Genomic DNA, 57,671 nt, shown 5'->3' with positions numbered 1-57,671 from the left:
AAGGATTACCATAGCCAGGACCTCCGCCATAAGGAGCTCCACCGCCATAGCCACCACCAAAAGCATAAGGTGCTGTACCAATAGCTAGCAAATCAAACAACACTAAAGGAATGATTGCTTTGGTTTGTACTTTTTTACCACTTACGCGTTGTAATATCAGACGATTTCCGGATACACGAAGCAGTTTCCCTGTCACCTGAGTACCGTCCTTTTTTACTGCAATGATCTGCTTACCCACGAGTCTCATAACCTGCTTCTTCGTAACTGGCTTAGTCATATGATCCCCTCCTAAATGTTTTGTACGCCTCTCATTTGCATCATCTACAAAACAGTCTATTCGATGGAAAGGACCTTCGCCTGTACACTTGCCCTCCTGCCTCAATGTTTATCCTTGCTGATCCTAATAAAAAAGCCGTATTTCCGGGAAAAGACCGGAAATACGGCTTTGAAAAGTTACATTTCTATCGCTTACCAGGATCGTATGGCTGTCCTAATGCCTTAGGAGCAGAGGATCGGCCTACAGCCCCTACCAGCACGATGATAGTCAGTACATAAGGGATCATAAAGATAAACTCTTGAGGAATATTTTGTGACCACTCATACAATTGAACATAGTTGCGAATCGCTTGGGAGAATCCGAAGAATACCGCTGCACCAAAGGCACCAAGTGGATTCCATTTCCCAAAGATCATCGCTGCAATGGCGATAAAACCTTGACCAGAGATTGTATTATGTCCAAAGGTTCCGGTTGTTGTTAAAGTGATTGTAGCTCCACCAATACCCGCCATCAATCCACTCAACATTACACCGATATATCTCATCCGATTAACTTTTACACCCAGTGTATCTGCAGCACTTGGATGCTCACCTACTGCACGCAAACGCAATCCAAATGGCGTCTTAAACAGAACCAAATAAATAACGATGACCAGTATTATGGCCAGATAAGTTGTAGGATAGGAATTAAAAATCCCTTCACCAATCACTGGGATTTTGGAGAGCCCAGGAATTGCAACCTTGCTAAACCCATCAATGATCGGAGTTTCAGCAGATCCATCAAACAGGAGCTTTACCATATAGAGCGTGCTTCCTGCAGCTAAAAAGTTAATAACCGTACCACTAATCGTCTGATCAGATTTAAAGGTTATAGATGCAACCGCATGAATTAGTGAGCCTAGCACACCAACAGCTATAGCACAGAGTACACCAACCCAAGGAGCCCATTCGCCCATTCCAGCGTCCTGAGCATAATAACCGCCTACTGCTGCCGCAAAGGCACCAAACATCATCAAACCTTCAAGTCCAATGTTTACGACACCGGAACGTTCAGAGAAGATGCCGCCAAGTGAGGCAAAAATGAGCGCTGTGGAAAAAACAAGCGTTGTATTAAGCAGTTGACCTAACGTCTGCAGATCCATCTATAACACCTTCTCTTTCTTGCGCTTGAAGTAAAAGGGCTTAAGCACCCAGCGCACAATCCCTTGTGCCGCAATAAAGAATATGATTGAACCAATAACGATACGAATAAGCTCTGGTGGAACATCTGCAGCAAAACTCATACCCGCAGAACCATAAGTCAGCGTACCGTAGAGAATCGCAGCCAGAATAACACCAAGTGGATGTGTTAAACCAAGAAGAGCAACAGCGATACCATCAAATCCATATCCTGGCGATGCCGCGAAAATAGCTTGATAATGGAATACACCAAGCACCTCTCCTGCTCCGGCCAGACCGGCGAATACACCACTTATGAACATTGCCTTCATAACGTTACGTCCAACATTCATCCCTGCATATTCGGCAGCATGTGGATTGTAACCAACTGCACGCATTTCGTAGCCCTGCTTGGTCTTCCATAAGTACACATAGAAGAATACCGCTGCAGCAAGAGCAATAGCTGTACCCCAGTGTAGACGTGCATTATCAAATATCGAATTCAAAAAGGTCATGGAAAGCGAGGCCGGAATATCCTCGGAACGATTTTGTCCTGGAAGCAACAAAAAGTTTCTAACGATATAATTCGACAGGTAAAGAGCAATCCAGTTTAACATGATTGTGGTAATAACTTCGTTAATCCCACGTTTTGCTTTCAAATAACCGGCAATCCCTGCCCATAAACCACCACAGACACCCGCAATAATTACAGCAAGCGGGACAAGCAGGAAGGATGGCAGACCTGCCATCTTAATACCCACCACTGTTGCCGCTGTCATACCAATCATTACTTGGCCATCTGCCCCGATATTAAACATCCCTGAACGGAATGCGAAAGCTACGGCTAGCCCTGTAAGCATTAATGGTGTCATTTCGCGCACAGCTTCACCAAAGTTATACAAATTACCAAACACCCGTTTGAACAGTGCGGAGTAAGCAGTTATCGGATCATAACCGCCCAGAAGCATAACTATTGCTCCCACAAGAAAACCAAGCACGATGGCAACCAGAGGAACGATGTAGCTGTCAGTTGTGAAGATTTTTTTGAACTTATTCAACTGCCTTACCTCCCCGCTGCAAGCTGCCTGCCATCATAAGACCCAGTTCCTGATCATTCGTATCTTGCGGGAACACTTCACCGACAATTTTCCCTTCATAGATAACAGCGATTCTGTCAGAGACGTTCATAATCTCGTCCAATTCAAAGGAAATAAGTAGAACAGCCTTTCCTTGATCACGCTGAGCTATGAGTTGCTTCTGAACAAATTCGATAGCCCCAACATCTAAACCGCGTGTAGGTTGTGCGGCAATTAACAATGTCGGATTTTTATCTATTTCCCGCGCAATAATCGCTTTCTGTTGATTTCCGCCGGATAAAGAACGGGCTTTGGTCTCTATTGAAGGTGTACGTACATCAAATTGCTCTATAAGCTTCGCTGCGTACTTATCAATGACATCATTTTGCAAAAAGCCATTTTTGTTGTAAGGACTCTTATAATAGGTTTCCAAAACCATATTCTCACTCATGGTGAAATCAAGCACTAATCCATGCTTGTGGCGGTCCTCAGGAATATGAGAGACATTCATCTCTGAAACCTTCCGCGGTGATAAATTAGCAATTTCATTGCCAGAAACGGTTATCGAACCCGAATCAATTTTGCGCAGACCTGTAATGGCCTGGATCAACTCACTTTGTCCATTGCCATCTACGCCAGCAATCCCGAGAATTTCCCCTGCTTTAACTTCAAAGCTAAGACCATCCAGTACGGAGACCCCGTCTTTACTCTTACTGCTGACATCCTTCAGTTTGAGTACAGATTGGCCAACCTCAGGAGCTTTCTTGTCCACTTTAAAAGTTACGCCACGCCCAACCATTTTTTCAGCTAGCTCATTAGGATTGGTCTCTGCGGTATTCACAGTATCAATTACTTTCCCACGTCTAATAATGGTGACCCGATCAGATATTTGCATGATTTCTTTAAGCTTATGCGTGATCAAAATAATGGATTTTCCCTCTGCAACAAGCCGCTTCATAATCGCCATGAGTTCCGTAATTTCTTGAGGCGTAAGTACTGCGGTCGGCTCATCAAATATGAGAATATCCGCTCCACGGTACAGGGTCTTCATAATTTCTACCCTTTGCTGCATACCTACCGAAATGTCATGAATAACGGCATTTGGATTCACTTGCAGGCCATATTGCTCCGATAGCTTCCGAACCTGTTCCGCAGCGGATTTATAGTCAATTTTAAGACCTTTTTTCGGCTCCATCCCAAGAACAATATTCTCGGTCACCGTAAAAGGCTCCACAAGCTTGAAATGCTGATGAACCATACCAATACCAAGCTCAATAGCTTTATTGGGGTTATCAATAATAACCGGTTTCCCGTCGATTTCAATACTGCCTTCATCCGGTTGATACAATCCAAATACAATGTTCATTAAAGTGGACTTGCCTGCACCATTCTCACCAAGCAATGCAAGGATTTCACCCTTTTTAAGCGTCAAGCTAATGGAATCGTTAGCAACAATACCGGGAAAGCGTTTTGTGATTTGCTTCAACTCTACGACAGGAGCCGCAGCACTCATGGAATCACCCTCATCACAGAATATATAACTACCTTATAGACACGGATGTACCGCCCTTTGTAAGGCGGTATATCTATGTTCCTCTTATCATAACCAGTGCTTTAACAAGGAATAAGGCCAGCACAACACCGGCCTTATTCTTTGATCCTTATTGTAATGCAATAAATGGAGACTAACTATTACTCGGAAGGAACAGTGATTGTTCCATCAATGATTTGTTTTTTGTATTCTTCAACTTTAGCTAGGATCTCTTCAGAAACGTTGTCCTTAGTATCAGAAATACCTACACCATTATCTTTCAGACCAAGAACGGTTGTAGTACCACCCTTGAACGTACCGTCAATTACTTCTTTAGAAACTTTAAGAACAGCTTCGTCTACACGTTTGATCATGGAAGTCAAAGTAACGTCAGTACCAAACTCGATGGATTGGTCTTTATCTACACCAATAACCCATACTTTAGTACCGCCTGCTTTGTTACGAGCTTTAGCTTCGTTGAATACGCCATTCCCTGTTTGTCCAGCAGCAGGGAAGATAATGTCGTTTCCGTCGTTATACAATGTAGCCGCAAGAGATTTACCAACGTCTGGTTTGTCATAACCACCAGCATAAGTAGGTGTTACTTTAGCTGAAGGGTTAACTGCTGCTACACCAGCTTTAAAGCCAGCTTCAAAACGTTTGATTACAGGGCTTTCCAGACCACCGATGAATGCAACTTTGTTAGTTTTTGTAGTCAGACCAGCAACCACACCAACCAAGAAGGAACCTTCATTTTCGGAGAAAGTAACGGAAGCTACGTTAGGAGCTTCAACTACGCTATCAATGATAGCCAAGTTAGCATTTGGGTTCTCAGTAGCTACTTTTTTAATTGCGTCGCCAAGATCAAAACCAATACCCCAAGTCAAGTTGTATCCATCTTTAACGAAGGAGTTAAGGTTTGGCTCATAGTCAGCATTTGATTTACTTTGCAAGTACTTAACGCCACTACCTGTTTCTTTTTCAAGAGCTTGCAATGCTTCCCATGCGGATTGGTTAAACGATTTATCGTTTACGCCACCAATGTCAGTAACCATACCAAATTTGAAATCGGATTTAGGTGCGTTTGTTCCTGCATTGGTTCCTGCATTAGTTTCACCTTTAGCGGCGTTGTTATTGTTGTTTCCACAGCCTGTCAAAACGACTGTAAGAGACAGCAACATTGCAAGAGATAGCTTTAAACCTTTTTTCATTGAATGTAATCCCCCTTAAAATATTGGATGTCTTCTGTGTTCTGCTTGGACATTCCATTAGTTCAAATTATAACTGCAATAAAATCTAAAATCCAGTGCATAAATGACCTCAGGTCAATAATAATTTGCACTTTTTAGCAAGTAACCGCTTTCCATGACATAGCATGTTACAGTTATGTCTGGTTAATGTCAGAAACCCTGATTTTACTCTGTATAGTATTCCAACACATTACAAATATTATTGCACACTTAAGTGTTTTCTATTATTATGATTCCTTAGTAATTGCACTGAAAGGAAGTTATCAGATCATGACCGAAGAAATAAATCCACAAACAACACCGGCCTTCAAATATTGCCGTGAATCCCGTGTCTTCAAAACCGGACGCGTTTTCCCTAATGATGTCAATAATCACAAAACATTATTCGGTGGCAAGCTTATGAGCGGCATTGATGAAGTAGCCTCCATTTCAGCTATGCGCCATTGTCGAACTAACGTCGTCACAGCCTCTACAGACTCTGTAGACTTCTTGAGACCCATTCGCCCTACGGACTCCGTATGCTTTGAATCCTTCGTCTCCTGGACCGGACGGACAAGCATAGAGGTGTTTGTGAAGATCATTTCAGAAAATCTATATACTGGAGAGCGCGCTGTCGCTGCTACTTCATTTCTAACCTTTGTCGCAGTCGAAGAGGATGGCACACCTACTCCGGTTCCAGCTATCATCCCAGAGACAGACGAAGAGAAGCTGATCAACGAATCTGCTAATGAACGTTCCGAGCTACGAAAAGTTCGCCGCAATATCAGCAAAAAACTCGCCGCTCAATTAAACACCATAAAGTACTGGGAATAGCTCTGCAGATGCAGAGCTTTTTCTTTTATGTAGGGAATTTCAACGCTGCTTCATCCCTATCTTACCGCACAAAAAAGCACCGCTGCATGGGCAACCCGCAGGCGGTGCTTTTCGGTTATATTACAACACTTACGCGTTGATTTTCTCTTTAGCAATACCAGCTAAGGAGTTGAATGCGTTAAGATCATTCACAGCCAGATCAGCCAGCATTTTACGGTTAACTTCTACACCAGCCAATTTCAGGCCGTATACAAGCTTGCTGTAAGAAAGACCGTTCAAACGAGCTGCTGCATTAATACGAACGATCCACAGTCTGCGGAAGTTACGTTTAGTTTGACGACGGTCGCGGTAAGCGTAAACCATCGATTTCATTACTTGTTCTTTAGCTGTTTTAAAAATACGGTGTTTAGAACCGAAATAACCTTTTGCCAATTTCAACACTTTTTTATGTTTACGACGAACTACAAATCCGCCCTTAACTCTTGCCATATTAATAAACCTCCCAAAAATGTGTAATAAACTATTTCAAGTTAGCCAATCCTTGTTTCAAACGTCTTACATCCCCAGGGGCCATTACTGGATTTCCGTTCAGAACGCGCTTAGCGCGTTTAGATTTGTGGGACAGCAAGTGGTTTTTGTGAGCTTTGTAACGTGTTACTTTACCAGTTCCGGTAATTTTGAAGCGGCCTTTCAGGCTGCTGTGTGTTTTCATCTTAGGCATGGTGTTTCCTCCTTGAATATTATGCGGCGCCAAATTGCAGATAAGCAAGTGACTCCAGATTTATTGAGCTTTAGGAGCCAAAATCATAATCATGCTGCGGCCTTCCAGCTTTGGCTGGCGCTCAACAACAGATATATCAGCCACTTCGTTCTTCACTCGTTCGAGGATTTTTTGGCCGATATTCGCGTGTGTAATCTCACGTCCGCGGAAACGTACGGAGCACTTCACTTTATCGCCCTCACCCAAGAACTTGATCACATTGCGGAACTTAGTTTGATAATCATGTTCCTCAATGTTAGCACGGAACCAGACTTCCTTGATATCAACGACCTTCTGGTTTTTACGCGCTTCCTTCTCTTTCTTCTGCGTTTCATAACGGAACTTGCCGTAATCCATGATGCGGCATACCGGCGGCTTAGCCTGTGGTGCTACATTGACTAGATCCAGATTAAGATCGATCGCCATTTGCAGCGCTTCGCGGATCGGTTTAATTCCGATTTGCTCACCTTCCGCACCAACCAACCGTACCTCTTTGGCCCGAATTTCATCATTGATCATATGTTCCTTACTGATAACTCTCCACCTCCGGATCTTTTTAACAACTATTCTCACGTAACTCCATAAAAAAGGGGTGCCGGTAACACCCGACACCCCGTGTTTGATCAACGTTCATGAACATTAACATTCATAAAGCATTGAGATCAAAACCAGCCGGCGAATATGCCAGTCAGGTGAGAAGCAGGTGCTTCTTCTTGCAATCCCTATGATTTGCGTACTTGAATACTATACACCACACTATTTGGGGTGTCAATCCTTTTATGCAGAAATTTCGTGAATTTTATACCTGCTTACTTTGTACTTCTTCAAGTCGTACTACGCGAGTATGCTTGGTATGGCTCCATTGCTTATTGTTCTGCGTGAAGAACGCATAGAACGTAATCGGATACCACGAGATCAAGTAGATCGGGAAGAATACAAGATAAGCATATACTTTCTTGAACGTAACCTTCTCCAATGCCATCGCAATACCAAAAGTCACCAGATTGGCGCCAATAGCCAGGAAGCTGAGCCAGATCGGCAAGCTGCCGTAAATGTTAGCGATATTCGGTCCGTTAAAGAACGCCATATCCACCCACATTACCGCCGTCATTAAAAAAGTGAGCAATACAATATATACATTCGCTCCATAAAGCGCGAGGTCAAACTTCGTTAAGCTGCGTTCTTTAATACTTTGCCAAAGCAATGGGAAAAAATAACGGCGAGCAACAGTGAAGTGCCCCTGCATCCAACGCAGACGCTGTCTTGAAGAGGCCTTGAAGGTTAACGGCTTCTCATCAAATACCTTTGCATCATAATTGAACTTAGGATATACACCATGTGCTGCACTACGCATCGTAAACTCCAAGTCCTCGACCAAACTTGTAGCTCCCCAGCCCATTTCTTTAAGAAGTGTGGTCTCAAAACACATTCCCGTTCCGCCAAGGAAGTTAGCCATATTTAAATTATGGCGTGAAAGTTGCCACAAACGGTTAATATACCAGTACGAAATACCATAAGCAGCTGTAATCCAGGAATCCTCTGGATTCTTGGTGTCGATATAACCTTGGATTACCCGTGCACCTGAACAAAGATCATTATTCATCTCCATCAGGAACTCAGTATGCGCCAAGTTATCGGCATCGAACATGACAACAGCATCATATTGCCGGGGCATAGCCCACAGCTCTTTAAGCATCCATTCTATTGCGTAGCCTTTACCTCTCAGATTTGCATTGGTGCGGACACAAGCGTTCATGCCGTGTTCTCTAACGATGCGAGCTGTACCGTCTGTACAATTGTCACAAATTACAAATACATCGTACAGTTCTGATGGATAATTAAGCTGCTTCAGATTCTCCATTAATGCGCCGACAACTTCTTCCTCGTTATGTGCGGCAACAAGTACGGCAAAAGATTTTTCCGGCTTATACTGCGTTTTTTTCTTTTTCCTGTGCAGTCCGAATAATGAAAACGTAAACTGATAGACTGCGATTGCTGCCAAGATCACTTGGAGCGTAACAAACAGTGCGTCTGTCATGACCTTTTGATGCCCCCTTTTTTCACTCTTGGTGTTCTTTTTTTCTCTCTAGCTTGCTTGACGTTCTTTCTGACCCTTTTGTTGCATCCCTTAACAATAGACCAAGAGTATTCTTATTCTCGGCAGACTTCACAATTTTTATATATGCTGTTTAAAAGAATTCTATGGATTCCTTTTTTTGAATCCTTATTTATCTCTTACCCTTTTAAACAGGTTTAGTCTGCTTGAATCATTGTAAAGCGTAATAGTGCTCTAAGTCAAAACTGGCAAATTTCGTGTAAACCTGAGCTTTTCCTTGAAATGAACTACCTTTAAAAAGTATGATTAAGACAGATCTAAGCTATAGAACGGATTACTGCATTAACATCTGTTAACGGTAGCCGGACTAGCGGAGGGAATTAGATATGAGACATTTATTCATGAAACTACATCTCTGGGAGCGGAATCTTTTTAAGTGGATCAACGGACGAATGCATAATCGTTTTTTGAACTTTTGGCTCTTTTACCTTACTCATTTGGGTGGAGCTACAAGCACGATTGTTATCAATATACTGGTATGGGTATTAGCTCCTGAGCCTTGGAGAACTACAGGTTTACAAGCCTTGACAGCACTAGCTGTCAGCCATATACCCGTAGCTATCGCCAAAAAACTGTACCCGCGTATGCGTCCTTATCTGGCGTTACCGGAAACCAATACTTTTCGTAATCCATTAAAGGATCATTCTTTTCCATCTGGTCATACTACAGCTATCTTTGCTTCTACGGTCCCTTATATGCTGGCGTTTCCTGCTTTGACCGTTATTCTGCTGCCGCTAGCTTGTATTGTCGGATTTTCTCGTATTTATCTTGGATTGCATTATCCATCAGATGTTATAGCTGGCGCAGTGATCGGTTCCTGCGTAGCAGCTGGTACTATAGCCTTATGGATGTAAAGCATTTATTGTTAATAACCGGGAAAACCCTTGAGAATAGGTGAATCAACATTGCGTAAAAAAAGAATCTTAATACTCTCGGAAGGTTTTGGCGCCGGACATACACAAGCAGCTTATGCGTTGTCGAGCAGTCTGCGCCAATTATCGCCTAATTTACAAACGAAGGTGCTAGAACTTGGAAATTTTTTAAACCCCAAGATGGCACCTATTATTCTGTCTGCTTACCGAAAGACGGTAACGACACAGCCAAAATTGATGGGTTATGTCTACCGTCACCAGAAATCATTCAATCGTCTTACCACGCTTGCCTTGCATCGTATATTTTATACGCATGCCAAAAATATTGTGAGGCAACTGAAACCCGACGTAATTGTCTGCACACATTTTATTCCAGGTGCTGTAGTGTCCCGCCTAAAGAGATTGGATCCTACCCTAAATGTGCCGCTCGTCACCGTCATAACGGATTATGATGCGCATGCAACCTGGATTAGCCCAGAGGTAGACCTTTACCTGGTTTCAACACCTGAGGTTAAATCCAAATTGCGCAGCCGAAATATTCCTGCCACGAAAATTCAGGTAACAGGTATACCGATACACCCTAATTTTTGGAAGCATCCCGGAAAGCAGGAGATTCGAGAGCAATTCAATCTGCGGGAGATGCCAACCGTTCTAGTCATGGGCGGCGGCTGGGGAATCATGAACGACCAAGTCGTAAATGCTTGTCTGGCGGAATGGCGTGACAAGATTCAGATTGTTTTCTGTCTCGGCAATAACGAACAGCTGCTAAAGGAAATGAAAGAAGACCCGCATTATAATCATCCTAATATCTCCTTACTCGGCTTTACGCGTGAAATCCACAAGCTGATGGAGGTGTCCGATCTGCTGGTTACAAAACCGGGAGGAATGACCTGCAGTGAAGGGCTTGCAAAAGGTATTCCGATGCTCTTCCATCACCCTCTTCCCGGGCAGGAGGAGGAGAATTGCCGCTACTTTACTGCAGCCGGCTTCGGAGAACCCATCGAATCTTTAGAGGTTGTCGAAATGTGGATGGAGCGCCTCTTAAACAACTATGAGGATGTGCAAAACAAGCGCAAACTTCATCTTGAAGAAATTGCGCGCTACCATCCTTTACAATGTGCTCAGAGTATCATCGAATTATTGGAATAGTTAATTAAAAAAGCGGCAGCCTCCAAACTACTTTACTTGGAGAGTTGCCGCTTTATTATTGAAGCATGCCATTTGAAGCAGTGCTTTGTAACTACAGCCGATATTTATCCAATCGGGTAACCTGATACTGTTTGAGTGCTTCTGCACCTACAATTGCCTCGCAACGATGGATATTCACGCCACGTCCGACAAATTTCGTCTCATATTCTGTCATGATATGATCCTCGTTGATGATGCCATCTGCATGTAGGTCCAAAGAAATATTTTTCATCTGCAAGCCAAAGTCCGCAAAGGCATTTAATGAGAACTCAAAAAGACTGCGGGAATCTGTTTTTAGATGAATTTCACCTAGATCGCTAAGCAAACCGCGATATTTGTCAAGAAAACGTGGATGTGTCAAACGACGCCGGGCATGCTTGCTTTTAGGCCACGGATCGCTGAAATTAAGATAAATCCGTTCAAGCTCTCCCGGAGCAAATACTTCCTCAGCATAATCGATATTTGCAAGTGCCAATTTCAGGTTAGGCGGTGTTTCATGTCCTGCCGGCTCCCATACTGCTCTAGCCTTATCTCCAGCACGGCGGATCAGCTCATCATACATATCCACTCCGATAAAGTTAATATCAGGATATTTAAAGCTCATTTGGCTGATAAACTGTCCTTTGCCCATTCCGAACTCCACATGGATCGGATGATCGTTACCGAACAGCTTGGACCACTCACCTTTATAACTCCGAGGATCTAGAATGACTAAATCCGTCTGTTCTTCCAAACTTTCACGTATTCCTTTTCTTCCGCGTAAACGCATAGGTATTCCTCCGATTATCTCTTATACGATAACTGTCACTTGCAATATTGTGCCGAAATTGTCCCAAAAAGTAAAGGGATTGCGGTAAAAAAAGAAAAAGGAATTCTCTGGTTCAGCTCTTAAATGAGCTGTTCAGAGGAATTCCTTCGTTGTTGTATATTGGAATAGATTTCGTTCTTGTCTGGCAAATCAAGATTTACTTTGTGTTTGTGGCAAATGTCTTTTTTTCGAATGCGCTACGAATTTTGCGCTGCGCATCTGTCTTGATCTTAGGGTTGCCGTTAAATTCCACGCCCGTTAGTGCAAGGGCTTCATCTGGTGTTAAGTGGACTTCAATCGAATCTTTACCCTCAGCATATACCGTTTGAGAATTCATTGCTATCACCTCACGGTTATTATTATGGATCGGACGACACGAAATTATGAACTCTTGGATGAATTTCTTTATGCCACAGCAGCTTTTCACACTCTGAATATAACATACTATGTAAGCATTTTCAAGCTGAAAGCGCCTTATTTCCTGCCTATTTTTCATGCCGTTATGAGGAGTCAATGTTACGCCGAGCTCGGTTTTTTGATACAATGTATTGGATTATAAGAAACGGCTGTGCGTTCTCTGGGATAAGGACGCCATCTGTCTCAGAAAAATATAAGGATAAGGAATCTTATCCATAATTATATTTTCAGAAAGGGGCTTCTCGTGTCTAATCTTCAATACACTTCTCCTCCGCAACTTTGGGGAGATAAACGTTTTCATACTTGGAATTACGAAATGCGTGAACACATGAACACCAAGGTATTCAAAGTTATGCTTGATGCAGGCTTTACCTGTCCCAATCGTGACGGCTCCATTGCTAAGGGAGGCTGCACATTTTGCAGTGCCAGAGGTTCTGGTGATTTTGCCGGAAGCCGCCGAGATGACCTAGTCACACAATTCAATAACGTCCGTGACAGACAGCATCTGAAATGGCCAAATGCTAAATATATCGGTTACTTCCAAGCCTATACTAATACGTACGCTCCGGTCGAAGAGCTGAGAGAATATTTCGAAGTTATTTTGCAGCAGCCTGGTGTCGTTGGATTGTCTATTGCTACCCGCCCTGACTGTCTGCCGGATGATGTGGTCGAATATTTAGCAGAGCTGAACAAGCGTACGTATCTTTGGGTAGAGATGGGTCTTCAGACTATACATGACTCCACTTCTGAGCTTATTAACCGGGCGCATGATACGCAGTGTTATGTGGAGGCTGTGGAAAAGCTGCGCCGTCACAATATTCGAATCTGTACCCATATCATTCACGGTCTCCCACAGGAGACGCACGAAATGATGCTTGAAACGGTATCTGCTGTAGCTCGCATGGATGTGCAGGGAATTAAGATTCACCTTCTGCATCTCATGCGGAAAACACCAATGGTGAAGCAGTATGAAGCAGGATTGCTCCGATTCATGGAACAGGACGAGTATGTGAAGCTGATTGCTGATTCACTTGAAATTCTGCCCCCTGAGATGATTGTTCATCGCTTGACTGGAGATGCCCCACGGGATCTCTTAGTTGGACCGATGTGGAGTCTCAAGAAATGGGAAGTGCTAAATGCCATTGACGATGAGCTTGTTGCTCGTGATACTTGGCAGGGTAAGTATTGGAGGAAGGGCTAATGGGCTTTATGTCCGTTCTAAGCTTTGCTCATAAATTAATCTCTGAGCGGCTAACTTTAGGTGACCGTGCGATTGATGCAACTGTAGGTACTGGTGCTGACACGCTTTTTCTAGCCAAAACAACCGGAGCTCGTGGCGAAGTCTACGGCTTTGACATTCAAGCTGCGGCGCTGAAGCTGGCAGAAGAACGTCTCCGGCTTGCGCGGGAGGACACTTCCTCACTCTCTGCCGTTACCTTACTGGAACGCAGCCATGCCGAAATGGCAGAAGCCGTCCCGGCTAACTGGCCAGGCACCGTTGGTGCTGTAATGTTCAATCTTGGCTATCTGCCTTCAGGCGATGCCGACAAGAATATCATTACTGAGCCGGATAGCTCTATTGCAGCCCTGGAAGCTTCACTCCAGCTGCTGCGTCCGGGGGGAATTATTACGGCTGTACTGTATCCTGGCCATGCAGGCGGAGATCTCGAAGCCGCCGCTGTTGAAGCTTGGGCTGCGACTGTTTCCCCTAAGGTAGCGCAGAGCATTGTATACCGCCAGCTGCAGCGCACGGACGCACCTTATGTAATTGCCCTCGAGAAGAAAAAAGGTTCCCCATCTTAAGCTTTATAAACAATCAAACTATCTTGTAATTGGGAAGGAAGATTACGAATGACACAACCATATCCTTTAAAATTTCAACCGGAGTTTAAAGAACGTGTCTGGGGTGGCCGCGCGCTGGAGAAATTCGGCCTGAATCTACCAGAAGGCCATATTGGTGAAGGCTGGATGATTGCCGATCATGCGAATGGAACATCTTCGGTGGTTAATGGAGAATTAGCTGGACAAGGTCTGGATCAAATTCGTGAGCAATTTGGTCACGAGTGGTTCGGAAGCAAGGGAATATCAGAAGCTGGTGGAAGATTTCCACTCTTGATCAAATTGTTGGATTGCAACGACAACCTTTCCGTTCAAGTCCATCCTACGGATGATTATGTAGGATTGCCTAAAGGTGAACTGGGTAAAACAGAGATGTGGTACGTATTAGACGCTAAGCCAGATGCAAAAATCATCTACGGCCTTAAAGAAGGCGTAGACCGTGAAACATTACGCGAAGCACTGGAAAAAGGCACGGTTATGGATAGCCTTCAAGAGGTATCTGTCTCCGCTGGCGATTCCTTCTACATCCCTGCCGGAACGGTACATGCTCTATGCGCTGGTGTCGTTGTAGCGGAAATCCAACAGAATTCCGACACTACATACCGTATTTATGACTACGACCGTCCAGGTCTAGATGGAAAACCACGCGAGCTTCATATTGAGGATTCTCTAAATGTTACAGCTTATGAAGGCGCTGGCGCTACTTCGATGAAGACCGATCATGCAGTGCCTGGAGAGTGGCTGCAGCTTGCCGCTTCACCTTATTTTATTGTCGAAAAAGGGATCGTAAATGGTTCATGGGATCTCACCACTTCAGAAGACAGCTTCACTATTCTGGTTATCTGCGAAGGCAGCGGACATCTGACTTGGGAAGGCGGCTCCCAGCCTTATGCCGCAGGGGAATGTTATCTGATTCCTTCCAACCTAGGCCGTTATACTATCGAGGGTCATTCTACTGTGCTTCGCTCTTATTTACCATAAGTCGAGAACCTTTAGGAGGAATGGACCATGAAGGAAAACAGCTTTACTCTAACGGATCCCATAGGTGTAACCATCCATGTCTATGAATGGTTACCTGAGTCCGATGTGCCAGTTAGAGGAATCGTGCAAATTTCACACGGGATGTGTGAAACTGCTGCCCGCTACGCTCGTTTTGCGGAAGCTTTAACCGGGGTTGGTTATGCAGTATATGCCAATGATCACCGGGGACATGGTAGAACCGCTGGTCAAGTCAATCTGCTTGGTGATGTTGGGGAGGACGGATTTTATTGGATGCGGCGTAATCTTCTGCAGGTAGGTGCCGCAGCACTCTCCAAGCATGAAGGAAAGCCCATCATTTTATTCGCACACAGTATGGGTTCCTTTCTGGGTCAAAAACTCATGTGCGAAGAAGGCAACGAAATCTATTCAGGGTTTATCCTAAGCGGGACAAACGGTCCACGCAGTATGCTGCGTATTGGAGAATCTCTGGCTAGCGCGCAGCTTAAGCTAAAGGGTGAGCATCATCGCAGTGTACTGCTGAACAGTCTGGTATTCGGCAGCTATAACCGCGCCTTTTCCCCGGTCAGAACAACATTTGATTGGCTGAGCAGCGATACTGCGGAAGTAGATAAGTACATTTCCGATCCATTCTGCGGAGCTATTTGTACAACACGCTTTTTCCGTGGTTTCTTCCACCTCCTAAGAGAGATCCATACTGAGGAATCACTTAGCACATTATGTACAGGTAAGCCCATTTATATATTCGGTGGGGATAAGGACCCTGTCGGGATGAACGGTCAAGGCATTCCCCGTCTTGCGGAGTTGTATAAGAAACGAGGAGTGTCAGACGTTGAGTTCCGACTCTATCCAGAAGGTAGACACGAAATGCTAAATGAAGTGAATCGAGATCAAGTCACAGCCGATGTGCTCAACTGGTTAAAGCGCCACCTTCCTTCAGAGGTTTCAACGATAAGTTAAGAAAAAACGCGGTTGTTAGTGAATTTATGAGACGAGAAATGAGACAACATAGAAGCGATGCTCCCGGTATATGGGAGATCGCTTCTTTGCGGTTTGCGTAGCTTATCTCAGCAGACTTCTCAATCTAACAATCTCCAGTTCCTTCGCGCATCTGAACTTTAGTAAATAAACTTCCGCCACCACTTTCGGACTCAGTTGACGCTGTCTTCAGCTCATCGCTCTCCCCCTCCACGTACAAACTCGGTTGTCGCTAGCTACACATCATCACTTTCCCACGCCGCTTGCGGACTCAGTTGACACTAACTACATATCGTCACTCTCCCCTCCACTTTCGGGCTCAGTTGTCACTAACCACACATCATTACTCTCCCCACTACTTCCGGACTCAGTTGACATTAACCACACATCATTACTCTCCCCGCTACTTCCGGACTCAGATGACGCTAACCACACTTCATTACTCTCCCCGCTACTTCCGGACTCAGTTGACGCTATTTGCTAATTTATAGCCTTTCGAGCTGGGTTTCGGACTCCAGTGCAGCTATTCATGTGAAACAGGTTCATATTTGGTGTGTTTCGTGCCAATAGCGACTATGCGGTCCGTTAGCATCCAAAAAACAGGATAATTCCACGTATAAGGTCCGCTGGGTCCGCCTGCGTCGGGTGACTCACCGCTTCCGGACTCAGTTGACACTAACTACACATCATTACTCTCCCCGCTACTTCCGGACTCAGTTGACGCTATTTGCTGATTTATAGCCTTTCGAGCTAGATATCGGACTCCAGTGCAGCTATTCATGTGAAACAGGTTCATATTTGGTGTGTTTCGTGCCAATAGCGATTATGCGGTCCGTTAGCATCCAAAAAACAGGATAATTCCACGTTATAAGGTCTGCTGGGTCCGCCTACGCCGAGTCATTACACTCTCCGCTAATTTCGGACTCAGTTAACACTAACTACACATCGTCACTCTCCCCTGCCACTTTCGATCTCAGTTGTTATCTAACTACACTCATTACTCTCCCCGCTACTTCCGGACTCAGTTGACGTTATTTGCTAACTTATAGCCTTTCGAGCTAGATATCGGACTCCAGTGCAGCTATTCATGTGAAACAGGATCATATTTGGTGTGTTTCGTGCCAATAGCGACTATGCGGTCCGTTAGCATCCAAAAAACAGGATATTTCCACGTATAAGGGCCGTTGGGTCCGCCTACGCCGGGTTACTCACCGCTTTCGGACTCAGATGACGCTATTTGCTAATTTATAGCCATTCGAGCTAGGTTTCGGACCCCAGTGCAGCTATTCATGTGAAACAGGTTCATATTAGGTGTTTTTCGTGCCAATAGCGACTATGCGGTCCATTAGCATCCATAAAACAGGATAATTCCACGTATAAGGGCCCCTGGGTCCGCCTGCGTCGGGTTACTCACCGCTTCCGGACTCCGTTGTCGCTATCGCCCAAGGCAAAAAATAGACCGTCCCATAAAGGAACGGTCTATCCTTCCACCCGCCTATTAAAAAGGCAGTGTGTAGTACTGAGCGCGTTGGCTCTCGTTCTGCTGATACATTACGATTAGTAGCGTGCGCCCTTCCCTAATGGAAGCGGGCTCCGCTACAGCTACAGCCGAGTTTACTGCTTGCGCAGTCTCTTCTAAACTACTATCCGCTGCTCCCTGTAATGGCGAGTCTGCCGAAGGCAACGCCTCCAGATTAGCCATATCAGCTTCACTATCCTCCAAGCCTTCATCGGCACGCATGCCGCTGATGGAATCCAGCACCGCTTCCAGCGAGAATGGCAATACTTCCAGCACAGTATACTTTTGCAGTTCTCTTTCGTTAAGTCCTGCTTCTGCTAACTGGGCAGAAATTTGACCTGGATTAGCCGCGATATCTTTCAAATAGCTCGACCAATCCGACTTATCCAGCACGAAATCCCACCAGATTTTGCGCGGCTTGTACTTGTGTCCAAGAAAATAGTCCAGCTTCATCAAGCCAGTTATAACATCCATAGACGGCGTCCCGCGATCTATCAGGAAGGACTGCAGGCGGGTGAAGAGATCTTCCAGCTGATGGCCAATCTTTTGCCAGCCTCTCTCCTCCCAATAGTCACCGAACTCCTGAAAGAAATCGAATGGCGAATCAAATACATGACGGATCAAGTACTTGGCCGTATGGTCCATCCGGTGGCTGTTCCAGTATTTCTCCAGCACATCCTCAAGCCGCTTCAAACGGATAATGTCTGAGAAAGGCATCATATGACTGCTAAGGATTTCATAAGGTGCGTGTTCCATATACGTGTACTCATATTTAGACGCCTGCGCCCGCAGCCCCGTTCCCCGCAGCATTTTGAGGAATCCTAGCTGTAGCTCTTCCGGCTCCATAACGAATACATCATTAAACGTTTTACGGAAGGTGCTGTAATCCTCCATAGGTAATCCGGCAATCAAATCCAGATGCTGATCGATATTGCCGCTTGCCTTAATCTTCATTACGGTACGGGACAGCTTTTTGAAATTCTGGCGGCGTTTAACAAGCTCATTCGTCTCATCGTTGGTAGATTGCACCCCAATTTCAAATCTAAAAATACCCGGAGGCGCATTCTTAGATAGGAAATCCAGAACTTCAGGCCGCATGATATCTGCGGTAATTTCGAACTGAAACACGCAGCCTTGATGATTATCGATCAGGAATTGAAACATTTCCATCGCATAGTTGCGGTTGATATTAAAAGTACGATCCAGAAATTTAATGATTTTGGCGCCATTCTGTATTAAATAAAGCAGATCGGATTTCACTCGTTCAATATCATAATAACGTACGCCTACCTCAATACTGGATAAACAGAACTGGCAGTTAAATGGGCACCCGCGGCTTGTCTCAAAATAAACAATACGTTTACTCAAATCTGGAATATCCTCAGGAAAACGATGCGGCGTAGGCAGGGTATTCAGATCGCTTTTGGGACGTGGTGGATTGACAATGATCTCTTCTCCCTTGCGATAAGCGGCTCCATACACAAAGTGAAACTTACGATCATCCCTTAGCTCCTGCAGCAAATGGTGGAACGTCTCTTCCCCATCTCCATTAACTATAAAATCAATGCCAGCTTCTCTTTTCATCCAATGAAGCGGCTCATACGAAACTTCCGGTCCTCCGAGAACAATCGTAACTTCAGGCATCACTTGCTTAAGAATACCAATCAGCTTCAGCGTCTCTTCGATGTTCCAGATATAACAGGAGAAACCAATCACATCTGGCCGTTTCTGAAACAAGTCGGACACAATATTCATCACGGGATCTTTGATGGTGTACTCTGCCAAATGAATATCCTTAAATTCATGCTCACTGTACGCTTTTAGCAAGCGGATTGCGAGTGAGGTATGAATATATTTGGCGTTTAACGTGGTCAGGACGATTTTCATGCTACACGACCTTTTCTACATTTCATTTTGAAAAAACTCTAAGAATGCCTTACCGTACTTCCGGTATTTCACTTCCCCAACACCCTTTACCCTCAGCATTTCCGCTTCGGTCTGCGGGCAAACCACACTCATCTCACGCAGCGTGGCATCATTAAAAATAATGTACGACGGCACATGCTCGCGTCCTGCCAATTCACGCCGGATAAGACGCAGCTGCTCAAAGACAGTCTCATTGACGGCTGATGGCGACAGGTCATGCCCCCGACTACGAACTCTCGTACCAGATGTTGTACCTGTCCGCGAAGGCCGTGCCACACGCTGCATCACCTCACGCTGTCCGCGCAGGACCTCGGCAGCCAAAGGCTGAAGCCGTACTACAGGGTACTGGCCTTCCGACAAGGCAAGATACCCTTCTGAGATGAGCACATTGATACTCTCTGAGATTTCCTTCTCCGTCCGGCTCGACATCGCCCCATGTGTGGGCAGCTTATCGAAGCCGTACTGCATCACCTTTTGATTGCGCGAGCCTTTCAGCACAGATGCCACCAACGCTACACCATAACGCTCCCGCATGCGGTGGATGCAGGAGAAGATCTTTTGCGCATCGACGGTCATATCCACTAGCTCTCGTTCATCCGTACATGAGCTGCAGATACCACATGGCTTGTCCCCATGCTCTTCCCCGAAATAATCCAGCTGGGCACTGCGCAAGCAGCGGGTAGTATAGCAATAATCAATCATTTGCTGAAGCTTGCGATATTCGTTAGCTTTACGGTCAGTATCCTGTGGATTCTGCTCGATCAGGAACTTTTGCGTCATAATATCCTGCGCACTAAACAGCAAAATACATTCACTCGGCTCCCCGTCACGTCCAGCACGACCTGCTTCCTGAACATAAGCTTCCATATTTTTGGGCATATTGTAGTGAATTACGTACCGGACATTGGATTTATCAATCCCCATCCCAAAGGCATTCGTAGCCACCATGACCCGGATATCGTCATAGAGGAACCCTTCCTGGCTATCTGCCCGCTCCTGGTCGTTCATACCCGCATGATAGCGACCTGCCGCTATGCCAGAAGCTTGCAGCCTCTGATACAGATCATCTACTTCTTTGCGGGTTGCCGCATATACAATCCCCGGCTGGTGAGAATGCGTAGCCGCATAATCCATAACGAACTCCCGCTTGTTCTCTCCCCGCAGCACGGACATTGCCAGATTATCTCTTCCTAGCCCCGTCATGAAAATACCCGGCTCGCGCAAGCGCAGCAGCCGGACCATATCCTCCATGACCTCCGGCGTCGCCGTGGCGGTAAATGCTGCCAGGATCGGACGTTTAGGCAGCTCATCTACAAATGGAGATACCGACAGATAACTTGTCCGAAAATCATGTCCCCACTGGGATACACAGTGCGCTTCATCAACAGCCACGCAGGAAATAGACAGCTCAGCCATTTCCAGACGGAACCAGTCCAGCTCAAGTCTTTCGGGCGCAACATAGAGCAGCTTCAAATCGCCCCGCCGGGCAGCCCGAATCCGCTCATTCACTTCTTTTCCGCTTAACGTGCTATTAATAAAGGCTGCCGGAATACCCGCAGTAGTTAACGCATCCACCTGGTCTTTCATCAGCGAGATCAGTGGTGATATCACCAGTGTCAGCCCTGGCAGGAGCAGTGCAGGAACCTGATAACAGATCGATTTCCCGCCACCCGTAGGGAGGATTCCCAGTGTGTCGCGTCCTTCCAGCAAGTTCTGAACAATCTTTTTCTGGCCATCCCGAAAGTCTGGATAACCGTAATATTTTTGCAGCTCAGCCTGCGCCTGTTCAATAGTAGGTGCTTGCATCTTCATATCTCTCATAACTCCTTAGGCGTTTCTATCTTTAGTTTAGCGGTCAATGGTGTAATGAGCAACACTTCTTAACTATCATCACCCTGTTCTTCTTTTGAAATATTTACATAAAAGGTCTTCTTTTAAGCCAAGCTTTAATAAGCGTGATTTCATAGAAAGGTGGAGCGACCGTGCAAAATTGGAAACAAAAATATACCTCCTTTAAACAAAAGCCTGCACGTAACGAGTCCTCTGCCCAGGACAATCGTCCAGTAAAGCCATTGGATTCCAGCCTGAAGAGCAATATAAGCTTCATTCGACAAGTCTTTGGAGAAGACAGCGACCTTATTGTCCGTAACTTCAAGGTATACGGTAGATATGATGCGGCTATTATCTTTTTTTCTTCTGTGGTGGACCAGAATCAAATTCAGAACTATGTTTTAAAGCCATTAATGAATGTTTCCTCCGACCACTCAGAAATTCCAAAAGATCTAAAGGATTTACCTGATTACATCTGGAGTATGACGGTACAAGTCACACAAGGTAACCGCACTAAGGACCTAAATACTCTAGTCTCCGTCTTGTTGGATGGAAATGTAGTTCTAATCATAGATGGAATGGATCAGGCACTTTACTTCAATCTGCGTAAAATTGAGCATCGTAGCATTGAGCAACCTCAAACTGAACAAGTTATACGCGGTTCGCGTGATGGGTTTATAGAGAATTTAGAATCCAACATCTCTTTGCTTCGCTATCGACTACAAACGCCGGATTTTCGTGTAGTAACTGCCCCTCTTGGCGTACGGACGCGCTCAAAAGTAGCTGTTTGTTATATCGAAGGAATAGCCGATCCAGGGCTAGTTCAAAAGGTGATGAAGAGATTATCAGCAATAAATGTAGACGGCATCCTTGATGCGGGGTATATCGAGCAATTTATAGAGGATCATCCCCTTTCCCCGTTTCCACAGGTTCAGCCAACCGAACGTCCGGATAAATCTATAGCCTCTTTATTAGAAGGACGAGTCATCATCCTTGTAGATGGCTCACCTTTCTGCCTCATCGTCCCGGCACTTTTCAATCAATTCTTTCAGACGATGGATGACTATACGGAACGTTTTATCGTAGGAAGTCTCCTAAGAATGATCCGCCTGATCGCATTATTATTTTCCCTTTTCTTCCCTGCCTTATATGTATCCATTATCTCTTTCAATCCTGAGCTACTGCCGACAGAGTTCGCCGTAGCAATAACAGGTGCAAGAGCTGGCGTACCCTTTCCAGCCGTATTGGAAGTTCTGATTATGGAAGTCTTCATGGAGGTGCTGCGCGAAGCAACCATTCGCCTACCGCAAATGATTGGCGGGGCTCTTTCTATTGTAGGTGTGCTTGTCATTGGTCAGGCAGCCGTAGCAGCAGGTCTGGCGAGTCCAACTACCGTAGTTGTTGTCGCTATAACGACCATAGGGTCTTTTGCCACACCCGCTTACAATGCCGCAATCTCTTCAAGAATGCTTAGATTTCCATTGATCATATTGGCAGGCTGCTTTGGCCTGTACGGAGTAATGCTGGGCACTATTGTTATTATCAACCATTTGTTATTCCTGGAATCTTTTGGCGTTCCCTACATGACACCCTTTGTCCCTACGATATGGAAGGACCTTAAGGATAGTATCGTTCGGGTACCTTTATGGTGGATGCGAAGCCGCCCAAGCTTTCTTAATACACCTGATCCTGATCTTCTTGCGAAGGATATTCCGAAAATGCATACCGATCTGATTTTTAAGGAGAAAAGTGAAGCTGATGAATAGTAACCGCCCCATAACAACGATCCAAGTCATGGCTGTAATCGTCAGTACGATTATAGGAATAGGAATCTTAAGTATTCCTCGTTATATGGCTGAAGCCGGAGACAGTGGTGCACCGCTCGTGACTGCTTCTGGTGTACCTGTTGCTTTTTTGGGTTGCTGGTTTACAGCAGCTGTCTGCCGAAAATTCCCGAACGAAACGTTGTTCGTATTCAGCCGCCGCCTTCTCGGAACTGGGCTCGCGGATATTTTCTCCATTTTTATTTCTTTGTTTTTTGCTTTTTCTGCCGGGATCACCATGCGCCAATTCGGAGAAGTATGTGTTGCGGTTGTCTTTAAAAAGACACCCATCGAAGCAGTAATTCTCTTAATGCTCCTACTGGTTGCCTTATCAATCCGAAGAAATATTGTGAAATTCACTTATGTTCATGTTTTCTATTTACCTTTTATTCTATTATCTGTTATAGCAATTGCCTTGGTAGCTATGAAAAATGTTGACGTTCTAAACTTGCTACCCCTCACCGGAAATCACACCACCTTTTCAAGCTTTTCCAAAGGAACGATTACGTCCGCTGGCCTTTATCAGGGCACATTTGTCATCATCCTGCTGGTTCCTTTAATGAAAAAACCTCAACAGATCCTTAAAGCAGGCACTGTTGCGCTTTGTATCATTGGATTCATTTATGTAATGATCGTTTGGGTCACTTTAGGCATGTTTGGAGCTCAAGAAACCAAATTACTTTCCTATCCAACCTTAGAAGCAGCTCGCTCCATATCCATCGGCGCAGGACTTTTAGAACGGTTTGATGCTCTTTTTATAATAATTCGGGTGGTTTCTATATTCACTTCCATCTTTACGAACTACTACTTAGCTGCATACTCTCTGCAACAAGTGCTGCGGCACAAGGATCACCGCCTAATATCCAGCTTCTTACTTCCACTTATCATCACTTTTTCACTTTTGCCGAGAAATATATTTCAGGTCTATTCATTTGCTAGCATTACAGCGATAATCGGTTTGATTTTTTTGACCTTCTATCCTCTTTTATTATGGTTAGTCTCTCTAATCCGAAATAAAGGAGCCATTTCTCATGAATAAAAAAATTTACAAGCGTGTAGTTCTTATATTTATTCTCTCACTCATGTCTGGCTTACTCTCAGGGTGCTGGGACCAGCTTGAAATAGAAGACCGTGCATTGGTACTAGGGTTATCCATTGATTCCGTCCCTCCAGACAGCAAAATAAATGATGATCAAACCACTCATCTTAAAAGCGCAAATATTAACCTTCCCAAAATCCGTGTGACCGCCCAAATTGCGGTTCCGGGAAGAGTTCCACTCGGACCAGGCAGCGGGGGTGAAGGCGGAGGCGTGAATCAAAATCCAGTATGGGTCGTAGAAGTGTACGGGTACACCTTAGATGACGCCATGAACAATTTACAGCAGCAAATTTCTGATCCACGTTATCTAATTCATTTACGAGTGATTATTATTAGTGAGGACATCGCAAAAAAAAGCATGAATGACTTAAATGATTATTTGCGGCGAAATCCAGAAGTTCGTCGCCGGACCTGGCTGCTAGTATCCGAAGGGGAGGCTGCTAAATTTATGAATATTAATCCTCCGCTCCAGCGAGTGCCGACCCTTTACATCCTCTCCACCATGGAAAAAGCAGTAACATCAGGAAAATTCCCCGCTGATTATATAGGTGTATTCTGGTCAGCAGAATCCAAATGGGGCGAAAGTGGTTATCTGCCTTACGTCTCATTACATCAGGAAGACAATATCATGATTAAAGGCCTAGCTTACTTTAGTGGTGGAGTGATGGTCGGATCGACGATTCCGATTGAGATTGGCGCATATATGTCCATGAAGGGCATTAATCCCGGGGGATACTCCGATCTTTTTTATGCTGATGAATTCGGTCCGGTGATGCTCAAGGTCAACGACCGGTTCACGAGGGTGAAGGTTCATTTCAAAGAGGGCAAACCTCACATCACTTATAACCTCACTTTAGAGGCGGCTCTAGATGAGCATTTACGTAGTGATATCCCTATCGATTCCAGCCGTTCTTTAGAAAAGATTGAAGATATTTTTCAAAAGAGAGTGATCGGTATTTTCAACCACCTTATCGAAGAAACTCAACAAGCGCATTCCGATGTCTTTGGCATGGGTGAATATATTCGTGCATATGCTCCCTCCTACTGGAAAGCCAATATTCGTGACAAACATGACTGGGAGCAGCAGTATTCCAATCTCAGTGTTGAAGTTAAGTTGAAAACTCACATCGACAGAGTAGGTCTTAAACAAAATTAAATGACGTTTATGGGAGGCTCTACTATGCTCTATTACCAGCTAACCTACGTAATTGTTGCGCTGCTGATCTCCAGTGTTCTGTTGCTTACTGTGGATACTAAAATATATGCAGTCAATGCCATGCACCGGGAAAAGAAATATGCCCGCATATTAGGCTGGGTATATCTCGGTTTATTCCTGCTTCTTGGATTAGCCCAGCTGTTCTATCTATGAGCATTTACAAACCAAACCAGCAAGCCTGCCCTCTCCATAGTATTTCTTCACAGCCCATGGTATATTGAGGAGTACAATATTAAAGGACGGAGAATGCACCCATGAACTCAAGAAGAAATCCTAAAGAAACAGCCAAAAGAGGTACTCGTTCTCACAGCAAGCCTACTGGCAAGCTTAACCATAAAACTAAAACAACCGCAGCACCCAAGTCTTTTACTGTAAACGAACCTTCTGAACTGTTGCCCTTCTTACTCACCCACGTCACGGGTCGCGGACGAAATGCGATTAAATCCATCCTATCGCGTGGACAAGTGTCGGTGAATGATAAGGTAGTTACACAGCATAATTTCCAACTGCATCCGGGTCAAAACGTTACTATTGATCAAGAGAAGCCTGTACAAACAGCAGAGATGATCGGACTTAAAATCGTTCATGAGGATGAAGATCTGATCATTGTTCAAAAGGATGCTGGACTGCTATCTATCGCCACTGCGGAAGAAAATGAATTGACGGCTTACCGCCAGCTTATGGAGCATGTCCGTGTTAGCAATCCAAAAAATCGGATTTTTGTCGTACACCGTTTGGACAGAGATACATCAGGCGTAATGATGTTTGCCAAAAGCGAACGGATTCAGCAGGCATTACAAACTACGTGGAAAGATACTGTGAAGGAACGTTCTTACGTAGCGCTCGTGGAAGGCGCGGTTAAAAGACCTGAAGGCAAGATAAGCTCTTGGCTCAAAGAAACCTCAACCCTTAAAATGTATTCCAGTCCTCATGAAGGCGATGGACTACATGCAATTACACATTATAAGCTTATTCAGGCTAACCGCCATTTTTCCTTGCTAGAGGTTAAGCTCGAAACCGGACGAAAAAATCAGATTCGGGTGCATATGGCAGATATCGGCCACCCTATCGCAGGTGACAAGAAATATGGGGCAGAGACCAAAACGGTAGGAAGACTTGGTCTACATGCTCGAGTGCTCTCTTTTATTCATCCAACCACTGGAGAACTGATGACCTTTGAGAGCCCGATTCCGAAGACGTTCCTGAAATATACTGCGCCTGCGCCTACAAACTAAGAATTGAACGTATACCCACGACTGACGAGCCTTCCCCCTTATGGGAAGCTGTAACTTCTACACAAGATGCCCGGTCCATTTGGTCCTGGGCGTCTTTTTTTAACTTCCTATCACATCATGTTACAATATAAATAAACAAAGAAGGTGCCCTTATTGTTCCATCCTACTGTTTTCGATAATATTAAGATCGCCTTTGAGAACCAGATTTATGACTACGATAATTTAGACGGAATACTGGTGGTTACGGATCGCTCCGACCTTCTGAATATGGCGCTGATGTCCAGAGAGTTCAGTCTCTCCTTCCAATTAACTGCAGGCAGGAAAGTAACCGCCGAAATCCTGCTCACTTCGACCACGAAAGATCTCAGCGATGAAATCATGGAGGTTCCTAATACGGATCCCGGCTGTAATCTTTCACTTCGTTTTTATATGGAAGTCGAAGATATTCCTAGCGAATGTCAGGCGATAGACAGTATTCTAAAAGCGATCTGGGGACCTGATTTCCAGCCTGTGCAATCTTTAAGCTTCATATATGGCCAGGAAAGTGAAACTTACAATAACTGCATCGAGCTGCAATTCAAAAGACAACTTACAGAAGAACAAATGGAGGACATTCCAAACCTGCTAAGCCACCTGCTGCAAAGTGCAGAAGAACTGGAATCCTTCACGGTATAATTCCTACTTTTTAACGTTCGAACTATGGGAAAAGAGGTGTGCATGAAATGAAATTCCTGCCTGCTGCCAAAAGTAAACGTTGGTTTCTCTGGATGACCGTTTATGCCATTCTGCTATGGCTTCTTTTCCCTCTGCACCGATTTGTGATGCTGGCCCAAGAAATGGATACCACACTCTTACTGCGCTTTGCTCTTTTTTCCGTAGTAGTGGCAGGCATCGTCAACACTTTAGGCTGGCTCGGAGCACGTCTGCTCTGGGTATTTAGTACGGCGGGAATAATCATAGGCGCGGCATTTATGCTGGGCTACACCTACAAAGAGATGTCCGGTTGGGAGGATCTCGCAGGCTTCCTCGCATTTTCCTTATTTTCATGTGCCGGATTTGCACTGGGTTTATTAGCGGAAGGTATTCGTCTGCTGTATACGCGAGCATCGAAGTCTTGAATGGAAGAGGTGAAACGCTGTTGTCCAATTCTTTTCTAACCAAAAATGCATTGTCCCATTCTTTAAAAGAACTAATGGAGCATACACCGCTCAATAAAATTACTGTTAAACAACTAGTGGACCATTGCGGACTAAACAGACAAACCTTCTATTATCATTTTCAGGATATATTTGATTTGCTAGGTTGGATCTATAAGACTGAGGCTGTCGAAAGCCTCGCCCAGTATCGCAGCTACAGCACTTGGACGGACGGTTTTTATAGAATCTTCTGCTACATTGAGCGGAATAAATCCTTTTGCTGTAACACGCTAAATTCACTAGGCAGAAATCACCTGGATGCATATCTGTACGAGGTGACAAACGATCTCATCATGGGGGTTATAAACGAGCTGTCCTCCGGGATGGAGGTTTGCGAAGAAGACAAGCACTTTATAGCCAATTTCTATACGCTAGCCTTCACAGGCCTAATCATTCAGTGGATGAGAGAAGGCATGAAGGAACAGCCGCATCATATGATTGAGAAGCTAAGTGATCTAATTGAAGGGAATTTTCTGAAAGCTTTACACAAATATGAGAACCATCCGTTGTAACCTTTGGTTGCAGCGGTTTTTTTTGTCTAAAAACTAGACAGATCACCCATAATGACAAAAATCCAGACACTCTAAAGAGTTTGATTATACCTTCAAAATAGGAGTTGGTTTACATTAAGAGTGTGATTATTTAAACAACTACTTGGAGGCGACCATTGTGAAAAAAGAGTACGGTAATAGACAGGTTTATTTTGTCGGTGGCGGAATTGCATCTCTAGCGGGCGCTGCTTACCTGGTCAGAGACTGTGATTTTCCGGGACAAAACATTCACATTATTGAAGAGATGAAGATTCTTGGTGGTAGCAATGACGGCGCAGGTGACGCTGAACATGGTTACGTTGTCCGCGGCGGCCGTATGCTCAACGATGAAGCTTATGAGAATCTCTGGGAACTATTAACAACGATTCCTTCTGTCGACCGTCCGGGGTTGTCTGTGCGGGATGAAATTATTGCTTTTGATACCGCTAATCCAACACACTCAAACGCCAGACTTGTAAATAAAGACGGCAAAGTAGAAGATGTATTGTCCATGGGTTTTGATATGGCTGATCGTCTCGCTATGGGCAAGCTGATTATTACACCAGAAGATAAAATGGGTAAAGCGCGTATCAACGACTGGTTCGCCCCTCACTTTTTCACAACAAACTTCTGGTATATGTGGGCTACTACTTTTGCATTCCAACCTTGGCACAGCGCTGTAGAGTTTAAACGATATATGCTGCGTTTCTTCCATGAATTCCCAAGAATTCAAACACTGGAAGGTGTAACTCGCACTCCTTATAACCAATATGACTCCATCATTCTGCCTTTGCACAAATATCTTGAACCATTCGGTGTCGATTTCACACTGAAATGTACAGTTACTGATCTGCAGTTCAAAAAAGGTGACGGAATTACCGTAACCCAAATGAATGTAGTGCGCGAAGGTGTCAAAGATGTGATTGATGTAAAAGAAGATGATCTCGTGATTATCACAAACGGTTCTATGACCGAAGGCTCCAGCCTTGGTTCTATGACTTCTGCTCCACGCCTTAACGGCAAGGGAAGCTCGTGGAAATTATGGGAAAACATCGCTTCCAAGAAACCAAGTCTTGGCAATCCTTCTTCGTTCGATGATCATGTAGACGGTTCGAAATGGGAGTCCTTTACTGTAACTTTCCATGACTCCAAATTCTTCGATCTGATGGAAAATTTCACACGTAACCGTGCCGGCACAGGCGCTTTGGTCACTTTCAAGGATTCGAGCTGGTTTATGTCCGTTGTACTGGCTTACCAACCGCATTTCCGCAATCAGCCTGAGCATGTTAAAGTGTTCTGGGGTTACGGACTGTATCCAGACAAAGTTGGGGATTTTGTGAAAAAGAGAATGTGTGATTGTACCGGCGAAGAAATCATGCAAGAATTGATCGGTCATCTTCACTTTGAAGAACATAAGGACGAGATCATGGCTACCGCCAACTGTATTCCTTGCATGATGCCTTATATCACTTCTCAGTTCATGCCTAGACTCAATAGTGACCGACCAAAAGTTGTCCCTGAGGGTTCCACGAACCTGGCCTTTATTGGACAATTCTGTGAAATTCCAGATGACGTTGTATTCACTGAAGAATACTCCGTGAGAGCAGCGAGAATTGCGGTATATACTCTACTTGGTATCGAACGGCCTATCGAGCCAATCAACCAATATCAATACGATGTACGTACACTATTCTCAAGCTTTGTTACATCTTTCAGATAAAACAACAATCAGCGGCGAGCGCTTCCGGATATCGGGAGCGCTTGTTTTTGAGTGTGGGAAGCAACAAAAGAACAGTTTTATCAAGACAAAAAAGAGCTGAGGGCTCCTTCAGCTCTTTTGTTTTACTCGAATCCAAACTTTAAATATTGCAAGATCCATCTGCGCAGCCATCATCGGTAGATACTTCAGAATTCCCCTTACCAACCACTTGTAATGTTGGTCCTGCTTGTTCTTCCGCCCACACAGTATCCAGTACCTCTGTAAATACAGGACCTGGTTGTGCACCAGATAAAGCATATTTATTGTTGAATACAAAGAAAGGTACACCGGTAATATTAAGGCGGCTTCCTTCTTCAATATCGCCATTAACCTCATTCGCAAAAGCATCCGTCTCCAGCATTGCCGCAGCTTCCACTTGATCCAAACCAACTTCAGCAGCGAGTGATGCCAGTACACTGCGATCTCCAAGATTTAATGAATCCGTAAAGTAGGCACGCAGCAGACGTTCGGACATTTCTGCACCTTTTCCCTTTGTGCTTGCAAAATGACTCAGTCGGTGACTGTCAAAAGTGTTGGTATGCTTCACAGTATCAAAATTAAATTCCAAGCCCACATCTTTAGCTTGCTCCGCTAGTTGTGCGTTCATTGCTTTTGCTTTTTCGACGGTCATCCCGTATTTGGTAGCCAGCAGCTCATGAATACTCTTGTCTGTACTTACCTCTGCATGTGGATCCAGTTGAAAGCTACGGAATACTACCTCCACTTGATCACGGTTCGGGAATTGGCTTAGCGCATTCTCTAAACGTCTTTTGCCAATATAACAAAAAGGACATGCATAATCGGACCAGATATCTATTCTCACGAAAAAACCTCCTAATATTATTGATAATTTGTAGCTGTTATATAAGAGTAATAACTAAATATATGTCGCTTACTATTATATAGTTAAAAACTCAAAATTACAAACTTAACTTTTATTAAAATAACATTTATAGACGTGAATGTTAAAGCAAAAAGTAAACGAAAGTGGTATATACGCTCCCCTTCAGGGCAGATAGAATAAAGTTAACACCAGAAATTCCGAAGGGAGATCCCCATATGCATGATGTATCTATAGTGATACCTACCCGTAACCGTATAAACGACCTTACAGTGTGCATAGAGTCTATTAGCAAGCAGACACAGCTAGAGAGTGTCTCCATCGAGCTCTGGATTGTGGATGACGGTGAGATTCCTGAAGAAAGATTAACCTATTATCGTAACATACTGAACAAATTGCCACAGGCTGAGTTTCGATATCATCGTAAGACTAATCCGGGACTCTGGCTTTCCCGTTATGAGTCACTTGGACTAGTAAATGCTGAAATTGTGCTTCATTTAGACGATGATGCAGAATTAGATGATTCCTTATATATTCGACGATTACTTGATACTTATGCAGCGGACGATTCAATTGTCGGTGTAGGCGGTGTGGCAAAAGGCATGCGCAGCAGCAAACCGGGCCGGCTGTTTGGCATGCTGACCGGACAAATGTCCGGATCCCCGGGCAGATTATCCCCAAGCATGTTTGCAGGCTCCCTATTCCTCTGGGGAGAGAAAGAGCAGGTTTTTGAGACGGATTTTTTTCACGGCTGTAATATGTCATTCCGGCGCTCAGCATTACAAGATATGAAACCCTATCCCTGGATGACAAGTTACTCCATTGCCGAAGATATTTACTTGTCCCATTTGGCTAGCCGTTATGGCAAGCTTGTCATTAACCCAGCTATGAAAATCATTCATCATGAGTCGCCGGGTTCTCGGGATAAGGCGGGCGTTGTTGCAAGAGCTACTGCCATCAATCATTATTATCTGCTCAACTTACGTAAAGCACCTCCTATGAATTATGCCGCATTGATCTGGACGTTAACCTGTCTGACAGGCAAAGAAACTCTCAAACGAAATTTTAAAGCTGTTAGCGGTTATGCCAAGGGAATCCTTTTCGTAATGAATCCTCGTAAAAACAAATACCGTGAATACATGCTAGATTAGCTTAATAGCTACCTCTATATCCACAGCGTTGCTCCGAATCAGATTGCGGGGCTTTTTTTTCGTGCAGACGGAGTTGTACCTAAATATGCCATGAAATTAATTTCCATCAACTTCTGATCTAGGGTATGATAGTGATAATGTGTTTTAGAAACTAACTTTATGGATGGTGGAATATGTTTAAGAACAAAAAAACGACGTTGATCCTCGTTGTTATCCTCATCGTCGTCATAGCTGTCGGCGCTTGGCTAATTACTAAAAATAAGGATGACAAAGCGACGGAAACACCGGGTGGCGCAACAGCTTCAGGAAAAGGCGAAGCCAAGTCACTCTCACAGACCTTTTATATCTATGACACGGTCGTGAATATCAAAGTGTTCGGAGAAAATGTAGCCCAAAAAAATATGGATGATATCCAGCAAATGCTGGAGCGAATGGATATGGAGCTTAGCCGTACAAAAGAAGGCGGCGAGGTTTACGCAGTCAATCAAGCAGCAGGAAAAGAAGCGGTTGTCGTTTCGGACGAGACCTTAGATGTTGTAAAACAATCGGTGCAATATGCAAAAGAAATGGATGGGCTATTCGATCCCACGATTGGTCCGCTGATCGACCTCTGGAACATCGGTAGTGGCGGGGATAAAGTCCCTGATCCAGCAGCTATCGATGCAGCCAAGAGCCTAACCAATTACAGGGACGTTGAAATTGACGAAGCTGCTAAGACCGTGAAGCTATTGAAGGAAAATATGGTACTGGATCTTGGAGGTATCGGCAAAGGGTATGCTGCTGACCGTATCGCTGATTATTTAAAAGAGCAAGGCCTTAACAGTGCAATGATCAACCTCGGCGGCAGCAGTATTATTGCGTTAGGTACGAAACCAAACGGAACGGATTGGAATATTGGCCTGCAAGACCCTGACCAAAGCCGCGGCACGCAGCTAGGAACGATTAAAATCGCGGATGAGGTCATCGATGCTTCTGGTGTTTATGAACGTTATTTTATGCAAGACAATGTTCGTTACCACCATATTCTTGATCCACGCACAGGTTATCCTTCTCAGAACGGTCTCAAAAGCTTGACCATTATGAGCCCTAATGCAACAGATGCGGACGCTTTGTCCACTGGGGTGTTCTTGATGGGGATCGAAGAAGGTATGAAATATCTGGAGTCGTTACCTGAAGATGTAGAAGCTTTCTTTATTACCGATGACAACAAAATCTACGCCACACCAGGCATTAAAGAAAGAATGAATCTGACTGACCCTACGTACAGCTTCGCTGATTAAACGAAAAGAGCTTGCCCCCTTAAAGCCGTTATTGGCTTTGGGAGGCAAGCTCTTTTATTGTGGATAAAGGTTCTTTGGCGTGGCTGAGGGATATTCATCGCCCATTCATCGCCCAGCAGCCTGATAATCAGGGAATTCCTCCCTAAAATCATTAGATTTTTTCAAGGTGAACCTTCGATTAGGGAAAACCTCCCTAAAAATCATCCGAATATGGCTATAACCTTGCTTATTTAGGTTTTATTAGGGAGGAATTCCCCAATAACCTCAATTTCGCGCTTTAATCGGTTAATTTCAGGGAGGTTTTCCCTAATTAATTCCCGATCAAGATTTTTGCAGCACCAAAGGCAACTCGCTAAATTCCTTATAATTCGTGAAAATATAACTAGGCTTATGATCCGTAGCCGGCTGTCTGCCTCTCGGATTATACCAGCAGACCTTCCAGCCAGCCGCAAGCGCTCCTACTACATCATTAGCCCAAGTATCACCTATATAAAGCGAATGGTCTGGTGAAGTGCCAGACTTCTGATTTACATGCAAAAAGAGTTGCGGATCTGGTTTGGCCAGACCTACAGCGTCAGAAATAAAAATCATCTCCTCGGGGATCATCTGATCCAGACCTAATCCGCGAATCTTTTTCATTTGATGATCTTTGGGTCCATTCGTAATGATGCCTACTTTATGACCAGCAGCAATGAACCTTTCCAATTGCTCCCGAACTCCATCTATCATTTGAATGGTGTACTGACGGCCAATGTATGCCGCTTGTACCGCCGTGGCTTGGTCACGATCAAGCTGTAAACCATACTCTGCAAAAGCAAGCTCCAATCGGCGTACCCTTGTCTCCTCCAGCGGAATTTCTCCACGTAAATACATAGGCCATAATACATCACTATGATGTCTTACTTTATAAAATAATTCCGCAAAGTCCAGACTGCTCTCATCCGGTTTAAGTACTTGACGCACCGCTTCTTTAAATGGAACCAAATGATCATATAAGGTATCATCAAGGTCAAAAAAGATTGCCAACTTATTACTTGTATCCACTTTAACGCCCCTTACTCGTCTTTCTCTCTAGCTTTAGAAAAAAAGGTTATAGGTATAAAAATCATCATCCCGAATGTAGCCATGCGCTTCATATAAGCGCTGTGCCCCCACATTCGCCGTCATTGTTGTCAGGGACAAGCCCTTGGTATTCGTTGCGAGCGCATGAGCTCTGGCACTTTCCAGCAGCTTGGAGCCGAGCCCATGTCCCCGCAGTTCTGTAGTTACATATAGATCATTCAATATCCAGAGACGCTCCATAGAGACCGATGAAAAAGAGGGATAGAGCTGAGTGAAGCCCCACGCTCTTTTCTCCTCGCCTTCTCCCTCCACCGCAATAAAGATTACCGATTCGTTCAGCTTCAATCGATCTGATAAAAAAGCACGTGCACCATCCAGATCAGAGACTGCCCCATAAAATACCCGATACTCATTAAACAATGGGATAAACCGTTCCAAATCATCATAGATCACACGTTCAATACGATAGTTGTTCATCCTCAGCGCTCACTTTCCGGCTTGGGCCGTTTTAACGTTATTGTATATTTCAGCCGTTCCGTGCACCATGGAGCGAACGCCAGATCATTTGGACAATTATTCTTATTCTTTGGAATCGTAGAACACATGCCGGGCACTGACTTTACCCTCTTCGATATCCAAAATTCCGAAGGAATACAGTTTCTCACGTCGTTTATCTGTTGGCGATCCTGGATTAAAGAGCAGAATCCCATTCTCTTCCCGCAATAAAGGCTGATGCGAATGACCAAAAAGAATACAATCCACCTTATCGTTCGCAAAAGCAAGCAGCGCATTCCCGTCCGTTCCTTTGCGGGAGTGTGGCGTATGACCATGGACCATTCCGATCCGGACTCCCTCAAGCGTTAGCAGCTTACGCTCCCCGAAACGCTCGATGATCTCTATTCCATCGTTATTCCCAGCAATCCCTTCCACTGGAGCCAATTCAGCCAACAAATCGTAGATTCCCATACTCACCCAATCTCCAAGATGCAGAATCAAGTCTACATTCCGGAATTCAGCAATAAGTGCTTTGGGCAGAGACTTAGCCATTCTTGTCATATGTGTATCTGATACCACGCCTACTTTCATATAACTCAGCTCCTAATCTATCATACTCATCTCATATTCAAATAATTGTACGATTTGCTTAAACGAGAAGCAAGTTCTGTGACTTCTCCCACGCAGAAAAGCCGGGTACACCCCACTAACAGAGGGCATATCCGGCTGCCATTAAGTAATCCAAAGAAATCATTTACGCTTACTACCTTCTATAGTATTTAGCTTCCCGACTCAGTTTTCTCTATCCTGCCAATTCCATAATCTTACTTCCTCTACATGAATATTGCTGACCCATTTTTCTTCCTTTAACTTGAGCAACTCTTTAACCGGACCGGTTACGACAGCTCCATACAGCCTAACTCCGTTCTTCTCCAGATAACTAATGGAGTCATCCAGATCAATAAACGGAATTACCTTGTTGGCGATCGATTTATGCTCCTGCATTAAGTGCAGTGTCTTAAGGAAGTTCGCATTACGAAGTTCACCATCCCCATATGAGTCAACAGATGGAGAAACACTCGTGCGGCTAGTCACCCCTCCAAACCAACCCCACTTTTTCTTTGACTCTTGTGTCACCTTCATATCATCGGCATGCCAGATGGGCGTACTTGGAAATCCTAAGGGATCATTTATTACTGGCTCTTGTGTCCTTGGACCTGTATCTGCTGCGAACCATAAAAGCTCAAGATTTTTATGCTGAAACTTCTTCAATAGCTCATCTGTCGTAAAAAATTGTTCAAAAGACAAATAGGCTTCTCCTACCGTACCTTCAGGGAGCTTTTCTAGTTTTTCCCACTCACTGCTGTCATCCATCCTATTTTCTGCAGACTGGTTCTCAGTGGGATATATAAAGTAATTACCTGTCCCACTGCGTTCATATGTCCATGAATAACTATAGATTCTAGGCCAGCCTAATAGAAACTTCATCGAATAATCTCCAACATTAATCCGCGCATCACCAATTTGTTTTATTATTCCGCCCTGCAGATTCATACTAAAAAACGGTCCGGAATCGCTACTCAAATGGACGATTGTGTTCGGCTGTGAAACAGCAATTGCGGAAGAAACGACATCACGGTAAGTCTCCCCTCTTCCTCCAGTGCTATAAAATACCGCTGTGATGATACTGCTGACAATCAAAAAAATCAAAAACGCAGAAATCACCGTTAAAGTATTTGATATGCGTGCTTTCCACTTGCCACGGCGGATGATCTTTTTTTCTTTGCCGGGTCTGTTTCTTTTACCCTTTCCGGATTTCATGCTCTTCTCCTCATCTGAAGCCGGCTTTTCTTCGCCCATGAGTTCATCCAGATAAGCCTGGTAAGCTTCCATCTTCTCTAGCTCACGTACAACCTCATCCCTATCCTCATCAGCAAGAGTGCCTTCGCCATACCTTCTTAACTTCTCCTTAAACTCTTCACTCATGTTCATTTCTCCTCCGCTCTGCCTCACGCAGCTTCTGTCTGGCCCGAAAGATCAATATCTTATATTGGGACAAGCCCACATCCATAATGTCCGATGCTTCCCGATAACTCAGCCCATGAAAATCATGCAGCAGCAGTGCATTTCTCTGATTGTCCGGTAGCTCACCTACCGCTATCCTCATCTCTTCCCAACGTTCCTGATGAAGCAGTGTGCTTTCTGTGGTATCTGGATGAGCAAGCTTTTTGAAATAATCCTCACTCTGAACTGTACTGCGGCCTTCCTTTCGCTTGTAATCTACGAAGGCGTTATAAGCGACACGGAACAACCATGGCTTAATCTTCTCTTCTTTACAATCCTCCAAATGTAGATAAGCGCGATAAAAGGTTTCTTGCATCAAATCTTCAGCCGCATAATGATCACCACAAAGGGAGCGCAAATAGCGGTAAATATCCATCACATACATCTGATATATTTCATCCAATGACTTTCGCTTCATGCACTCCCCCCTTAACCTAACCACGTATCCCAGCCTGAAAAGTTACAGATAAATTTAGCAACTAGTATGAATATACCAGTAATTCCATGGAAAAAAGCGAAAAAAGCCTGCTGGCAAGGAGTATTACTCCTGCCAACAGGCTTTTTAATTCACCAAGTTACTCTGCTTACAGAACAACTTCAACTTCTTTGAGCATTTCGCTAACGGATATTAAACCGCCACCGGACAAATACCAGTAGTTAGGATCCAAGTAAATGATTTTACCGTTTTTAAAGGCATTTGTGTTCTTCACTAGATCGTTTTCAACTGCTTTTTTAGCTGAGCCGGATTCGCCGCCATCACTCTTCACAGCCGCATCTCTGTCCACTACAAACAGATAATCCGGGTTCTTATCCGCTACATATTCGTAGGATACGCTTTGTCCGTGAGTGGATACTTCAATTTTATCATCAGCCTGTGCAAATCCGAACACATCATGGATAATCCCAAAACGGGAACCTGCACCGTAAGCACTGATTTTGCCTTCATTCGCAAGAATAACAAGTGCTTTTTTGCCATCAGCTGTTGCCTTCGTATTCAAAGCTTTGATGGAATCATTGATAGTCGCAAGCTCAGTTTCTACTTCTGCTTCTTTTCCAAAAATTTGACCCAGCATTTTCACGTTATTCGTAAAAGATTCCATGTAGTTTGCATTATCTACAGCCACATACAGAGTAGGTGCAATTTTGCTGAATTCTTCATAAGAATCCTGTTGTCTGCCGGAAATGATGATCAGGTCCGGAGAAAGACTGTTTATTTTTTCGAAGTCAGGCTCTTTCAAACCCCCAACATTCTCATATTTAGCATCGTTATATTTAGAGAGATAAGCCGGTACATTACTTTGAGGCACTCCAGTCACCTCTACACCCAGTTTATCCAGCGTATCCAGTGTACCGAAGTCAAAAACAACCACTTTTTGCGGATTGCTTTTGATAGTTGTTTCGCCAAGCGCATGCTTGAAAGTAAGCTCTGTCGGTGCTGTAGTTGCTTCCGTTGTTGGTGCAGTAGTAGCCTCCGAATTGCCTGCCGCTGCTGTGTTGTTATTTGAAGTTGCTGCATTATTGGAGCCACAAGCCGCCAAGATTACCGCAAGAAATACTGTCATAATCAGTAAAGATAAGTTCTTCTTCAACGTATTCACCCCTAATTTTTATAGTGAAGCTATTTGAATTATTCGCGTATGCGTTAAGAAGCTGGCGCCTTTCACTTCTTACGTTACGTCATAATAATATCCGCATTGTAATAGTTACCTTTTTAGAAATAGACACCGATTTTTCGGCCTCCTATAGTTTCAATAGGAATGTCCATGTCATATACCTCTTTAAGAACTGCAGAATCTATAATTTCATCCGCTGTACCCGAGGAAGCTACTCTTCCATTTTTAAGCGCAACAATGTAGTCAGAGTAACAAGAAGCAAAGTTAATATCGTGGATAACGAGCACAATCGTCTTCCCCTTCTCGTCTACCAAGCGGCGAAGCACCTTCATAATTTGGACGGAATGCTTCATATCGAGGTTGTTGAGCGGTTCGTCGAGCAGAATGTACTCTGTATCCTGAGCCATGACCATGGCAATATATGCCCGCTGGCGTTGCCCTCCACTGAGCTGATCAATATATTTATCCTGCATTTCCTGGAGATCCATGTAAGCAATCGCTTCGTCAACGAACGCCCGATCCTCCGGACTCAGCTTCCCCTGTGAATACGGGAATCTCCCAAAAGAAACGAGCTCCTTCACAGTGAGGCGTACGCTAATATGATTGGACTGCTTTAACACCGATATTTTACGAGCAAGCTCATTACTTTTGCAGGTACCGATTTCCTTACCTTCGATCAGCACCTCTCCCGCGTCTTTGGAGATAAGTCTGCTGATCATGGAGAGCAGTGTACTTTTACCCGCACCATTTGGTCCGATAAACGAGGTGATTGCACCCTTTTTAATGGACAAGGACACATCATCAACGACGGTTACTCCGCCATAACGTTTGGTTAAATTTTTAACTTCTACCACGACTTATTCTCCTTTAACAGCAGATAGACGAAGTAGACGCCGCCTGCAAAATTGATAATCACACTAACCGTAGTATTGAATCCAAAAACACGTTCGACCAGGAACTGCCCGCCGACAAGCGCAACAATGCTCAGCAGAATCGTTCCAGGAATCAGATAAGCATGCTTATAGGTACGGAACAACTGGTGTCCCACATTAGCTACCAACAAACCTAAGAAAGTGATTGGCCCCACTAAAGCCGTCGAGATCGAAACGTAGATAGATACAATAACTAGCAGCCTTTTGACCACATAGTCATAATTGATGCCCAGATTAATGGCTTCATCTTTTCCAAGCGAAATAACATCCAAATACTTAACAAATCGCAGGAAGTACAACGTAGTTAGCGTCAGGACAATGGTGGAAAGAATCAATAGGTCACTGCTGACATTGTTGAAGCTGGCGAACATTTTCCCCTGTAGAATCAGGAATTCGTTCGGATCAATAAGCACTTCCATAAAAGAAGACGCGCTCTGGAACATCGTCCCCATGATCAGCCCTACCAGCAGCAGGAAATAAATATTTTGTCCTTCCCTACGGAACATTAGCTTATACAATACGCCTGAAAACAGGACCATGAGGCACGCAGAGAACAAGAAGTTGATGTTTTTATTCATAAAGGTCATATTCGATGAACCTAAGGCATAAACACCGAACGTCTGGATTAACATGTACAGGGAATCGAGCCCGAGAATACTTGGTGTCAAAATACGATTGTTCGTGATGCTCTGAAAAACTACGGTAGAGACAGCTATCACAGCTCCGGTAATCAGAATGGCCGCCAGCTTTCTTCCCCGGCTGGGCAGAACGTAGTCCCAATTTCCCAAAGCATGATACGTCATAAACAAGACGATGAGGGCGACAGCACTTATAGATAATATAGTTAGTTTTGTCTTCATCTCTAGTTCGCCTTTCTTCTCATCAGCAAGTAGATAAACAGACCACTACCGATGACGCCTACCGTGAGACTGATTGATATTTCATATGGATAGATAATGAGCCTGCCCAGAATATCGCAGAACAGGAGGAACACCGCTCCGAGAATGGCTGTATGCGCCAGACTTTTTTTGAGGTTATCTCCTATGTACAACGTTACAATGTTAGGTACTACCAGACCCAGAAATGGAATCGTACCTACGGTTAAAATGACAACAGAAGAGATTAACGCTACAATTACCAATCCCACGTTGACAACCGCTTTGTAATTCATGCCAAGATTGACGGAGAAATCCTCGCCCATACCAGCTACCGTAAATTTATTAGCGAAGAGATACGCCAGAATGACAAGTGGAATGCTGATATAAATTAATTCGTATTGGCCTTTGATAATCGTTGAGAAATCTCCAAGCATCCAAGACGAGATATTCTGAATCAAATCATTTTTATACGCAAAAAATGTTGTAATCGAACCTACAATGTTTCCGAACATGAGTCCGACCAGCGGGATAAAAATACTATCCTTGAACTTGATCCGATCCAGGATTCTCATAAAAATAAAGGTGCCCAATAGTGCAAAAACAAAAGCAACAAGCAATTTCTGCATTGGCGTTGCGCCTGTGAATAACATGAGGGATACGAGAATACCAAATTTCGCGGAATCCATCGTCCCTGCCGTAGTCGGGGAGACGAATTTATTGCGTGACAGCTGTTGCATAATTAATCCGGCAATACTCATGCTGACTCCAGCGATAATCAATGCGGCTAACCGGGGAATCCGGCTTACCAGCAAGGTCTGTGCTTGAGATTCCGTAAGATGAAAGAGATCTAATGGGGATATATCTTTAACGCCTATAAACAAAGATATAAATGAAAATACTATTAGAAGTAGGGACAAATATTTTAGTTTCATGAGTTGTTCCTTATCTGTTTAATAGTTTACACATGCGATTTTATGATAATGATTTTCATTCGCAATGTTTTAAATTATACCTAAGCCCACTTTGAGGGTCAACCCTTTCATATACTTAAATTTAAAATAATTAAGACTTAGGCTTATCTGCTTAAGTTACCTAAAAAAAGACACCCTAACGGGTGCCTCTTTAATCTTTGCCATATTTTTAGCGCTAAGCTATAGGATTTATTTATATTTCTTCCAATCCTGATTACTGTTCTCCAGCAGATGTGCAAAATCATTATCCAACCGCTTCTGCTCAGCCTTGCGCTGATCTTCCACTGCCTTACGGGCAGCTTCTTTACGGTCATTTTCCTCCGCTTTCAACGCATCAGATTGCGCCTTCAGCTTTCCTAGAACATCACTGCTTAGCAGATCTTTTAACGTAGCAGGGCCATCATTCGTAGCGGCTCTTGGTGTGGTAGGCATTTTCTTTTTTTTAGCCACTGTCCATCATCCTTTCTAGTACTGAATTAAATTGGAATTTGTTTAAGTTATTGGTCTTTTCGTTTATAATGTTTACTAAGAGGTGAGCCCTATGAAGTCCAATGATTTATGTCCCCGGCTACAAAAAAGTATGGATATTATCGGCAGGCGTTGGACTGGTTTAATTATCTACCAGCTCCTTCAAGGACCCCAACGTTTCAATGTAATTGAAGCGGCATTGCCCATCAGTGGAAGACTGCTCTCCGAACGGCTCAAAGAGCTGGAACAGGAAGGGATCGTTCTTCGAGAAGTGTTCCCAGAGACCCCCGTGCGGATCCAATATTCTTTGACGGATAAAGGTCTTGCCCTGGAATCAGTCATCCGAGACTTACAGAGTTGGTCCAAAGAATGGGTCGATTGTGACACCGATAATCTAAATTCAACTCTCAAAATGTAAGCGTTTTATATGAGGCGTTAGATTTTAAGGCCGACAATGACTAAATCACGCTCTATACCGTCAAGTTCAGCCACACCAGGCAGCATTCCCCACTCTTCAAAACCAAACTTTTTCAACAAACCAAGGCTTGGATCATTATGTCCAAATACAAAGCCGACTAGATTCTTAATTCCGAGACTAGGGGCTTTCTCAATGGCCTCTGTCAGAAGAATTCTGCCCGCACCACCACCACGGAACTTTTCATTCACGTATACACTGATTTCTGCTGTTGCATTATACGCTGGACGACCATAGAAGGATTGAAAACTGAACCATGCAGCAATTTCATCTCCTTGCTTCAGTACCCATAAGGGACGGTGATGGCTATTATGCTCAAGAAACCATTTCTCCCGGTCTGCAACAGTAACGGGTTCCAGATCTGCAGTTACCACCCTCCCAGCAATCGTTGAGTTATAAATATCTACAATAGCTGCTAAGTCTGCAGATGTTGCATCTTCAATTCTGCTGTTCTCCCAATTCATCCCTTAATTCCTCCAAATGTGTTAATTAACTCAGGCCGACCTGCTCCTGGCTCCATTGCCACAGCCGTTCGGCTTCTATTGTATTCTGCGCTCTGGGAGACAGTTGTTTAATCTTTCTTCGATAATAATATTGACCGGTTACCTCTCCAAGATCGGGATCTGTAGCCAAATAAATCGCTGTATCGGCACCTTGTTCAGGTGTTAAGAAAAAGTATGAGAGTAACTTAAGTACCGACTTGCCGAAACCAGTCTCCCGGTTTACACCTATATTCGTCCCCACTGCTCCTGGATGCAGGCAATTCACCGTCACCCTTGTTCCGTGAAGACGCGAAGCCAGCTCCCGCGTGAACAGAATATTGGCTAGCTTGGATCGGGCATAGGCTTTTGCAGGATTAAAACGGCGAGCGAGGGTTGGATCTTCATAATGGAGCGCACCTATCTTGTAAGCACCGGAGGCAACCACAATGATACGGCCTTGCTCTGCTGCCTGCAACGACTTAAGTAACAAATTGGTAAGTAGAAAATGCCCCAAATGATTTACGCCAAGATCCATCTCAAAGCCGTCCTTCGTAAGCTGACGCTTAATCGTGACTACCCCGGCGTTATTGATAAGTATGTCTAGCATCGGATATTTCATAGTGAATTCCTCAGCAAAGCTGCGAATGCTCTCAAGTGAAGCCAGATCACACAACATGAGCTCGATATCCTCGGAGTGGCTCTTTTGTTTGGCGGCAGCAAGTGCTTCTTCTCCCCGCTGGCGATTACGGCAAACCATAATAACTTTAGCTCCCTTGCGAGCCAGTTCAACTGTTGTGGCCAGCCCCATACCGGAATTCGCTCCGGTAACAAGTGCGATTGTTCCTCTCATTGCAAGAATCACTCCTCTCTCAACAACCGTACCCGAATAAGCTTCAGCCTAACCTTAGGAGAAGTATATTTAAAGATATGTTACACCAACTAGTAGGGTTAAGAAAAGCTTCATGTCATGATTAGCCAACGATAGTTATAGTTCGTCAGGTGCGTCTGGTCTATTTTTGATCTATAATAGGAATATTGCAGTTCTAATCGTGAAGTTGAAAGGGGAACACCAACTATGAATAATGCTCTGACAAGCCTAGAGCAGCAAATGGCGGGCGAAGGTCTGGATGCCCTGCTCGTAACAGATCCCAAGCATGTCTACTACTTAACCGGCTTCGCCAGCGATCCGCATGAACGTTTTCTGGGTCTGCTGCTGATACGCGGAGAAGAGCCTATGCTCATTCTGCCTGCATTGGATGCAGAAGCGGCTCAAGCGGCTTCTTCGGTCACTAAAATTCTAACTCACACTGACACTGATAATCCCTATAACCTGCTAAAAGATTGTTTCGGCAGCAGTAAGCTAGGTACTCTTGGCATAGAAAAGGAACATTTCTCAGTAGCCCGTTTTGAGCACCTAACCGCTGCTGTTCCAGCTGAACGGTTTAGTGATATTGGTCCATTGCTGCGCAGCATGCGCTCTAAAAAGACCCCGGATGAAGTTAAGCGCATGAAACATGCCGCTGAGCTAGTTGAGGAAGCCTTGCGCCGCGTTCTTACCCACGTAAAAACAGGCGTTACAGAAAACGATCTAGTAGCGGAGCTAGAATATCTAATGAAAAAGGTTGGCGCTTCCGGCCCTTCCTTCGACACTATGGTGCTTTCTGGTCCGAAAACTGCCCTGCCTCACGGTGTTCCGGGCAACCGGGTCATTCAACCCGGCGACTTCCTGATGTTTGATATCGGGGTGTATGCCGATGGTTATGCTTCTGATATTACACGTACCTTTGCTATTGAATCCGTAGACGACAAGCTAGTCACTATCTATAACACTGTGCTGGCTGCCAACGAAGCTGGGATCGCTGCCTCCAATCCTGGAGCACCTTTCGGCTCAGTCGACAAAGCTGCACGTGATGTAATTGAAGAAGCTGGATTCGGAGAATATTTCTTACACCGTGTCGGACACGGACTGGGCATGGATGTTCATGAATATCCATCACTTCACGGACAGAACGACGACATTATCGAGATCGGCAATGTGTTCACCGTTGAGCCAGGAATTTATGTGCCTGGACTAGCGGGTGTACGTATCGAAGATGATCTGATTATTACAGCTGAAGGTGCAGAGACCTTAACAAGCTTCCCTAAGGAACTGACTATTCTTCATTTGTAGAAAAGAATTACAAGCCATAGCCAAAAACACAGAGCAGCGATTCCTCCAATAAAGAGAGAATCGCCGCTCTGTGTTTTTTTAAATTCAAACCTGTGTTCCCCACATCCCGCGAACCAACTTAGCCTCTTTCACCATCCTGCCGATCAGCTCCGCGACTGTAGGAATATCTTGGATCATTCCTGTCACTTGACCTGCCCAGCCGATGCCCTCTTCTTTGATATCATCATAGATCCAGCGCTTGTTGGCTGCACCACTGATATACTCTTTTAATGCTTCATAGGTCGGTGTCACGCGCTCGATTTCAAGAATTTGATCAATGTAGTCACTACGTAACACTCGTGCGGGTGCTCCAATAGAACGTTTGATTACAACCGTATCCGACTCTGAGCTTTCTACTAAAGCTTTTTTATAAGAAGCGGCCGCATGAACACATTCCACTGTAGCAACGAAACGAGTGCCCATTTCGATTCCTTCAGCCCCAAGTGCATGAGCAGCCATCCATCCACGGCCATCTCCGATCCCTCCGGAAGCAATCACAGGAATATTAACCGCATCAACCACTTGGGGAACGAGCACCATGGTTCCAACATCGTCACGCCCTAAGTGGCCCCCTCCCTCATGCCCAACAACAATAACCGCAGAAGCCCCTAATTGTTCAGCCTTTTGGGCTTGTCTGCGTGAGGAGACGAGCACGAGTGTTTTAATATCGGTGGGCTGTAACATTTCCAGTATAGGGGCTGGATTCCCTCCAGTGAGGCTCACCACGGGAACCTGCTCTTCGATGGCGACCTGCACCCGATCTTCATAACCAATCCCATGCATGCCGATAGCAAAATTAACACCAAATGGTTTGTCCGTTAGTGTTCGTACCCGACGTATTTCTGCACGTAAGGCCTCCGCATCCGGAAGACTCATTGCTGTGACCTGACCCAGTCCACCGATATTTGAAACCGCAGCCGCAAGGTCTGCATAACCTAAATAAGCAAGTCCTCCTTGAATAATAGGATATTCTATGTGCAATAACTCCGTAATACGGGTGTTCCATTTCATCTTCATCTACACCTTTCCTATCTTTAAGCAAAGCAGAATCACGGCAATTAAAAGGGCAGCTCCCCCTACCAGATAATCTATTTGCTGAAATTGCAGTCTTTTAAAAGAAGTCCTTCCTTTACCATTCCCATAAGCACGCGCATCAATTGCATAGCTCAGCTGTTCAGCACGTTGAATCGTTGTGAAGAGCAGAGGAATAATGATCGGAATGTACGCATATATCCGTTTAGGCAGTGATAATACTGTGAGATCATAACCTCTAGCCTTTTGTGCGAGAAGGATACGATCAAGCTCCTCCTTGATGGTAGGAATAAAACGGATCGCAATCACTATCATTAAAGAGAACTGCTCTACGGGTACCCCCAATTTGGACAGAGGGGCAAGCAGCTTCTCCAGACCATAAGCTAAGTCTAGCGGTTTAGTAGTTAATGTCAGAATTGAGGCCAACAAGATGAGCAATATAATCCGCCATACAAAACGTAATCCTATCCGCAATCCCTCTTCAGTCACCTCGATAAAAAACCATGACCAGAGAATCGTCCCCTTGGTGAACACGGCATTGTAAACAAAAGTAAATAATAAAATAAATAATACCGGCCGTAGCCCTCGCCAAAAAAAATGCACAGGAACTTTAGACAGTAATAACATTCCCAATACAAAAAAGGTTGCAACAACATAACTAAGCCCCGTACCAAGCATCATAAAGCTAAGCATGAGCATCACGATACTTACAAGCTTTGTACGAGGATCTAAACGATGAAAAATCGAATGTGTCTCCACATATTGACCGACTAATACGGAATCAGCCATGCCCTTGCCCCCTCGAATGCCAAATCGGCAAAATCGCTTCGAAGATATCCTGCTCTTTACAGCTGGCAACTTCAATCTTCTGACCAGATAATTCCTCCACTAGCTTCAAGAGCTGTACGGGTTCAGGCAAGGATAGTCCAAGTTCCAGCAGTAATTCTTCCTTTTCCAGAAACAATGTTCTGGTATCATGATGCCCTTTTAACTGACCTTCATGAAAAACCATGACCTCATCTGAGAATTCGGCAACATCACCCATCTGATGCGAAACGAAGAGGATGGTGCGATTGTCTTGTTGCTGCCATTCCTTTAGTAGCCTCAGCAAAGACACTTGGCTAGCTGGATCGAGACCCGCTGTCGGTTCATCCAATATCAGCAGCTTCGGATTTGTCATCAGTACAGAGGCAATAGCTACACGGCGCTTTTCACCACCACTTAGCTGGAATGGATTTAAGGGGAGAATCCCCTCTGGCAAACCCACTTGCGGCAAGATCATTTCAATCGCCTCTGTAATTTGCTGACGTGAAGCACCCTGCTGATTCAGAGCAAAAGCAAGCTCCTTATGCACCGTTGTTTCGAATAGCTGATGCTCCGGATATTGAAAAACGAAACCCAACTCGGGGACAACCTTTAAGCGTCCTTTAGCATCTCTGCTGGCAGGCTGCTGGTTAATCCAATAGTCTCCTTTTACGGTGGGAATCAAGCCCTTCAGCACTTTGACAAAGGTAGACTTTCCTGCGCCTGTTGGACCGATAATCGAAATCCATTTGCCTTCAGGAATAGTGCAGTTTATATTGCGCAAAGCCACATGATCGGCATAGTTCACACTTAGATTTTTTAATTGGTAGACCATTGTGATCGAATTATCCCCTTCCAATCGGCTGTTAGCGGTGCTGCTGAATGGAGCAATGTATGTACACGCACTGCGAAGGGCAGTTGTAATTGATAGTCCGCAACAGGCATGGATTCAAAAAAAGTCAGTGGATCGCCGTCAAACTCAAGTCGTCCTTGGTGCAGGAGCAATACGCGTTCTGCTGCAAGCACTTCCTCCATATGGTGGGTGATATGAATTAGGGTCAGGCCTTGACGATGCAGCTCTTGCATGATAGAAAGAACCTGCTGTCTTCCCTGGGGATCAAGCATTGAGGTAGCCTCGTCAAAAATAATGACTTGCGGGCGCATCGCCAATATAGCTGCGATAGCGACACGTTGCTTTTGACCTCCAGATAGCTGATGTGGCATAGCCTCCAGATAATCCTCCATATGAACGGCCTGTAAGGCATGATCCAATCGGCTGCGCATTTCCTCCCTCGGCACACGGATATTCTCCAAACCAAAAAGCACCTCATCCATAACGGTTGTGGTGATAAATTGATCCTCTGGATTCTGAAAAACAAAACCGATTTGCTGATGAATCTCCGCAAGATCTGTTGGTTTTGCTGTGTCCAAGCTCTTAAATTGTACAGTCCCTTTTCGCGGCAGCAGCAGTCCGTCCATGAGCTTTGCAATAGTGGATTTGCCAGAACCATTCGCCCCGACTATCGCCACAAACTCCCCTGCGTCTATCGTAAAGCTAATATCCTCCAGGAGAGGTTGTCCCTTTTTATAATAAAAACAAACTTGATCGAAGGTAAGCATTTATTCAGTCCCCTTTTGACGGTGCCAAGCAGCAAAAAATGCCTCAATGCTATTCTCGGAAAATGCAGGTGCAGGCTTCTCCCATTTTGTCACTTTTGATCCATTCACAGCAAAGATTTCACCGGTTAAATCCGCGTCGGACTCATTCAATAATGCAGTCACGAAGGAAGCAATAGCCTCCGGGTCACCTATTCTCCAAAAGTCAGGCAAAGGTTCATTACGACTGAAATATTTTTCCTTCAAATGGTCAATTATAGGTCTGGTCATATCCGTTAATGCCGCTGGAGAAATCGCATTGACCCTAATCTGGTCACGTTTCAGCTCTGCTGCGAGCGTCCACATCATGCCCAGTATTCCAGCCTTGGCTGCACTGTAATTCACCTGACCCACGGAACCTGCTAGTCCAGCAGCAGAGGTCATCAACAGGATATCCCCACCTGTTTCACGCATATGTGGTAATACTCGTTGAATGCAATAATAAGTGCCATTTAAATGCACATCCAGAACATTCTTCCACTGTTCATCCGTCATACGTTGACATTTCTGATCCTGCACAATTCCCGCGTTAGCTATCAACACCTCGATACGACCGTATCGGGCAATGACCTCACCTACCATGGCAGTGACTGCGGCGGAATCGGCTACATTAGCAGCGTACCCTAGTGCCTCTCCGCCTGCCTGGCGGATCTCGCGAACAACCTCATCAATTAAGACTTGTTTCGTACCATTTACAACCACTATATAACCTGACTTGCCAAGTTGCATGGCGATACTACGTCCGATCCCTCTTGTTGCTCCAGTAATTAAGGCTACTCTAGTCATCACTACACCTCTTTCACTGCAAAAGCTCCCGCAGCAATAACATCGCCAGCTTCTGTTGTAAGGATCACTTTCACAAAGCAATCGTCCGCTGCAAAATCAAAAATCACGACACTATCGACCTCTATTGGCTTATGAAATTTCATATCATATTGAGTGATCCACTGTGTAGGGTGCTCAGCAATATACAAAGATTGGGCTAATCCCATAAGATACATCCCATGTGCGATGGGTCGCTCCAAACCAGCCTTGGCTGCGGCCTCTGCATCTAGATGTATAGGCGCCAAATCTTGGGAAGCAGTTGCATATTGCCGGATAGCCTCAGCTGTTATGCACTTTTTTATCATGATCATCACCTACCCGAATTAACACCGTTTCTGCGGTGACTATTAGCTTACCCTCACACCTACAAACCAGCGTATGTGTGTAAAAAGTCAGTTTACCCTGTCTGCCTTCTTTTTGCACCTCGCCCGTTAACGCTAATTCACAATCCAAAATCATCCCCGCCGTAATCGGAGCCTGATATGAAAATTTCTGAGTGCCGTGAAGCAAGGGTTCACCGATGATTAACCAAGGAATATCGAAGTCTTGCCAGAAAATAATAGGCATCGTCGCAGGAGCGATCAGCTTTCCATTTATCGTCTGCACGGGTGCTTCAATACTCTGTGCATAGTCCGAAATCCATTCAGCAGTCATATGGATCTGATGTCGGACACTGTTCATTCTATAACCTCCACGAGTGTTGCCAGACCTATCCCACCGCCGATTCCCAGAGTAGCAAGCCCTCGTTGGTAAGGGGCATGTTGCATTTCAGCACATAAGCGAGTCATTAACATAGCCCCGGAAGCTCCGTATGGATGGCCTATTGCTAATGCCCCCCCGCCAAGATTGACCTTTTCCTGTGGAATTTGAAGCTCGTTCAGTGATGCCAATACTTGTGAAGCAAAAGCTTCGTTAAACTCTACGATATCTAAATCGGCAACGGTAAGCTTTTGGCGTTTTAACACCTTTTGCACAGCTGGTACAGGCCCCATACCCAAATAGTTCGGATCTACACCCGCAGCTTGCGCATCCACGACCCGCAAAATAGGGGTAAGCTTAAGCTGCTGGCACTTCTCACGAGACATCATTAATAGAAGCGCTGCGCCATCATTAATAGGACAGGCATTTCCAGCAGTGACGGTACCCTTTTCTTCAAAAATTGGCGGCAGCTTTTGCAGCTTGTCCAGACTCGTATTTGCCCGAGGACATTCGTCGGTGCTCACCCACTGCCCCTCTACCTGAAGAGGTACTATCTCCTGCTGAAACCGGTCACTTTGCTGAGCATGAACCGCCTTTTGATGGCTTTTTAAGGCATATTGATCCTGCTCTTCTCGAGAAATCCCGTATTTCCTAGCTACATTCTCTGCAGCAATTCCCATATCCGGATCGCCGTAAGAGCTAGGCGTAAAATGTGCACGGGTATACAGCTGTGGAACCCCCATTAACGTCTGTGGTTTAGCCATTTTCCATGGAGCACGGCTCGTACTTTCGACACCACCTGCTAAATAAATCTCACCAGCGCCGCTTTGAATCAGTCTTGCTGCTATATTAATTGCCTCTAGCCCAGATCCGCACTGACGATCCACGGTGACACCCGGAACCGAAACAGGCAGCCCCGCTTCAAGCGCAGCTACCCGGGCAATATTACCTCCTGGGCCCACAACATTCCCAATAATGACATCATCAATCAGTTCTTTAGGCAAGTTCGTTTCGGCTACAATATGCTGAATAAGCGGCGCCAGTAATGCCTCCGGCTCAAGTGTACTTAATAAGCCACCCATTCTGCCAACCGGTGTACGTTTTGCCATGACAATTACTGCTTCTATCATATCATCGCTCTTTTCACATAGTCTTTCATCGCTTGCCGGGCAATTTTCCCGCTACTTGTATAGATAAATTCATCCACGGTTAGCAGCTGCTTCGGCGCTTTGTAGCTCGCTAAATACTGGCGGCAATAATTCTTAATTTCTTCGACAGATAAATGCTGTTCTCCGCTCCACTTCACGAGGGCTATCAGCTGTTCTCCCCAGTAATCGTCAGGCACGCCAAGCACCATCACTTCATCTATTTCCGGAAGAAACTCCAGCACCCTCTCTATTTCTTCCGGATAAACGTTCAGCCCTCCGGATATGATTTTATTCTTCAAACGTCCCGCCATATATAAATAACCAGCTTCATCCTGATAAACATAGTCTTCTAAAACAAGCCATCCCTCTCTAAAAGCTGCTGCTGTCTCATTCGGCAATTGATGGTAGCCTAAAAATATCATATCACTACGCACATATAGCTGCCCAATCTCCCCAGGAGGGACTTCCCGGAACTGGTCATCACGAATGGAAATTTGCACCCCGGGATAAGGTTTGCCTACAGAGGTCGGATTATGCTCGGTCAGAACATTCAAATAACTAATATAGCTCGCTTCTGAAGAACCGTAGGATTCATAAAGCCGCGCTCCACCAAACACTTCCATGCCCCTTTTCTTGGACAACTCCGACCACTTTGCACCTGAGCTAATCATCGCATCAATCTGTATCTGCCCAGGTACAGCCTGCTGCATCATGGATTCGATCATTGTTGGTACGACGAACAGCACCACGCCCGGAATTTGCTGACACAACTCTAACACCTGCGTGGCACTAAATTTTTGTGTGATATGAAAGGTTGCTCCACCATATAGACTCTGCATTACGGCGAATAAGGATAGGGAATGCACAAATGGACCTGGTGCCAAAACATCCTTCATAGCGTCCAATTCAAAAGCAATATTCGAAACCTCAAAGCTTTTTAACCATGATAAATGGGTACGCATATAACCTTTGGGCAATCCGGTTGTGCCTGACGTAAAGCCAATAAATAATAATTCATTCGTCTCATCCAACTCAGCCTCCGGCTTCAGGGCAGCCAACCACTGATCATAGGAACCTGTTCGTTCATTTGAGAAGGTCAATGTTTGGATTACTTGATCCTTGAAAACCAGATTCTTTGCGGCTTCCGGCTCGGCAAAAATCATTGTCGGCTGGCACTGCTCTATAATAACCTGCAGTTCATTAGCACTCCATTTGGGATCTAAGGGAATGGGAACACAGCCCGCATAAATCGCCCCCAAAAAAACCTCAACAAATTCAATACGATTCGTAGATAAAATCGCGATTTTGTCATGCCTCAGACCCTTTTGCTGTAAGCCATTCGCGATTCTCCGCATCGTTTTTACTAATGTGGCATAGGTATGACTTGCTTGGTCATGGGTTAAGGCAATGCTGTCGGGCTGCTGTGCTGCATGACGCAGTATAGGAACTACTAGATTCATCCTGATCACACCTGTTCGTAATTTCTGTGACTACCGATTATATACATTCTCTTCAATCGGACTGCCCCGCAAGTCCAGCCCAAACTAAAGGATATGTGATAAGCGCCATCGCAGGCGCTCCTGTTAAACTAACCCGCTAGAATTGCTACGATAGCTTATTTTAGCTTTATATTATTTTTATGTACACATCTTTCATGTAACGATTAAGTCCATCTTACAACGAAAAAACAGCCAGCACGCATCGATTATGATCGGTACGCGCTGGCTGTATTGTTGTTTAGTCCTTCTTTTGAACGGATGATGGTGAACCCTCTTCAGCAAAAGTAAAGGTTCGGGCGATATATAAGATAGGTGTGCTTACTGCGGTTAGTAAGAACTTCGCTAGATAAGTCGTAAGCAAAATTTCAAGCCATACATTCCAGTCATACAAGCCCGCAAACGCAATGGTACAGAAAATAAGTGTATCCACAAAGGAGCTAATCATCGTACTACCGTTGGAACGAATCCACAGCTGACTTGAGGTGCTGTAATATTTACGAATCCAAGAGTACAACCGAACATCTAGGAACTGACTAATGAAGTAAGCAGTAAGACTACCCAAAGCTAGTCGAGGCATCAGCCCAAAAATCGTCTCCAAAGAAGACTGAGCGATATCGGTCTCCTGCGGCTTAAATACTAATACCATCTGCATAATGACAGTAGTCATAAGCAAGGTGAAGAAACCAAACCAGACCGCTTTACGTGCTTCCGCTCTTCCGTACTTCTCATTAAGTAAATCGCTGGTCATATATAAAGTGACATACATCGTATTTCCGAGTGTCATCACAATATCAAATGGCATAGCAATCGTCTTAGCTACCTGAATGTTAGCAATTACAGTAGCAATACCTACCCAGGCATACATTCCACTTTTCCCGAACAAGCGGTAACAGAGTAGAAAAAAAGCAAAATTGACAATAACAAATAAAACTCCCCACAGCAAATTAAACATATTACTGAAATTCCTCCTAGTTTTGTTTACGCGGGATGGTTACGAACCGCGGCTTACAATATTAAATTTTCGGAACAAAACATTAATACTCTATCACAATAGCGCTTAACAATCCATAAAAATAATATTCTTATATGAAATTGGTAGTTCCATTTCTTTTTTTTCGCCAATTATCTAAAATAGTCAGCAATAATTCATTTTTTTCAGAAAAAAATGCTCTATAGGACAAAACTTTCACTATTCATCCAGAGGTTAATTCTATAGAATAGTATCAAACACCTTATTCCCGATCCATTTAGTAGAAATATGACATAACTATGGAATATATCTCGGGTCGCCAATTTCCAGCAGTTGGCATGGAGTATCTAGTGAAGACCAAAAAGAAATGACCTCACCGTCCATAAAAAAAGGAGAGAACGATATGTTTCGTATCAAGCATTCGATCAGTCGCAAATTTACGCGTTTATTATTTGTTGTTCTGTTGCTCACGTCTCTTTTGTTAAGCACCAGCTTCTATTTTATCTCTATCAGTATCTTCAACAGCTATGTTATGCCGCAGATTAACAAAATCCTTACTGCCGCTGCTCAGGACGTATATAAGAATCTCAACGTAATGCACGCCCAGCAAACCCTAAATAAGAACGATCAGTCTGCCACCAATCTCGAGTTCTATTTTCAGGAAAAGAGGAAACAACATGGAGTGGAAACCATTTTTCTGGTCAATCTGAAGGGAAAAGAAGCTGAGATTCTATCCGCAGATCACGATGCAAAATTGCAACGGGCAGAAAGTGTCACCGTATCCTCTGCAATGCAACAAGCCTCTAAAGGAAAAACTGGACTAAGCGATACATATAGCGACGCACATGGTATACATAAAACAGCTTATATCGGTATTCCCGGAAGTACGATGGTTATCGGTGTAAGCAGTGACGTAAGCTTCATTCAAGAAAAAACAGACAGTATTCTATGGACAAGTGCCGGAATCACACTTCTGACGTTGATCATCGGCCTAACTGGTGCATGGTTCATGAGTGTGCGTATAACACGTCCAATCTCAAAACTGGCAGCTTATAGTGCCCGGCTCGCAGAGGGAGATTTCACCGAAGAATTATCAGTTAAAGGAAATGACGAAGTTGCACAGTTGTCCGTAAGCTTCCAAGCGATGACCCAACGCCTGAAAGAAATGATTGGACATGTACTGGTAACCTCTAATACTGTCGTTGCGGATTCCAACTCTTTAAAAGAACGTGTTGAGGTTCTCAATGATATGGCGGAACACTCCAGCTCATCGGTAGTAGAAATCGGCAAAGGTAGTACGACTATCGCTAGCAGTGCATCAGATAACTCGAGAGCAATGGAAGAAATCAATTTAGGCATTCAAAGTATTGCCTCAGCAGCGAATGAAGTCACGGAGCAAATCAGTGAGGCTTCCACTGAAGCAAGTGGCGGTAATGAAATTGCTCAAAGCGCTGTGCTGCAAATGCGCCAGGTTGAACGTGCTTCCCTACAGTCGCTGGATCAGTTACAAATCATGAATGAGCGTTCAGTAATGATCGGAGAAGTCGTTCACAGTATTACTGAAATTACGAAACAGATCCAAATGCTGTCGCTAAATGCTTCAATTGAAGCTGCACGCGCAGGAGAGCATGGACGCGGCTTTGCTGTTGTTGCGGGAGAAGTACGCAAGCTGTCTGAACAATCCCGTAACGCAAACGAACAGATCCGTGACTTCCTACTTGGGCTTCAAGAAGATATGAGTCGCTCCGTTACCGAGATGAACCACGTGAATTCTGAGGTTGCCTCTGGAGTCGGCAAAGTAGCAGAAGCAGGTGATGCCTTTAATCACCTCCTGATTCTTATCCAAAGCATCAATCACAGCATCCAATCCGTATCTGCGGCTACACAGCAAATCTCAGCAAGTACAGAAGAAGTCAGTGCTTCCGTCGAAGAAACTGCACAAATTACATCAAGATCGCAAGAAAGTGCGGACACACTCGCTGCTAACTCAGAGCGGCAGCGCGTCGAACTGGAAGGTCATGCAGAAACTGTTAAACATCTGTATGAGCAAGCCAAGAAACTCCAAGAAGCTGTGCAGCAATTTAAGATTTAACGCTTGTAAATTAAAACCCCCGTTCACACGAAAGTGTTGAACGGGGGTTTTTAGTTTGCGATGGCTCGCTTAGACTTGGGGGCATACGCTAGGCTTGCGCGAAGCTCTCGCTTAGAATCGGTGCGTCATGTGCTGCTGGCTTGCGCGATACTCTCGTTTAGACTCGGCACGCCATTTGCTGCTGGCTTGCGGACTCAGATGCCGCTATTACTCGAAAAGCTGCCATTTGGAGACTTTTTCGGACTCGAGAGACGCTATTGCCTCATAATCAACCCAGACTCAGCCTATTTCGCTCAAATAGCGCCTCTGGTGTCCGAAAACGCTCCAAATTAACCCTTTTATCACAAATAAGGTCTCCTGAGTCCGGAGCCAAGTTACCTACAGCAAATTACTCAAAGTTCATCCGTGGCGCTACCAACAGCAAATTACTCAAAGTTCCTCCGTGGCACTACCAACAGCAAATTACTCAAAGTTCCTCCGTGGATGCTACCTACTGCAAATTACTCAAAGTTCATCCGTCGATGCTACCTACAGCAAATTACTCAAAGTTCATCCGTCGATGCTACCTACAGCAAATTACTCAAAGTTCCTCCGTGGCGCTACCTACTGCAAATTACTCAAAGTTCCTCCGTGGATGCTACCTACTGCAAATTACTCAAAGTTCCTCCGTGGATGCTACCTACTGCAAATTACTCAAAGTTCCTCCGTCGATGCTACCTACAGCAAATTACTCAAAGTTCATCCGTGGATGCTACCTCCTGCAAATTACTCAAAGTTCATCCGTCGATGCTACTTACTGCAAATTACTCAAAGTTCCTCCGTCGATGCTACCTACAGCAATAGACTCGGCTACATGCGCTAGCTTGCGCGAAGCTCTCACTTAGACTCAGCACGCCATTTGCTGCTGGCTTGCGGACTCAGATGCCGCTATTACTCGAAAAACTGCCATTCGGAGACTTTTTCGGACTCGAGAGACGCTATTGCCTCATAATCAACCCAGACTCAGCCTATTTTGTTCAAATAGCGTCTCTGGTGTCCGAAAACGCTCCAAATTAACCCTTTTATCACAAATAAGGTCTCCTGAGTCCGGAGCCAAGTTACTCACTTAGTAAAAACTAGGTTACTCAGCTTTCATTCCGCTTTTATGGCTAAGCAAACCTCACTCAACCTAGTGCCGCGGTGCCCAGAGGATGACCGATACACCGATCACACAAATAACAGCTCCGACCCAGTCGTATACGTCTGGTGTCTTCTTGTCTACAAGCCATCCCCATAAGACCGCAAGTACGATAAACACCCCGCCGTAAGCCGCATACACTCTTCCGAAGGAAGGGAATTTCTGCAACGTAGGGATAATCCCATACGCTATCAGAATCAAGGACCCCACTAAACCGTACCAAAGTGGCCGTGATTCTCTCAACCATAACCATACTAAATATCCGCCACCGATCTCAGCAAGCCCAGCAATTATAAACAGCAGAATGGCAAATAACATGTCATCCCTCTTCCCTATCTATCTCATAAAAACGCAAAGGTTGCTCACAACAAATTGTACTCAAGGTTCCCCCATGGAGCTACCTACAGCAAATTACTTAATTACTCAAGATCCACCCAGGGAGCTACCTACAGCAAATTACTCAAGGTTCATCCGTAGTACCACCTACACCAAATTACTCAAGATTCCCCCGTGGAGCTCACATTAAATTGTGCTGGAGCAGCAATAACACTAGCAGCAGCACAACCTCCAGCAGCTCGTTCAGCGCGCCGTACACGTCGCCGGTGAGCCCGCCGAGCCGGCTGCTGATCCGCCG

At 44.7% G+C, this 57,671-nt stretch carries 59 protein-coding genes and 1 riboswitch (1 of these 60 running past the window's edge); of the genes, 21 read left to right on the top strand and 38 right to left on the bottom strand.

Annotated features, from left to right (window positions below):
* The 5 genes from MHH63_RS26425 to MHH63_RS26405 form a co-directional block, all read right to left on the bottom strand.
* On the bottom strand, positions 1-277 hold the 5' portion of the coding sequence (locus MHH63_RS26425) for a hypothetical protein (RefSeq protein WP_076128060.1). The gene continues 53 nt to the left of window position 1, outside the view; only the first 277 of its 330 coding nucleotides appear in the window; the start codon lies at positions 275-277; the stop codon falls past the left edge of the window.
* Positions 278-461: 184 nt separating this feature from the next.
* Entirely contained in the window at positions 462-1,418 is a 957-nt protein-coding gene (locus tag MHH63_RS26420) for an ABC transporter permease (protein ID WP_036679496.1), read from the bottom strand.
* Positions 1,419-2,492: an ABC transporter permease gene (locus MHH63_RS26415; protein ID WP_076107269.1), complete on the bottom strand. Its 1,074-nt coding sequence runs from the start codon at positions 2,490-2,492 to the stop codon at positions 1,419-1,421.
* Positions 2,485-4,023 (bottom strand): ABC transporter ATP-binding protein, encoded by a 1,539-nt coding sequence (locus tag MHH63_RS26410; RefSeq protein WP_036679500.1) that lies wholly within the window; start codon positions 4,021-4,023, stop codon positions 2,485-2,487. Before MHH63_RS26410 ends, MHH63_RS26415 begins: the two co-directional genes overlap by 8 nt.
* Before the next feature lie 179 nt (positions 4,024-4,202).
* The gene (locus tag MHH63_RS26405) at positions 4,203-5,252 is read right to left on the bottom strand and encodes a BMP family lipoprotein (RefSeq protein WP_076107271.1); all 1,050 of its coding nucleotides are present in this window, start codon (positions 5,250-5,252) and stop codon (positions 4,203-4,205) included.
* A 309-nt stretch (positions 5,253-5,561) separates the two neighbouring features.
* Here MHH63_RS26405 and MHH63_RS26400 point away from each other — a divergent pair, with 309 nt between their 5' ends.
* Positions 5,562-6,104, top strand: a complete 543-nt coding sequence (locus tag MHH63_RS26400; protein ID WP_051491073.1) for an acyl-CoA thioesterase — start codon at positions 5,562-5,564, stop codon at positions 6,102-6,104.
* Positions 6,105-6,233: 129 nt separating this feature from the next.
* Here the strand turns inward: MHH63_RS26400 and rplT are convergent, their stop codons facing one another.
* The 4 genes from rplT to MHH63_RS26380 form a co-directional block, all read right to left on the bottom strand.
* Complete coding sequence (gene rplT / locus MHH63_RS26395; protein ID WP_036679505.1) at positions 6,234-6,593, bottom strand: 50S ribosomal protein L20; 360 nt, start codon at positions 6,591-6,593, stop codon at positions 6,234-6,236.
* Positions 6,594-6,624: 31 nt separating this feature from the next.
* Complete coding sequence (gene rpmI, locus MHH63_RS26390; protein WP_036679507.1) at positions 6,625-6,825, bottom strand: 50S ribosomal protein L35; 201 nt, start codon at positions 6,823-6,825, stop codon at positions 6,625-6,627.
* 60 nt (positions 6,826-6,885) lie between these two features.
* Positions 6,886-7,383 (bottom strand): translation initiation factor IF-3, encoded by a 498-nt coding sequence (gene infC, locus MHH63_RS26385; RefSeq protein ID WP_036679510.1) that lies wholly within the window; start codon positions 7,381-7,383, stop codon positions 6,886-6,888.
* A 280-nt stretch (positions 7,384-7,663) separates the two neighbouring features.
* Entirely contained in the window at positions 7,664-8,902 is a 1,239-nt protein-coding gene (locus MHH63_RS26380; protein ID WP_036679513.1) for a glycosyltransferase family 2 protein, read from the bottom strand.
* 404 nt (positions 8,903-9,306) lie between these two features.
* Between MHH63_RS26380 and MHH63_RS26375 the strand changes: the two genes are divergently transcribed.
* Together MHH63_RS26375 and MHH63_RS26370 are read left to right on the top strand one after the other, a co-directional pair.
* Entirely contained in the window at positions 9,307-9,834 is a 528-nt protein-coding gene (locus tag MHH63_RS26375; RefSeq protein ID WP_339172086.1) for a phosphatase PAP2 family protein, read from the top strand.
* A gap of 51 nt (positions 9,835-9,885) precedes the next feature.
* The gene (locus MHH63_RS26370) at positions 9,886-11,001 is read left to right on the top strand and encodes an MGDG synthase family glycosyltransferase (protein ID WP_076128064.1); all 1,116 of its coding nucleotides are present in this window, start codon (positions 9,886-9,888) and stop codon (positions 10,999-11,001) included.
* A 91-nt stretch (positions 11,002-11,092) separates the two neighbouring features.
* Here the strand turns inward: MHH63_RS26370 and trmB are convergent, their stop codons facing one another.
* Positions 11,093-11,809 (bottom strand): tRNA (guanosine(46)-N7)-methyltransferase TrmB, encoded by a 717-nt coding sequence (gene trmB / locus MHH63_RS26365; protein WP_341172252.1) that lies wholly within the window; start codon positions 11,807-11,809, stop codon positions 11,093-11,095.
* 196 nt (positions 11,810-12,005) lie between these two features.
* Positions 12,006-12,185, bottom strand: a complete 180-nt coding sequence (locus MHH63_RS26360) for a hypothetical protein (protein WP_036679526.1) — start codon at positions 12,183-12,185, stop codon at positions 12,006-12,008.
* Positions 12,186-12,509: 324 nt separating this feature from the next.
* On the opposite strand from MHH63_RS26360, the gene MHH63_RS26355 reads away from it, so the two are divergent.
* The 4 genes from MHH63_RS26355 to MHH63_RS26340 are packed head-to-tail and all read left to right on the top strand — an operon-like array spanning position 12,510 to position 16,063.
* Positions 12,510-13,466 (top strand): TIGR01212 family radical SAM protein, encoded by a 957-nt coding sequence (locus tag MHH63_RS26355; protein WP_076107276.1) that lies wholly within the window; start codon positions 12,510-12,512, stop codon positions 13,464-13,466.
* Positions 13,466-14,068: a class I SAM-dependent methyltransferase gene (locus tag MHH63_RS26350; RefSeq protein WP_076219068.1), complete on the top strand. Its 603-nt coding sequence runs from the start codon at positions 13,466-13,468 to the stop codon at positions 14,066-14,068. Before MHH63_RS26355 ends, MHH63_RS26350 begins: the two co-directional genes overlap by 1 nt.
* Before the next feature lie 48 nt (positions 14,069-14,116).
* Positions 14,117-15,085 (top strand): type I phosphomannose isomerase catalytic subunit, encoded by a 969-nt coding sequence (locus MHH63_RS26345; protein WP_076128070.1) that lies wholly within the window; start codon positions 14,117-14,119, stop codon positions 15,083-15,085.
* Positions 15,086-15,112: 27 nt separating this feature from the next.
* On the top strand, positions 15,113-16,063 hold the full coding sequence (locus tag MHH63_RS26340; protein WP_339281786.1) for an alpha/beta hydrolase: 951 nt from the start codon (positions 15,113-15,115) through the stop codon (positions 16,061-16,063).
* 1,516 nt (positions 16,064-17,579) lie between these two features.
* On the opposite strand, the gene MHH63_RS26335 is transcribed toward MHH63_RS26340, so the two are convergent.
* A complete protein-coding gene (locus tag MHH63_RS26335; RefSeq protein WP_339281784.1) occupies positions 17,580-19,487 on the bottom strand; it encodes a B12-binding domain-containing radical SAM protein in 1,908 nt (635 codons plus the stop codon).
* 15 nt (positions 19,488-19,502) lie between these two features.
* Positions 19,503-21,338 carry a DNA helicase RecQ gene (recQ, locus tag MHH63_RS26330; protein ID WP_076193010.1) on the bottom strand — a complete coding sequence of 612 codons (1,836 nt, stop codon included), beginning with the start codon at positions 21,336-21,338 and terminating at the stop codon, positions 19,503-19,505.
* A 170-nt stretch (positions 21,339-21,508) separates the two neighbouring features.
* Here recQ and MHH63_RS26325 point away from each other — a divergent pair, with 170 nt between their 5' ends.
* The 9 genes from MHH63_RS26325 (at position 21,509) to MHH63_RS26285 (ending at position 30,175) form a co-directional block, all read left to right on the top strand.
* Positions 21,509-23,122: a spore germination protein gene (locus MHH63_RS26325; RefSeq protein ID WP_139330130.1), complete on the top strand. Its 1,614-nt coding sequence runs from the start codon at positions 21,509-21,511 to the stop codon at positions 23,120-23,122.
* Positions 23,115-24,218 carry a GerAB/ArcD/ProY family transporter gene (locus MHH63_RS26320; RefSeq protein ID WP_341172251.1) on the top strand — a complete coding sequence of 368 codons (1,104 nt, stop codon included), beginning with the start codon at positions 23,115-23,117 and terminating at the stop codon, positions 24,216-24,218. The genes MHH63_RS26325 and MHH63_RS26320 overlap by 8 nt, the downstream gene beginning before the upstream one ends.
* A complete protein-coding gene (locus tag MHH63_RS26315) occupies positions 24,211-25,434 on the top strand; it encodes a Ger(x)C family spore germination protein (protein WP_076193012.1) in 1,224 nt (407 codons plus the stop codon). Before MHH63_RS26320 ends, MHH63_RS26315 begins: the two co-directional genes overlap by 8 nt.
* Before the next feature lie 24 nt (positions 25,435-25,458).
* A complete protein-coding gene (locus tag MHH63_RS26310; RefSeq protein ID WP_248547827.1) occupies positions 25,459-25,647 on the top strand; it encodes a CLC_0170 family protein in 189 nt (62 codons plus the stop codon).
* Positions 25,648-25,748: 101 nt separating this feature from the next.
* The gene (locus MHH63_RS26305; RefSeq protein ID WP_076128083.1) at positions 25,749-26,729 is read left to right on the top strand and encodes an RluA family pseudouridine synthase; all 981 of its coding nucleotides are present in this window, start codon (positions 25,749-25,751) and stop codon (positions 26,727-26,729) included.
* A 153-nt stretch (positions 26,730-26,882) separates the two neighbouring features.
* Positions 26,883-27,404 carry a hypothetical protein gene (locus MHH63_RS26300; protein WP_076193016.1) on the top strand — a complete coding sequence of 174 codons (522 nt, stop codon included), beginning with the start codon at positions 26,883-26,885 and terminating at the stop codon, positions 27,402-27,404.
* 47 nt (positions 27,405-27,451) lie between these two features.
* Positions 27,452-27,847: a hypothetical protein gene (locus MHH63_RS26295; RefSeq protein WP_076185711.1), complete on the top strand. Its 396-nt coding sequence runs from the start codon at positions 27,452-27,454 to the stop codon at positions 27,845-27,847.
* Positions 27,844-28,437 (top strand): TetR/AcrR family transcriptional regulator, encoded by a 594-nt coding sequence (locus MHH63_RS26290; protein ID WP_232061171.1) that lies wholly within the window; start codon positions 27,844-27,846, stop codon positions 28,435-28,437. Before MHH63_RS26295 ends, MHH63_RS26290 begins: the two co-directional genes overlap by 4 nt.
* A 157-nt stretch (positions 28,438-28,594) precedes the next feature.
* Positions 28,595-30,175, top strand: a complete 1,581-nt coding sequence (locus MHH63_RS26285; protein ID WP_076128088.1) for an oleate hydratase — start codon at positions 28,595-28,597, stop codon at positions 30,173-30,175.
* A gap of 139 nt (positions 30,176-30,314) precedes the next feature.
* Here the strand turns inward: MHH63_RS26285 and MHH63_RS26280 are convergent, their stop codons facing one another.
* Positions 30,315-31,037 carry a DsbA family oxidoreductase gene (locus tag MHH63_RS26280; RefSeq protein WP_076137479.1) on the bottom strand — a complete coding sequence of 241 codons (723 nt, stop codon included), beginning with the start codon at positions 31,035-31,037 and terminating at the stop codon, positions 30,315-30,317.
* 236 nt (positions 31,038-31,273) lie between these two features.
* Between MHH63_RS26280 and MHH63_RS26275 the strand changes: the two genes are divergently transcribed.
* Together MHH63_RS26275 and MHH63_RS26270 are read left to right on the top strand one after the other, a co-directional pair.
* On the top strand, positions 31,274-32,206 hold the full coding sequence (locus MHH63_RS26275; protein ID WP_339281783.1) for a glycosyltransferase family 2 protein: 933 nt from the start codon (positions 31,274-31,276) through the stop codon (positions 32,204-32,206).
* Positions 32,207-32,379: 173 nt separating this feature from the next.
* Positions 32,380-33,486: an FAD:protein FMN transferase gene (locus MHH63_RS26270; RefSeq protein ID WP_248547829.1), complete on the top strand. Its 1,107-nt coding sequence runs from the start codon at positions 32,380-32,382 to the stop codon at positions 33,484-33,486.
* A 321-nt stretch (positions 33,487-33,807) separates the two neighbouring features.
* On the opposite strand, the gene MHH63_RS26265 is transcribed toward MHH63_RS26270, so the two are convergent.
* The 10 genes from MHH63_RS26265 to MHH63_RS26220 form a co-directional block, all read right to left on the bottom strand.
* On the bottom strand, positions 33,808-34,530 hold the full coding sequence (locus MHH63_RS26265) for an HAD family hydrolase (RefSeq protein ID WP_076147446.1): 723 nt from the start codon (positions 34,528-34,530) through the stop codon (positions 33,808-33,810).
* Between the two features lie 33 nt (positions 34,531-34,563).
* A complete protein-coding gene (locus tag MHH63_RS26260) occupies positions 34,564-35,025 on the bottom strand; it encodes a GNAT family N-acetyltransferase (protein ID WP_339281782.1) in 462 nt (153 codons plus the stop codon).
* A 102-nt stretch (positions 35,026-35,127) separates the two neighbouring features.
* Positions 35,128-35,634, bottom strand: a complete 507-nt coding sequence (locus MHH63_RS26255; RefSeq protein WP_339281781.1) for a metallophosphoesterase family protein — start codon at positions 35,632-35,634, stop codon at positions 35,128-35,130.
* A gap of 201 nt (positions 35,635-35,835) precedes the next feature.
* Entirely contained in the window at positions 35,836-37,029 is a 1,194-nt protein-coding gene (locus MHH63_RS26250; RefSeq protein WP_339281780.1) for an anti-sigma factor, read from the bottom strand.
* The gene (locus MHH63_RS26245) at positions 37,022-37,525 is read right to left on the bottom strand and encodes a sigma-70 family RNA polymerase sigma factor (RefSeq protein WP_036681849.1); all 504 of its coding nucleotides are present in this window, start codon (positions 37,523-37,525) and stop codon (positions 37,022-37,024) included. The genes MHH63_RS26250 and MHH63_RS26245 overlap by 8 nt, the downstream gene beginning before the upstream one ends.
* Before the next feature lie 166 nt (positions 37,526-37,691).
* Positions 37,692-38,696, bottom strand: a complete 1,005-nt coding sequence (locus MHH63_RS26240; RefSeq protein ID WP_269473479.1) for a siderophore ABC transporter substrate-binding protein — start codon at positions 38,694-38,696, stop codon at positions 37,692-37,694.
* Between the two features lie 122 nt (positions 38,697-38,818).
* A complete protein-coding gene (locus MHH63_RS26235; protein ID WP_036681845.1) occupies positions 38,819-39,574 on the bottom strand; it encodes an iron ABC transporter ATP-binding protein in 756 nt (251 codons plus the stop codon).
* A complete protein-coding gene (locus MHH63_RS26230) occupies positions 39,568-40,512 on the bottom strand; it encodes an iron chelate uptake ABC transporter family permease subunit (RefSeq protein WP_036681842.1) in 945 nt (314 codons plus the stop codon). Before MHH63_RS26230 ends, MHH63_RS26235 begins: the two co-directional genes overlap by 7 nt.
* 2 nt (positions 40,513-40,514) lie before the next feature.
* The gene (locus MHH63_RS26225; RefSeq protein WP_036681839.1) at positions 40,515-41,462 is read right to left on the bottom strand and encodes an ABC transporter permease; all 948 of its coding nucleotides are present in this window, start codon (positions 41,460-41,462) and stop codon (positions 40,515-40,517) included.
* A 228-nt stretch (positions 41,463-41,690) separates the two neighbouring features.
* Positions 41,691-41,951 (bottom strand): YqkE family protein, encoded by a 261-nt coding sequence (locus MHH63_RS26220; protein ID WP_036681837.1) that lies wholly within the window; start codon positions 41,949-41,951, stop codon positions 41,691-41,693.
* A 91-nt stretch (positions 41,952-42,042) separates the two neighbouring features.
* Here MHH63_RS26220 and MHH63_RS26215 point away from each other — a divergent pair, with 91 nt between their 5' ends.
* Positions 42,043-42,387, top strand: coding sequence for a winged helix-turn-helix transcriptional regulator (locus MHH63_RS26215; RefSeq protein ID WP_076128100.1), 345 nt, complete (start codon positions 42,043-42,045; stop codon positions 42,385-42,387).
* A 17-nt stretch (positions 42,388-42,404) separates the two neighbouring features.
* On the opposite strand, the gene MHH63_RS26210 is transcribed toward MHH63_RS26215, so the two are convergent.
* Both MHH63_RS26210 and MHH63_RS26205 read right to left on the bottom strand, forming a co-directional pair.
* Positions 42,405-42,908: a GNAT family N-acetyltransferase gene (locus tag MHH63_RS26210; protein ID WP_076142169.1), complete on the bottom strand. Its 504-nt coding sequence runs from the start codon at positions 42,906-42,908 to the stop codon at positions 42,405-42,407.
* 25 nt (positions 42,909-42,933) lie between these two features.
* Positions 42,934-43,776 (bottom strand): SDR family oxidoreductase, encoded by an 843-nt coding sequence (locus MHH63_RS26205; protein ID WP_076185723.1) that lies wholly within the window; start codon positions 43,774-43,776, stop codon positions 42,934-42,936.
* Positions 43,777-44,001: 225 nt separating this feature from the next.
* Between MHH63_RS26205 and MHH63_RS26200 the strand changes: the two genes are divergently transcribed.
* The gene (locus tag MHH63_RS26200) at positions 44,002-45,096 is read left to right on the top strand and encodes a M24 family metallopeptidase (protein WP_076128106.1); all 1,095 of its coding nucleotides are present in this window, start codon (positions 44,002-44,004) and stop codon (positions 45,094-45,096) included.
* Positions 45,097-45,180: 84 nt separating this feature from the next.
* Here the strand turns inward: MHH63_RS26200 and MHH63_RS26195 are convergent, their stop codons facing one another.
* The 10 genes from MHH63_RS26195 to MHH63_RS26150 all read right to left on the bottom strand — a co-directional run bounded on the left by MHH63_RS26195 (position 45,181) and on the right by MHH63_RS26150 (position 53,750).
* The gene (locus tag MHH63_RS26195) at positions 45,181-46,146 is read right to left on the bottom strand and encodes an NAD(P)H-dependent flavin oxidoreductase (protein ID WP_076142180.1); all 966 of its coding nucleotides are present in this window, start codon (positions 46,144-46,146) and stop codon (positions 45,181-45,183) included.
* 6 nt (positions 46,147-46,152) lie between these two features.
* On the bottom strand, positions 46,153-46,956 hold the full coding sequence (locus tag MHH63_RS26190; RefSeq protein WP_076142167.1) for an energy-coupling factor transporter transmembrane component T family protein: 804 nt from the start codon (positions 46,954-46,956) through the stop codon (positions 46,153-46,155).
* On the bottom strand, positions 46,949-47,806 hold the full coding sequence (locus MHH63_RS26185) for an ATP-binding cassette domain-containing protein (protein ID WP_076142166.1): 858 nt from the start codon (positions 47,804-47,806) through the stop codon (positions 46,949-46,951). Before MHH63_RS26185 ends, MHH63_RS26190 begins: the two co-directional genes overlap by 8 nt.
* Complete coding sequence (locus MHH63_RS26180; protein WP_076142165.1) at positions 47,791-48,591, bottom strand: energy-coupling factor transporter ATPase; 801 nt, start codon at positions 48,589-48,591, stop codon at positions 47,791-47,793. Before MHH63_RS26180 ends, MHH63_RS26185 begins: the two co-directional genes overlap by 16 nt.
* Positions 48,592-49,413: an SDR family NAD(P)-dependent oxidoreductase gene (locus MHH63_RS26175; protein ID WP_076142164.1), complete on the bottom strand. Its 822-nt coding sequence runs from the start codon at positions 49,411-49,413 to the stop codon at positions 48,592-48,594.
* A 2-nt stretch (positions 49,414-49,415) separates the two neighbouring features.
* Complete coding sequence (locus tag MHH63_RS26170) at positions 49,416-49,757, bottom strand: MaoC family dehydratase (RefSeq protein WP_076142163.1); 342 nt, start codon at positions 49,755-49,757, stop codon at positions 49,416-49,418.
* Positions 49,732-50,133 carry an FAS1-like dehydratase domain-containing protein gene (locus tag MHH63_RS26165; protein ID WP_076128119.1) on the bottom strand — a complete coding sequence of 134 codons (402 nt, stop codon included), beginning with the start codon at positions 50,131-50,133 and terminating at the stop codon, positions 49,732-49,734. The genes MHH63_RS26170 and MHH63_RS26165 overlap by 26 nt, the downstream gene beginning before the upstream one ends.
* The gene (locus tag MHH63_RS26160; protein WP_076142162.1) at positions 50,130-51,281 is read right to left on the bottom strand and encodes a thiolase family protein; all 1,152 of its coding nucleotides are present in this window, start codon (positions 51,279-51,281) and stop codon (positions 50,130-50,132) included. The genes MHH63_RS26165 and MHH63_RS26160 overlap by 4 nt, the downstream gene beginning before the upstream one ends.
* Positions 51,278-52,759: an AMP-binding protein gene (locus MHH63_RS26155; protein ID WP_076142161.1), complete on the bottom strand. Its 1,482-nt coding sequence runs from the start codon at positions 52,757-52,759 to the stop codon at positions 51,278-51,280. The genes MHH63_RS26160 and MHH63_RS26155 overlap by 4 nt, the downstream gene beginning before the upstream one ends.
* A 277-nt stretch (positions 52,760-53,036) precedes the next feature.
* On the bottom strand, positions 53,037-53,750 hold the full coding sequence (locus MHH63_RS26150) for a queuosine precursor transporter (protein ID WP_076128125.1): 714 nt from the start codon (positions 53,748-53,750) through the stop codon (positions 53,037-53,039).
* 10 nt (positions 53,751-53,760) lie between these two features.
* A riboswitch (PreQ1 riboswitch) is annotated at positions 53,761-53,806 on the bottom strand.
* A gap of 365 nt (positions 53,807-54,171) precedes the next feature.
* Between MHH63_RS26150 and MHH63_RS26145 the strand changes: the two genes are divergently transcribed.
* A complete protein-coding gene (locus MHH63_RS26145) occupies positions 54,172-55,860 on the top strand; it encodes a methyl-accepting chemotaxis protein (protein ID WP_076128127.1) in 1,689 nt (562 codons plus the stop codon).
* 1,168 nt (positions 55,861-57,028) lie between these two features.
* Here MHH63_RS26145 and MHH63_RS26140 read toward each other — a convergent pair.
* The gene (locus MHH63_RS26140; RefSeq protein ID WP_076128128.1) at positions 57,029-57,355 is read right to left on the bottom strand and encodes a YnfA family protein; all 327 of its coding nucleotides are present in this window, start codon (positions 57,353-57,355) and stop codon (positions 57,029-57,031) included.
* A gap of 199 nt (positions 57,356-57,554) precedes the next feature.
* On the bottom strand, positions 57,555-57,671 hold a 117-nt coding region (locus MHH63_RS26135), incomplete at its 5' end, for an adenosylcobinamide-GDP ribazoletransferase (protein WP_341172340.1).

This window comes from Paenibacillus sp. FSL H3-0310, from assembly GCF_038002785.1.
Classification (GTDB): Bacteria; Bacillota; Bacilli; order Paenibacillales; family Paenibacillaceae; genus Paenibacillus_AQ; species Paenibacillus_AQ odorifer.
Note: the sequence above shows the minus strand (reverse complement) of the source record. Positions and strands in the feature narration are given on the sequence as shown.

Bases quoted from the DNA above. Each gene is read 5' to 3' on its own strand.
- MHH63_RS26420 (WP_036679496.1), bottom strand. From the start codon at position 1,418: ATGGATCTGCAGACGTTAGGTCAACTGCTTAATACAACGCTTGTTTTT.
- MHH63_RS26410 (WP_036679500.1), bottom strand. From the start codon at position 4,023: ATGAGTGCTGCGGCTCCTGTCGTAGAGTTGAAGCAAATCACAAAACGC.
- MHH63_RS26405 (WP_076107271.1), bottom strand. From the start codon at position 5,252: ATGAAAAAAGGTTTAAAGCTATCTCTTGCAATGTTGCTGTCTCTTACA.
- MHH63_RS26400 (WP_051491073.1), top strand. From the start codon at position 5,562: ATGACCGAAGAAATAAATCCACAAACAACACCGGCCTTCAAATATTGC.
- rplT (WP_036679505.1), bottom strand. From the start codon at position 6,593: ATGGCAAGAGTTAAGGGCGGATTTGTAGTTCGTCGTAAACATAAAAAA.
- rpmI (WP_036679507.1), bottom strand. From the start codon at position 6,825: ATGCCTAAGATGAAAACACACAGCAGCCTGAAAGGCCGCTTCAAAATT.
- infC (WP_036679510.1), bottom strand. From the start codon at position 7,383: ATGATCAATGATGAAATTCGGGCCAAAGAGGTACGGTTGGTTGGTGCG.
- MHH63_RS26380 (WP_036679513.1), bottom strand. From the start codon at position 8,902: ATGACAGACGCACTGTTTGTTACGCTCCAAGTGATCTTGGCAGCAATC.
- MHH63_RS26375 (WP_339172086.1), top strand. From the start codon at position 9,307: ATGAGACATTTATTCATGAAACTACATCTCTGGGAGCGGAATCTTTTT.
- trmB (WP_341172252.1), bottom strand. From the start codon at position 11,809: ATGCGTTTACGCGGAAGAAAAGGAATACGTGAAAGTTTGGAAGAACAG.
- MHH63_RS26360 (WP_036679526.1), bottom strand. From the start codon at position 12,185: ATGAATTCTCAAACGGTATATGCTGAGGGTAAAGATTCGATTGAAGTC.
- MHH63_RS26350 (WP_076219068.1), top strand. From the start codon at position 13,466: ATGGGCTTTATGTCCGTTCTAAGCTTTGCTCATAAATTAATCTCTGAG.
- MHH63_RS26345 (WP_076128070.1), top strand. From the start codon at position 14,117: ATGACACAACCATATCCTTTAAAATTTCAACCGGAGTTTAAAGAACGT.
- MHH63_RS26340 (WP_339281786.1), top strand. From the start codon at position 15,113: ATGAAGGAAAACAGCTTTACTCTAACGGATCCCATAGGTGTAACCATC.
- MHH63_RS26335 (WP_339281784.1), bottom strand. From the start codon at position 19,487: ATGAAAATCGTCCTGACCACGTTAAACGCCAAATATATTCATACCTCA.
- recQ (WP_076193010.1), bottom strand. From the start codon at position 21,338: ATGAAGATGCAAGCACCTACTATTGAACAGGCGCAGGCTGAGCTGCAA.
- MHH63_RS26320 (WP_341172251.1), top strand. From the start codon at position 23,115: ATGAATAGTAACCGCCCCATAACAACGATCCAAGTCATGGCTGTAATC.
- MHH63_RS26315 (WP_076193012.1), top strand. From the start codon at position 24,211: ATGAATAAAAAAATTTACAAGCGTGTAGTTCTTATATTTATTCTCTCA.
- MHH63_RS26310 (WP_248547827.1), top strand. From the start codon at position 25,459: ATGCTCTATTACCAGCTAACCTACGTAATTGTTGCGCTGCTGATCTCC.
- MHH63_RS26305 (WP_076128083.1), top strand. From the start codon at position 25,749: ATGAACTCAAGAAGAAATCCTAAAGAAACAGCCAAAAGAGGTACTCGT.
- MHH63_RS26295 (WP_076185711.1), top strand. From the start codon at position 27,452: ATGAAATTCCTGCCTGCTGCCAAAAGTAAACGTTGGTTTCTCTGGATG.
- MHH63_RS26275 (WP_339281783.1), top strand. From the start codon at position 31,274: ATGCATGATGTATCTATAGTGATACCTACCCGTAACCGTATAAACGAC.
- MHH63_RS26270 (WP_248547829.1), top strand. From the start codon at position 32,380: ATGTTTAAGAACAAAAAAACGACGTTGATCCTCGTTGTTATCCTCATC.
- MHH63_RS26260 (WP_339281782.1), bottom strand. From the start codon at position 35,025: ATGAACAACTATCGTATTGAACGTGTGATCTATGATGATTTGGAACGG.
- MHH63_RS26255 (WP_339281781.1), bottom strand. From the start codon at position 35,634: ATGAAAGTAGGCGTGGTATCAGATACACATATGACAAGAATGGCTAAG.
- MHH63_RS26250 (WP_339281780.1), bottom strand. From the start codon at position 37,029: ATGAGTGAAGAGTTTAAGGAGAAGTTAAGAAGGTATGGCGAAGGCACT.
- MHH63_RS26245 (WP_036681849.1), bottom strand. From the start codon at position 37,525: ATGAAGCGAAAGTCATTGGATGAAATATATCAGATGTATGTGATGGAT.
- MHH63_RS26230 (WP_036681842.1), bottom strand. From the start codon at position 40,512: ATGAAGACAAAACTAACTATATTATCTATAAGTGCTGTCGCCCTCATC.
- MHH63_RS26225 (WP_036681839.1), bottom strand. From the start codon at position 41,462: ATGAAACTAAAATATTTGTCCCTACTTCTAATAGTATTTTCATTTATA.
- MHH63_RS26215 (WP_076128100.1), top strand. From the start codon at position 42,043: ATGAAGTCCAATGATTTATGTCCCCGGCTACAAAAAAGTATGGATATT.
- MHH63_RS26210 (WP_076142169.1), bottom strand. From the start codon at position 42,908: ATGAATTGGGAGAACAGCAGAATTGAAGATGCAACATCTGCAGACTTA.
- MHH63_RS26205 (WP_076185723.1), bottom strand. From the start codon at position 43,776: ATGAGAGGAACAATCGCACTTGTTACCGGAGCGAATTCCGGTATGGGG.
- MHH63_RS26200 (WP_076128106.1), top strand. From the start codon at position 44,002: ATGAATAATGCTCTGACAAGCCTAGAGCAGCAAATGGCGGGCGAAGGT.
- MHH63_RS26195 (WP_076142180.1), bottom strand. From the start codon at position 46,146: ATGAAATGGAACACCCGTATTACGGAGTTATTGCACATAGAATATCCT.
- MHH63_RS26190 (WP_076142167.1), bottom strand. From the start codon at position 46,956: ATGGCTGATTCCGTATTAGTCGGTCAATATGTGGAGACACATTCGATT.
- MHH63_RS26185 (WP_076142166.1), bottom strand. From the start codon at position 47,806: ATGGTCTACCAATTAAAAAATCTAAGTGTGAACTATGCCGATCATGTG.
- MHH63_RS26180 (WP_076142165.1), bottom strand. From the start codon at position 48,591: ATGCTTACCTTCGATCAAGTTTGTTTTTATTATAAAAAGGGACAACCT.
- MHH63_RS26175 (WP_076142164.1), bottom strand. From the start codon at position 49,413: ATGACTAGAGTAGCCTTAATTACTGGAGCAACAAGAGGGATCGGACGT.
- MHH63_RS26170 (WP_076142163.1), bottom strand. From the start codon at position 49,757: ATGATAAAAAAGTGCATAACAGCTGAGGCTATCCGGCAATATGCAACT.
- MHH63_RS26165 (WP_076128119.1), bottom strand. From the start codon at position 50,133: ATGAACAGTGTCCGACATCAGATCCATATGACTGCTGAATGGATTTCG.
- MHH63_RS26160 (WP_076142162.1), bottom strand. From the start codon at position 51,281: ATGATAGAAGCAGTAATTGTCATGGCAAAACGTACACCGGTTGGCAGA.
- MHH63_RS26155 (WP_076142161.1), bottom strand. From the start codon at position 52,759: ATGAATCTAGTAGTTCCTATACTGCGTCATGCAGCACAGCAGCCCGAC.
- MHH63_RS26150 (WP_076128125.1), bottom strand. From the start codon at position 53,750: ATGTTTAATTTGCTGTGGGGAGTTTTATTTGTTATTGTCAATTTTGCT.
- MHH63_RS26145 (WP_076128127.1), top strand. From the start codon at position 54,172: ATGTTTCGTATCAAGCATTCGATCAGTCGCAAATTTACGCGTTTATTA.
- MHH63_RS26140 (WP_076128128.1), bottom strand. From the start codon at position 57,355: ATGTTATTTGCCATTCTGCTGTTTATAATTGCTGGGCTTGCTGAGATC.